Source organism: Kitasatospora sp. NPDC043949 (assembly GCF_056435365.1).
Genome location: NZ_JBWKEQ010000002.1, coordinates 253950 through 309781, shown reverse-complemented (window position 1 = coordinate 309781; position 55832 = coordinate 253950). Strand labels below are relative to the sequence as shown.

Below are 55832 nucleotides of genomic sequence, written 5' to 3'. Positions count from 1 at the left end.
ACAAGAGGAGGGATAAGAACCCCAACAAAGAGAGCGCGCAGAGAAATCGGGGGACCCGGGCCGGGTGGGTTGTCCGGGGGGGGGGGGGGCGGGTCTTCCCCCCCCCCCCCCCCCCCGGGCCCGGTGCCGGTGGCGCGCTCGGTGGTGCGCCCGGTGTCGGTGGTGCGCTTGGTGGTGCGGTCGCTCACGGCGCCTGGAAGCCCGCCGTGGTGAGCACCTGCTTGGCCTCGGGCGACTGGATGTACGCGACGAAGGCGGCGGCGCCGTCCTTGTTCGGGGCCTTGGCCAGGGCGGCGATCGGGTAGTCGTTCACGGCCTTGTCGGCCTCGGGGAAGTCCACGCTGTCGATCTTCCCAGCGTCCGCCTTCACGTCGGTCTTGTACACGAGCGAGGCGTCGACCTCGCCGAGCTCGACCTTGGTCAGCGCGCCCTTGACGTCCTGCTCCAGGGTGACCGGGGTGAGGTTGACGTTGGCGGCCTTGAGCGCGGTCAGGGCGGCGGCGCCGCACGGCACCTCCTTTGCGCACAGCGCGACCTTCACACCGGAGGCGGTGAGGTCGTTCAGGCCCGCGACGTGCTTGGGGTTGCCCTTGGGCACGGCGATGGTGAGCGTGTTCTTGACGAAGGTCTTCGGGTCGCCGCTCGCGCCGCCCGCGTCGGTCACGGTCTTCATGGTGGCCGGACTGGCGGCGGCGAACACGTCCGCCGGGGCGCCCGAGTTGATGCTGGTGGCGAGGCTGGAGCTGCCGCCGAAGTTGAACTTGACCTTGGCGCCCGGGTTCGCGGCCTCGAACTTCTTGCCGAGGTCGGTGAACGTCTCCTTGAGCGAGGCGGCGGCGAAGACGGTGATGTCGCCGGTGGCCTTCGGGACGCTGCCGCCACCGGCCGCCGACGAGGCCGAGGAGCCCGCCGTCGAAGCGGCCGAGGAGCTGCCGGACTTGCCACCGCCGTCGCTGCCGCAGGCGGTGGCCCCGAGGCTGAGGACGAGGGCCGCCGCGGCGGCGACGGCGAGTCTGCGGGTGGTCGTACGGGTGCTCATCGGGGCTTCCCCTCCAAGGCGTGCGCCGGAAGGGGCGCGGAGTGAGGCCGCAGGTGCGGCCATTACGGTGATCATAGTGCCGCAAATGCGAGTGATAAGTCCTCTGTCGCTTCGCACAGGCGGGGTGTGGCGGCGGTCTCCGCCCGGCTGTGCGAAGGCGCAAACGCGCACGGACGGCGCCGGAGCGGGAGTGCTGCGGGGGTCGGCGTGAGGGCCGGCGTGAGGGCCGGCGTGAGCGTGCTGCCGGGGAAATTACGTCGCGCAGGGGGCGGCCGGGCGGACAGAGTGGGGGCGATTCGTACGGCAGTCCGTACACACCACCCGGGCCGAACGGCCCAGAAGAGGAGGAGGGGTCCGTCCATGTCCACGTTGCGCGTCACCGCGGAGAAGCTGGTCGTCCTGGAGCACCCGAACGCCGACGCACTGGAGCTCGCGCAGGTCGGCCTCTACCGGGCGGTGGTCGCCAAGGGCAGGTACCGGACCGGCGACTACGCCGTCTACATCCCCGAACAGTCGGTCCTCCCGGTGAAGTTGATCGAGGAGCTGGGCCTGACGGGCAAGCTGGCCGGCAGCAAGTCCGACCGGGTGAGGGCCGTCCGGCTGCGCGGTGAGCTGTCCCAGGGCATCGTCTGCCTGCCGGCCGCGCTCGCCGGCACCGACCTGGCGGACGCCGCCGGGCGCGGCGAGGACTTCGCCAAGCTGCTCGGAGTCGTCAAGTGGCAGCCCCCGGTACCGACCTCCATGAGCGGCGACGTGCTGAGCGCGCCCGACCTGCTGCCCTGGGTGGACATCGAGAACCTCAAGCGCTACCCCGACGTCTTCGAGCCCGGCGAGCCAGTGGTGCTGACCGAGAAGCTGCACGGCAGCTGCTGCCTGATGACGTACACCGCCGCCACCGGCGAGGTCCGGGTGTCGTCCAAGGGCATCGGGGCGCAGGGGCTCTCACTGGTCGAGGACGAGCGCAACCTGTACTGGCGGGCCGTGCGCGCGTACGACCTCCCCGCCGTGGCGGCCCGACTGGCCGAGCGGCTGGGCGCCGAGCGGGTCGGCGTCTTCGGCGAGGTCTTCGGCGCCGGTGTGCAGGACCTGACGTACGGAGCCTCCGGCCGTGCCGAACTGCCCGGCTATGCCGTGTTCGACGTGTCGGCCGTGGTGGACGGGCAGCTGAGGTGGTACTCCGCCGCCGAACTGCTCGACGGCGAACTGCTCGACGGCGAACTGCCGCTGGTGCCCGAACTGTGGCGGGGGCCGTTCGACCCGGAGACCGTGCTGGCCTTCGCCCAGGGCAAGGAGACCGTCTCCGGGCGTGAACTCCACCTGCGCGAAGGCGTGGTGGTCCGGCCGGTGACCGAGCGCTGGAGCCCGGTGGTGGGCGGACGGGCGATCGCCAAGGTGGTCGGTGACGCCTACCTGACGCGCAGGGGCGGCACCGAGTACGAGTGATCCCCGCCCCGTCGCGCCCTCTCGCGCCCTCCCCCGCGCTTTCACGCCTTCCGCAGCTGATGGATCGTCAGCTAGGTTGGTGGGTCGCCTGCGGAGAATGGAGTGCCGATGACCGCCGCCACCGCCCTCATCCCCGGGCCGGCCGGAAACCCCCTGGTCGGGTCGTTGTTCGACCTCACCCGCCGCCCGCTGCGCACCTACCTCGCCGCCCGCCGCGACCACGGGGACGTGGTCCGGTTCCGGGTCGGGCCGCCCGGGCTGCGGGTCGAGTTCTACGGGGTGTTCTCCCCGGGGGGCGTCCAGCAGGTGCTGGGCGGTGAGGCGGCCAACTTCCGCAAGGAGAACGCCTTCTACGACGAGTTGCGGACCAGCGTCGGTAACGGCCTGCTGACCAGCCAGGACGGCGACTACCAGTGCCAGCGCCGGCTGGTCCAGCCGCTGTTCACCCGCCGCCGGGTGGACGGCTACGCGGGCGCCGTCGCCCGGGAGGCGCGGGCGCTCACCGAGCGGTGGAACGCGATCCCGGTCGGGGTCGTGGACGCGGCGGGGGAGATGTCCCGGTTCGCGCTGCGAGCCGTCGCCCGGATCCTGTTCGGCGCGGACGTCGAGGAGGCGGTGGCGGTGGTGGACCGCAGCTTCCCGGTGCTCGGTGAGTACGTCTGGGACCGGGGCTTCGCGGCGATCCGCATCCCGCGCACCTGGCCGACCCCCTCGAACCGGCGCGGCGCCGAGGCCCAGCGCGCCCTGTACGCGGTCTGCGACCGGATCATCGCCGAGCGGGCCGCGCGCGGCGGCCTGGACGAGGACGCGGACGACCTGCTCACACTGCTCGGACGGGCCCGTGGCGAGGACGGGGAGCAACTCGACCCGGCCGAACTCCGGGACCAGGTACTTGTGTTCCTGCTCGCCGGGCACGAGACCACGGCCACCTCGCTGGCCTTCGCGCTGCACCTGCTCGCCAAGCACCCCGAGCAGCGGAAGCTCGCCCAGCAGGAGGCGCAGACCGTGCTGGCCGGCCGGGAGCCGACCGCGGCGGACCTGGAGTCGCTGCCGTACATCACCCGGGTGCTGAAGGAGGCGATGCGGCTCTACCCGGCGGCGGCCCTGGTCGGGCGGCGGGCGGTCGCCGAGACGGTCATCGACGGGTACGTGATTCCGGCGGGTGCCCAGGTCGTCGTCTCGCCACTGGTCACCCACCGGCACCCGGCGCACTGGCCGGACCCGGAACGCTTCGACCCCGACCGCTTCCTGCCCGAGCAGGAGAAGGACCGGCACCGCTACGCCTGGTACCCGTTCGGTGGTGGTCCGCGGGCGTGCATCGGGCAGCACTTCGCGATGCTGGAATCGGTGCTGAGCCTGGGCGTGCTGCTGCGGGACTTCGAGATGGAGGCGGTGGACGAGCGGGTGGCGCTCGCCCAGGGCATCACGCTCCGCGCGGCGAGCCCGATGCGGATCCGGGTGACGGCGCGGGGAGCCGCAGGGCTCGCCGGGTAACGGCTGACAGCGTTCAGATTTCAGATGACAGAGGATGAAATCTGTTATCTGTCATCTGTTTGTTGTTATCTGTTCGCTGCCTCTCCGGGTGTGTGGCCGGCCGGCGCCCACCGGGGGGTGCGGGTGCGCGGCGGGGGCGCCGCCCCGGCGGGACAGCGCCCCCGATCGGCTCTGCCGGTGCCTCAGCCCCGGCTCTGGAACACGATCTTGGTCCAGGTGGAGCCCGGGCAGTTGCCCCAGACGTCCCAGGCCTGGGATCGGGCGCCGATCCACAGGCCGGTGGTGCTCGTGCCGTTGGCACAGTAGGTGATGGTGCGCAACTCGCCCGAGTAGACGTTGCAGTAGCCCTCCCAGCGCCACCCGTAGTTCGCGGTGATGACGCAGTGGTAGGAGGCGGCGGCCACCTCGGGCGAGGCTCCGATGGCATTGGCGGTGATGGTCTGGTCGGCGACGGTGGGCGCGGCGGCGGCGGGCAGGGTGGTGGTCCCGAGCACGCCGAGGGTGGCCGTGGCGGCGGCCCCGAACGTGGCGATCTTCCTGGCGATGCGACCTCGCATGGCGGTTTCTCCTCGCTCAGCGGTACGGATCGGGCGGTGCGTCCCCGGCCGTCCAGATCCACGGGGTGGGTGAATTCCGGCTTCCCGTCCGGCCGATGACGTATTGCGCACGAATGACTGCGTACAGTGAGACGACGGCCTATGATGTGAGATGTGTCACAACCTTTTCTTTGGGTTGTGACCTGCCCAACTGGGCTTTCGGAGTGCCGATTTCCGGGGAGAGCGGCATGGCGGAATGCGGCGGTAGGTGTGGTGGCGGACGCGGGGGCGGCGGTGGGAAGGACTTCGGTCCGAGGCCTGCCGATCGTCAATCGGACGATTTCAACCGGGTGTTCACGGAAATGCTGCCGAGGCTCCACCGGGCGGCCGCGTCGCTCACCGGCGGGCTCGCCGCCGGGGACGTGGTGCATGACGCGTATCTGCGGATCGCCCGCAGGCCGGAGCGGTTCCTGAGCCATCCGCAGCCCTACGCCTACGTGTTCACCACGATGGCGAACATCCTGCGCGACCAGTGGCGCCGGGAGCGGCGGAGGGTCGTGCTGCCCGATCCGTGCGAGACGGCCGAGCGGGAGCGGGACCGGCCGCCGGTCGAGTCGCCGTCGGGCGGGATGGCCGAGCTGCAGGCGCGCTGGGAGGTGCTCCGACTGCTGGGCTGCCTGACGGCGAAGCAGGCCCGCGTGGTGGTGCTGGTGGACCTCGACGGCTACACCGTCGACGAGGCCGCCGAACTGCTGGGCCTGCATCGCAGCACGCTGGCCGTCACCCGTCGCCGCGCCCACGGGAGGCTGCGCGCGGTCCTCGCGCGGGAGCGGGAACATGAGCGGGAGGGCGAGCGGGACCATCGGCCGGGGCCCGCCCTCGAAGCGGCGCCCGGCGCGGGGTCCGCTGCGGGGTCCACTGCGGGGCCCGGTGCAGGCCCTGGGGCGGCGCCCGAAGCGGCACCCGACGCACCGAGCTGACGCCAAGTCAGCTGATGCGCCGCCCCGGCCCGTACGCTGAAAATCGTGATCACGTACGAGGACCACCGCCTCCGCGCCCTGGCTGACGACGGCCGCTGGCCCGAACTGCTGACCGCCTACCGGCAGGGTCGGGCGGCAGCCGTGGAGCGCGCCGGGGAGGAGCCCGCGGCGGCGCTGACCGCGCCGCTCGGCCACCTGATCGCCTACTCGGCGCCGCCGGAGCTGGCCGTCCGGTTGTTCGACCGGGACGGCGGCCCGGGGACGGTCGCCGGGGTCGCCGACCATGACGCCGGTCCGCTCTGGGAGGTGCTGGCGACCCGGCATTCCTGGCTGCGGCTGGCCCCGCTGCTCGTCCCGGCCCCGGTGCGCCGACTGGTCGCGCAGACCCGGGTGCTGCTCGGCGAGGACCTCTCGTACGGGGCCGAACCCGACCCGGAGGGCGTGCCGCTGCTGCTGGCGCCGTGGGAGGCGGCCGGCTGGGACGAGGGGGCGCGGGTGCGCCAGTACCTGCCCTGCGGGGGCGCGCGCAGTGCGCTGCTGACCCTGCCGGCCAGCCGGGAGGGTCTGGGCGAGGTGACGCTGCCCGCATCGGGCGTACGGCTGGGCGGGCAGCGGGCGACCCGGGCGCTGGCCGCACTGGCGGACTGGGCGGAGGTGGTCTGCGTCCGGGGCCCGGCGCCGCAGGCGGCCGCCCAACTGGCCCGTAGTTCCCGGGTCACCGGCGGGTACCTGCCGTTCGCGCTGGTCTATCCGGCGCTGGTACAGGCCGCCGTCGTGGACCGCGGACGGGGCTCGGCGCACGGACGGCTGGCGCTCTGGCGGGCGCTGGTCGAGATGGCCGGCGCGAAGGGTACGGACGGGTCGGACCGGGCGGAGGTCGACGCGCTGGTGGCCCGGATGCGCTGCTTCATCTGGCACGAGCCGACCGCCGGGCTGCGCCATCTGCACGTCGCGCTGGAGGACCCGGCCTGTGGCCTGGCCTGGGCGGTGAGCGGCTCCGAGGACCTGTGAGGACCTCCGAGGACCTGCGAGGACCTGTGGGGACCCGCGAGAACCGGTGAGGACCGGTGAGGGCCTGTGGCGAAGGCCCGTCGGACATGCGGAACCCCCGGTCCGGCGCCGTTTCCGGGGGAGGTGGTGGCGCCGGACCGGGGGCGTATGAGGGGGCCGCTCAGGCGGCCGCGGCCGCGCCGCTCTGGACGGGGACGGCTTCCGGAGTCGCCGGGACGGCCTCGGGGGCCTCGACCGGCCCGCCGTGCGCGTCGACCAGGGTCCGCTCGTCGAACGGCTCCTCGCCGGCCAGCACCCGCTGGGCGCGGTCCGCGTCGAGTTCGCCGGTCCAGTGCCCGATCAGGACGGTGGCGACGGCGTTGCCCGCGAAGTTGGTGAGCGCACGGGCCTCGGACATGAAGCGGTCGATGCCGACGATCAGGCCGACCCCGTCCACCAGCGCGGGCTTGTGCGACTGCAGTCCGCCGGCCAGGGTGGCCAGCCCGGCGCCGGTGACCCCGGCCGCACCCTTGCTCGCGATCACCATGAACACCAGCAGCGAGAGCTGCTCGCCGATCGACATCGGCTTGTCCATCGCCTCGGAGATGAAGATCGACGACATGGTGAGGTAGATCGCGGTGCCGTCGAGGTTGAAGCTGTAGCCGGTCGGCACGGTGATGCCGACGACCGGGCGGCTCACGCCGAGGTGCTCCATCTTGGCGATCAGGCGGGGCAGCGCGCTCTCGGAGGAGGAGGTGGAGAGGATCAGCAGGAACTCGCGGCCCAGGTAGCGCAGCAGGGCGAACACGTTGACCCCGGCGACCAGTCGCAGCAGCGCGCCCAGGACGACGACGACGAACAGCACGCAGGTCGCGTAGAAGCCGATCATGATGACCGCGAGGCTCTTCAGCGCGGCCGTGCCGGTCGCCCCGACGACGGCGGCCATCGCCCCGAAGGCGCCGATCGGCGCGACCCACATGATCATCGACATGACCCGGAAGACCAGCCGCTGCACGTGCTCGATCCCGCGCAGCACCGGGGCACCGGCCGGGCCCATCGCCTGGAGGGCGAAGCCGGTGAGCAGTGCGACCAGCAGGGTCTGCAGCACCTTGCCCTCGGTGAGGGCCGAGAATGTGGTGGTGGGGATCATCCCGAGCAGGAAGTCGGTCGTCGACTGGGCGCCGCCGGCGACGGCCTGGGCGTGGCCGGACTTCGCGAGCGCGGCAGTCAGGTGCAGGCCGCCGCCGGGCTCCAGCAGGTTGCCGATGGCCAGGCCGATGGCCAGCGCGACGGTCGACATGACGAGGAAGTAGCCGAGGGCGAGGCCGCCGACCTTGCCGACCTTGGCGGCCTTGGTCACCGAGCCGATGCCCAGCACGATGGTGCAGAAGATCACCGGGCTGATCATCATCTTGATCAGGTTGACGAAGCCGGTGCCGACCGGCTTCAACTCCACGGCGAAGCCGGGGGCGGCCAGCCCGACCGCGATGCCCGCGACCACGGCGGCGATGACGGCGAGGTAGAGGTAGTGGGTCCGGTCCCTGCGTCTGGATCCCCCCGCCGGTGCGGCTCCATCGATCGACATCTGCGGCTCCTTCGCCGTGCGGTCCTGGCGGCCCCGGGTGGTGGGCCGCTCTGACTATCGGGCCTGGGCGTGACGGAGGTCACGTTTGCGTTCATAGAGTTCACGGCCGGGTGTCGCTGGGCCGTGGGGTGCGACGGGGCTGGGGGGCGTTCGTCGACAGGTCGTCGGCAGGCCGCCGACCTGTCGCGGGCCCCTGGGGGACCCCGGGAGTGTGGTGCACACTGGCAGGCATGTCCGTGCGCACCGCCCCCACGCCCTCGCGCCGACGGCTCCCGGCACCCCGCGGGCTGGTCCGCAGCCTGGCTGGGCAGCTCTTCGTCGTCCAGGTGGTCATCGTCGCCGCCGTGGTGGCGGGCGGTGCGGTGCTCGCATACCTCTTCACCGCCGACCGGGCCGAGGACGCGGCCCGCCGTCAGGTCACCGCTGTCGCCCACGCCGTCGCCGACTCGCCCTCCGTGCGGGCCGCCGTCACCACGCCGGACCCGACCGCGGTGCTCCAGCCGTACGTCGAGCAGGTGCGGGTGGACACCGGCGTCTCCTTCATCACCGTCATGGACACCGAGGGCGTGCGCTGGACCCACCCGCTGCCCGAGCAGATCGGCAAGCGCTTCCTCGGACACATCGACTGGGCACTCGCGGGGGAGACCCGCAGCGAGACGTACACCGGCACGCTCGGGCCGTCCGTGCGGGTGGTGACGCCGGTGTTGGACGACCGGCACCAGGTGATCGCGCTGGTCAGCGCGGGCCTCACGGTGGAATCCATCTCCGCGCAGTTGAGCGGCCCGCTGCTCGCCCTGGTCGGGGTGGCGGTGGCCGCGCTCGGGGTCGGCGGTGTGGGCACCTACCTCGCCAACTCCCGGCTGCGGCGGCACACCCACGGCATGGGGCCGGCCGAACTCAGCCACCTCTACGAATACCACCAGGCGACCCTGCGCTCGGTGCGCGAGGGGCTGGTCCTGCTGGACCGCGCGCACCGGGTGGTGCTCTGCAACGACGCGGCCCGTGAACTGCTCGGACTGGGCGGCAACTTGGAGGGCCGCCTGATCGTGGAGCTGGGACTGCCGCAGGCGCTGGTCGCGGCCGTGCTCGGCGACGAGCCGGTCCGGGACGAGGTGCACCTGACCGCCGAGCGGGTGGTGGTGCTCAACACCTCCACCATCGGCACCGGCCTCGGCCGGGTCGTCACCCTGCGCGACCACACCGAACTCCAGTCGCTCAGTGGAGAGTTGGACTCCGTACGGGGCTTCACCGAGGCCCTCGGGGCGCAGGCGCACGAGGCGGCCAACCGGCTGCACGCCGTCGTCTCGCTGATCGAACTCGGCCGCCACGAACAGGCGGTGGAGTTCGCCACCGCCGAGCTCGCGCTCGCCCAGCAGCTCACCGACCGGGTGGTCGCGGCGGTCGGCGAACCAGTACTGGCCGCGCTGCTGCTCGGCAAGGCGGCCCAAGCGGCCGAACGGGGAGTGGAGTTGACCCTCACCGACGACAGTCGGATCGACGACGGGCTGCTGCCGCCCGGGCTCTCCGCGCGGGACCTGATCACCGTCCTCGGCAACCTGATCGACAACGCCGTGGACGCCGCCATCGCCGGAGCCGCGCAGAGCGCGGTGCCGCCGGAGGTCACCGTCACCGTGCGGATCGATGGCGGTGGCGTGGGTGGCGTGGGTGGCGTGGGTGGCGGCGACGCGGCTCCGGGTGGCGGCGATTGCCTGCTGCTGCGCGTCGCCGACACCGGGGCGGGGATCGACCCGGCCGCCGTCGAGGACGTGTTCCGGCGCGGCTGGAGCACCAAGCAGGACGTGCGCGGGCACGGTCTCGGGCTGGCGCTGGTCTCCCAGGCCGCCCGGCGCAACGGCGGCAGCGTCGAGGTCGGGCGCGACCGGGGTGCGGTGCTCACCGTCCGGCTGCCGCTCGCTGGGCTGCCGGCACGATCCGGTGAGCGGCAGCCGGGGCAACTCGGGAGCCCGGAGCAACTTGGCCAGCCGGGCCAGCCAGGCCAGCCGGGGCAGCCGGGCCAGCCAGGCCAGCCGGGGCAGCCGGGCCGACGGGAAGGGGTGTCGCGATGACCGAGGTGACCGCCGGGCCGGGGATCTCCGTGCTGGTCGTCGAGGACGACCCCGTGGCCGCCGCCGCGCACACCCTCTACGTCGAGCGCGAACCCGGCTTCCACGCCGCCGGGACGGTGCACAGCTGCGCCGACGCGCTGCGCTTCCTGGACCGCGCCCGCGCTGCCGGGAGGCCCGTCGACCTGACCCTGCTCGACCTCTACCTGCCGGACGGCCACGGCCTCCACCTATGCCGCTCGCTGCGTGCCGCCGGCCACACCACCGACGTCATCGCGGTGACCTCGGCCCGCGACCTGGCGATGGTGCGGCAGGCCGTGTCGGCGGGCGTGGTCCAGTACCTGCTGAAACCGTTCAGCGCCGCCGCCCTGCACGACCGCCTGGAACGCTACGCCCGCTACCGCGACAGCCTCGGGCGCACCGGCGAGGCGACCGGGCAGGACGAGGTCGACCAGGCGTTCGCCCTGCTCCGCACGCCCGAGCGCAGCAGCCTCCCCAAGGGGTTGAGCGCGCCCACCCTGGACACCGTCGCCGCCGTACTGCGCGAGACGGCGACGGGTCTGTCCGCCGCCGCCGCGGGCGTCGCCGCCGGGGTCTCCCGGATCACCGCGCGCCGCTACCTCGAACACCTCGTCGACACCGGGCGGGCGGTGCGGGAACCGCAGTACGGGAGCGTGGGGCGGCCGGAGCTCTGCTACCGGTGGAAGGGTGGCGGGGCGGCTCCGGGTCGGCGGGGGTGAGGGCCGTGACCTTTTCGCCGGTGGCTCGTTGGCAGGACCGGGGGCGGTTCACTCACTCGGGTGGTTCTGGGGGCCCATGGGGTATCCCGCCAGGTCAGGGGCGGTAAAGTTAGGCTTACCTAACTTCTTCTGGGGGTTTGCCTTGTCGCTCGCCGCCGTTCCCGCCCAGGTTCCGGCCTCCTCCTCCGGAACTGTCGGAGCCGCCGGAGCCGCCGGAGCCGCCGGAGCCGCCGGAGCCGTCGGAGGTGTCGAATCCGCCGGTGTCGCTGGAGCCGCCGGTGCCCCGGCCTCCGGCGAGGCCATCCTGCGCCGCCAGCGCGTACGCGAGTCCGCCGCCCGTACGTACGCCCGGTCCTTCCCGATCGTCCCGGTACGGGCCCACGGCATGACCGTCGAGGGCGCCGACGGGCGGCGCTACCTGGACTGCCTCTCCGGCGCCGGGACGCTCGCCCTCGGGCACAACCACCCGGTGGTGCTGGAGGCGATCCGCCGCACCCTCGACAGCGGCGCCCCGCTGCACCTGCTCGACCTCGCCACCGCCGAGAAGGACGACTTCACCAGCGCCCTCTTCGAGAGCCTGCCCGCCGACTTCGCCGCCGGCGCCCGGATCCACTTCTGCGGGCCGGCCGGCACCGACGCCGTCGAGGCCGCGCTCAAGCTGATGCAGACCGCCACCGGCCGGTCCGGCGCGCTCGCCTTCACCGGCGCCTACCACGGCATGACCGCCGGAGCCCTGGCGCTCACCGGAAACGTCGCCGTCAAGGAACCGCTGCCGAGCGGCGGCGAGGTCGTCCGGCTGCCCTACCCGTACGGCTACCGCTGCCCGTTCGGCGTCGGCGGCGAGGCCGGCGCCGACCTCGCCGCGACCTACGTCGAACGGCTGCTCGACGACCCCTCGGGCGGGGTCGTCCCGCCCGCCGCGATGATCCTGGAAGCCGTCCAGGGCGAGGGCGGCGTCGTCCCCGCGCCCGACGGCTGGCTGCGCGAGATGCGCCGGATCACGGCCGAGCGGGGCATCCCGCTGATCGTCGACGAGGTGCAGACCGGCGTCGGGCGCACCGGGGCGATGTGGGCCGTCGAGCACAGCGGCATCGTCCCGGACGCCATGGTGCTCTCCAAAGCCATCGGCGGCAGCCTGCCGCTCGCCGTCGTCGTCTACCGGGAGGACTACGACGGCTGGCGCCCCGGCGCCCACACCGGCACCTTCCGCGGCAACACCCTCGCCATGGCCGCCGGCGCCGCCACCCTGCGCCACGTCGCCGCCCACGGGCTGGCCGAGCGCGCCGCCGTCGTCGGCGAGCGGATGACCGCCCGGCTGCGCGGGCTCGCCGCCGAACTGCCGGTGATCGGCGACGTGCGCGGGCGCGGCCTGATGCTCGGCGTCGAACTCGTCGACCCCGCCGCCGATCCGGACGCCTGCGGGGCCAGGCCGGCCGACCCGGCGCTCGCCCGCCGGGTGCGGGAGGCCTGCCTGGCACGCGGGCTGATCGTCGAGCTCGGCGGGCGCCACGACGCGGTGCTGCGACTGCTGCCGCCGCTGACCATCACCGACGAGCAGGTCGCCGCGGTGCTCGACCGGCTGGCCGACGCGATCGCGGCCGCTGCGGCCGTCGAACCCGTCGCTGCGGCGAGCGCCGCGGCTCCCGCGGCCCGGGGCGCCGAATGAGCGCGCGGCGAGGGGGCGATGGCGGTTCAGGGGAAGGCTCGGGAGGAGGCTCGGGCGCCCGAGCCGGGGCCGGTGGTGACTCCGGTGCCGAGGGCGGTTCCGGGGCCGGAGTCGGGGCCGGTTCTGGAGTTGGAGGCGGTTCGAGGGCTGGTGGCGGTTCCGATGCGGGTTCCGGCTCGGGTTCCGGTGCCGCAGCCGGACTGCCCGGCGGGCCCGCCCCGTTGGACGCCCTCGCGGGCGGCGTCGGCGGGCCTGGCGCGCTCGGACCGCTGCTGGCCACCGTCCTCGACGCGCTCGACCACGGCATCGCCCTGCGCGGCGGGCCGCTGCCCGCAGGCAGTCCGGCCGAGCTCGGTGCGCTGGTCGCCGACGGTCTGGCCGGCGCCCACGGGCCCGGCGCGCTCGCCCGCCTCACCGAACTCCTCGCCTACGGCGCCGCCGACCCCGCCGACCCGGCCTGCGCCGCCCACCTGCACTGCCCGCCGCTCGCCGTGGCCGCCGCCGCCGACCTCGTGGTCAGCGCCCTCAACCCCTCCCTGGACTCCTGGGACCAGGCCCCCGCCGCCACCGCCCTGGAGACCGCCCTCCTCGCCGAACTCGCCGCCCTCGTCGGCTACGACCCGGCCCGCGCTGCCGGCGTCCTCACCTCCGGCGGCACCGAGTCCAACCTCATGGGACTGATGCTGGCACGGGACCAGAAGCTGGACGGCATCGTCGAATTGGACGGCATCCCGGCCGGAGTCCGGCCGTGCGTCGTCGCCTCCGAGGCCGCGCACTTCTCCGTCCAGCGCGCCGCCGCCCTGCTCGGGCTCGGCGAGCGCGCCGTCACCACCGTCCCCGTCGACCGGCAACTCCGGATGGAACCAAAGGAGTTGGAGCGGACCCTGGCCGAGGCCAGCTGGGCCGGACGCACCCCGATCGCCATCGTCGCCACCGCCGGCACCACCGACACCGGCGGCATCGATCCGCTGCACGTCGCCGCCGACCTGGCCGGCCGCTACGGCGCCTGGCTGCACGTCGACGCCGCGTACGGCGGCGGCGCGCTGCTCTCCGACCGGCTCGCCCCGCTCCTCGACGGCATCGACCGCGCCGACTCCGTCTCCCTTGACTGGCACAAACTCGGCTGGCAGCCCGCCGCCGCCGGCGTCTTCCTGGTCCGCCGCACCGAGACCTACGTCTCGCTCGCCCGCCGCGCCGAGTACCTCAACCCCGTGGACGACGAGCAGGCCGGCTACCCCAGCCTGCTCGGCCGCTCGCTGCGCACCACCCGGCGGGCCGACGCCTTCAAACTCGCCGTCACCTTGCGCACCCTCGGCCGCGACGGGCTCGGCCGACTCGTCGACGCCTGCCACGAACTCGCCCGGTCGGCCGCCGAGGCCGTCCGCGCCGAACCGTCGCTCGAACTCCACGCCGAACCCGCGCTGACCGTCGTGCTGTTCCGCTACCGGCCGCCGGGCCTGACCGACGAGGCTGCCGTCGACGAACTCAACGGCAGCCTGCGCCGGTTGCTTCTGCGCACCGGGCGGGCGGTGGTCGGGCGGACCGAACTCCCGGGCGAGGGGCCGGGCCGGGTACGGCTCAAGCTCACCCTGCTCAACCCGCACGCCACGGCGGGGGAGGTCCGTGTACTGCTGCGCGAGGTGGTGGGCGCCGGGCGGAAGGCCGAGGGGGACCGGGCCGGCTAGGCGCGCGCTGCGGGGAGTCGGTCATCGCCGGTCATCGCCGGCCGACCGGCGCCCGGGCAGGCCCCGTTCGGGACCGAGGACCAGGGCGCCGATTCATGACCGCGACCGGATGACCATGGTTGCCGCGGTGGCGGTGGCGGTGGCGGCGTGGCTGTGGTTGCGGTCGGTCAGTCGCTCAGGAGTGTGGTGCGGGTGAGCTCCCAGGTCTCCGGGTCGGCGGCGACCAGCAGGCCGTTCTCGCAGCCGGGGGCCTCGGGGCGGTAGGGGGTGCCGTCCAGCCGGGCGGACACGCCGCCGGCCTCGGTGACGAGCAGGGAGCCGGGGGCGTGGTCCCAGGGGAGGGTGCGCCAGTAGAGGAGGAAGTCGAAGCGGCCCTCGACGACGTCCGGGTACTCGATTCCGGCGGCGTGCCGACCGGGGGAGACCTCGCCGAAGGCCGACTCGTTGGCCTGCAAACGCCGGCGGTGTTCCGGGTCGAGGTAGCGGCTCTTCACGGATCCGCGCAGCTTCGCGGCGTCGCGCGGTGCCGGCGGCCGGGTCAGGCGCACGCCGTCGCGCCAGGCCCCGGAGCCCAGTTCGGCACAGTAGGCGGTGGCGGTGGCGGGCTGCCAGATCCAGGAGGCGACGGTCTCTCCGCCGCGGACGAGCGAGCACATCACGGCGTACTCGGGGCGGCCTGCGACGAAGTTGGCGGTGCCGTCGACCGGGTCGACCAGCCAGGCGGCGGGCTCGTCGTGGAGGGCCTGGGCGAGTTCGGGGTCGGCGGAGACCGCCTCCTCGCCGACCACGGGGACGGGCAGCAGCTCGCGCAGGCGGCGGGCGATGATCACCTCGGCCTCGCGGTCGGCGACCGTCACGATCTCGCCGGGCGCCTTCTCCATCACCTCGCCGGCGGCCAGCGCCCGGAAGCGCGGCTCCACCACCTCGGCCGACGCCTCGGCGAGTATCGCCGCCACCTTGTCCATCAGCACGTTCGCGCTCCCTTCGCTGCCTACCACTGTCGCACGAGTGTGCGGAGGCGACCTGCGGCGACCCCTGGGGCGGGCGGGGCCCGCGGGTGGGGTCCGGCGCGCGGACGGGCGGGCGGCGGGGCTCGAACAGGGAACGGCGAACAGATAACAGATAACAGATTTCGAAATCTGTTATCTGTTATCTGTCAGCTGTTACCTGCTGCCCGTCCTCCCGGGGGTGCCCTCAGTCGCCCAGGTAGTGGAACCCCGGGCGCGGGTGCATCAGGAACTCGTGGTGCGAGATGTTCCAGGCGTACGCGCCCGCCATCGCGAACAGCACCCGGTCGGCTGCCCGCAGGCCGTCGGCGTCGGCGGCGGCCCGGGCGAGGACGTCCTTCGGGGTACAGAGCTGGCCGGCCAGGGTGGCGCGGCCGGTGGCGACGGCGGGGCGCGGCCACGGGTGCGGCCAGGCGTCGACCGGGAGCACCTCGAAAGGCTGGGAGTGCCCCCGGGTGGCGGGGGTGCGCAGGTGGTGGGTGCCGCCACGGACCACCGCGAAGTCCTCGCCGTGGCTCTGCTTCACATCCAGCACCTCGGTCGCGTACCAGCCGCAGTGGGCGGTCAGGGCCCGGCCGGGTTCGATCCGCAGGGTCAGACCGGGGTGGGCGTCCAGCAGCTTGGCCAGCCCTTCGCCGAAGGCCGTCCAGTCGAAGTGGTTCGCCGGGTCGTCGTAGTCCACGGCCATTCCGCCGCCGACGTTGACCTCCGCCAGCGGGAAGCCGTGCCGCTCGGCCAGCGCGGCCGACCAGGCCACGATCTGCTCGGCGACGGCCAGTTGCTCAGCCGCCGCGAGCCCGCTGGCCAGATGGGCGTGCACGCCGCGCAGACGCAGCCGCCGTCCGAGCGGGCCGGTGCCGTCGCCGGTGAGCTGGCGCACGCACTCCTCGGCGCGGTCCGGGTCGAGCCCGAAGGGCGTCGGTCGCCCACCCATCGCGAGTGCCACCGCGTCGAGCGCACCGGTGGCGACCGGCAGGTTGACCCGTAGCAGCACGTCGACCACCGTGCCCGGCCGGTCCGCGAGGACGGCGTCGAGCCGGTGCAGTTCCTGCTCGCTCTCGATGTGCCAGCGGTGCACCCCGGCGTCCACGGCGGCGGCGATCTCGGCGGGCGTCTTGCCAGGGCCGCCGAAGGCCAGCGGCGCGTCCGGAACGGCCGCCCGCACGTGCGCCAACTCACCTCCGCTGGAGACCTCGTAGCCGTCGACCGCGTCGCGCAGCGCGGCCAGCAGCGGCGCCTCCGGATTGGCCTTGGCGGCGTAGTACAGCTCGACCCGCGCGGGCAGCGCGGCCCGGACGGCGGTGGCGTGCGCGCGCAGCGCCGCCAGGTCGTAGACGTAAGCGGGCAGGGCGTCGGGCGCGAGGGCGGCGACGTGCCGGCGGACGATCTCGGTCATCGGGCGGCGCTCCCGAGGGAGAGGGGGGTAGCGGTGCGGGCGGCCTGGGCGAGGACGGATCCGGCGAGCGGCGAGGGCAGGCGGACGTAGCCGGCCTGTCGGTCGGCCTTGCGCTCCCAACGGGTGAGCAGGTTGGCCTTGGCCGGCAGCGGCACGCCCGCGAGCAGCGCCCGCAGCCGGGGCGGGCGGCCGTGGCCTGCCGCGTACTGCTCCAGGGTGTCCCGGACCGCCTGCCACAGGGCGCCCTCCAGCTCGGGGTGGCGGTCGGCGAGGACGGCCAGCAGTTCGGCGACGTGGTTGACCAGCAGGCAGTAGACCACCCGGTCCCAGCCGCGTTCGGCGTCGTACGTCATCGGCCCGGCGACCTCGGGCGGGAGGGCGGCCAGGAGGTCGGCGTTGTGCTCGGGGACGAGCTTGGTGCCCTCCAGGTCGCGGAAGAGCACCTGGGTGGGGTGCCCGGTGGCGTCGACGCCGATGAGCACGTTCTGCAGGTGCGGCTCCAGCACCACGCCGTGGTCGAAGTAGGCGGCGAGCACGGGCGGGATGAGCAGCCCCAGATAGGCCCGCCACCAGTCCAGGGCCCGGGAGGCGTCCGAACTCCCCGCCAGTAGACGGGAGATGTGGGCGGAGCTGGTCGGGTGCTCGTCGGCGACGGCGGCGGCCAGCAGCGGGGTGACGCCGGGCCGCAGCACGCCGCCGAAGCCCTCGCGGACGATCAGGCCGAAGCCCTCGTACAGCGCCTGGTCGGGTCGGCCGTCGGCGCCGGGCAGGGCGAGGGTGCGGAACGCGGGCTCGCGCAGCATCGCCGCGTCGGGGAAGCGCCGGGCGAGGTCGGCGAGGGCGGGGGCGAGCAGCCGGGTGAGTTCGACGGCGCCAGTGAGCTCGTAAGCGGCGTTCTTGCGCAGGCAGTTGGTGATGCGCACGTTGAGGCTGAACTTGAGGAAGGCGTCCGCGCCGTGGAGGGTGCGCACCGAGGCGGTGGCGGCGAACTCCTCGCCGCGCGGCCCGAGGTCGAGGACGTCCCCGCGGTCCAGGGCGTCGCGCAACAGCGGGTGATCGCCGATGAGTTGGTACTGCCAGGGGTGGGCGGGCAGCAGGCGGTATCCGTCCGGGACGTCGCCGAGGCCGTCCAGCAGGGCGCTCGCGCTGTTGTCCAGGGACTGCTCGGTGAGCAGTTCGGCGCGGACGGCGAGGTGGCGCAGCGGGAACGCCGCGCGGGACTCCGGGGCGTACCCGCGCCAGTCCCCCCGAGCGGCGGAGCGGGACTTGGGCGCCGGGTGGAAGCGGTGGCCGAACAGCAGGGCCTGCTCGGACTCCAGGTAGCGATCCGGTCCGGAGACCGGGCGGTCGGCCAGGCTCTGCCGGAGGCCGTCGTGGCTGGAGGTGACCTGGCCGAGGAACTCCTCGTTCACCGTGCCGGTGCGCAGCTCCAGTTCGTCCTGCACGTGTTCCGCCAGCTCTCGCCAGTTCAACTCCGCCCAGATGCCGCCTCGTTCGATCTCGACCGGGCCGGTGAAGCGGTGCGCGCCGAGCAGCGAGGTGCGGCGCAGGGCGATCCGCAGCAGGGCGCCGCGCCGGGGCAGGCGCAGCAGCAGGCGGCCGTCGGCCACGGCGGTCTGGTGCTCGGGGGCGGAGACCTCGCGCAGCAGGCAGTTCAGCAGGGTGTGGGCCACCGCGTCGTCGGCGGTGGGCAGTTCGTGGCTGATCGGCTCGTGGGTGATCGACTTGGGGGCGATCGGCTCGGGGGTCATCGGCGACTCCAGCGCTGGCGGAGGGACGGGAGGGAGAATGCGGTGGCCGCGACGGCGGCCAGCAGGGCGGCGGCGGTGCCGGCCACCACGGGCGCGGCGGCGCCGAACTGCCCGTTGGCCAGCGCTGCGACGGCGCCGGCGGCGACGGCGCCGCCCTTGGAGACGAGTTCGAGCGTGCCGAACATCCGCCCGGGCGCGCGCCCTTGGGCCGCTCCGGCGGCGAGCACGGCGAGGCAGACCAGGCCGAGCGTGAGCCCGGCGCCGAGCAGCAGCCGGACGGCGACGAAGACCGGGAGCGAGTACGCGACGGCGTGCCCGGCCAGGCCGAGCGCGACGAGGCCGAAGCCGAGTGCGATGCCGGTGTGCGGGCGGGCGTGGAACAGCGTGTGGACGCGTGCGGCGAACACCAGGTAGCACAGGTGCGGCAGGGCGAACAGCACGCCGGTGGTGGTGCCGGAGACGCCGGGAAGCCGTTGCTCGGCGAGCGAGATGAGATAGGGGAAGGAGATGACGGTGGCGAAGACGAAGACGAACTCGAAGACGTAGAGCGGGAGGAGCGGGGCGGCGGGTGCCCGCTCGGCGCGGCCCTCCGACGCGGGGGTGGCCGCCGGACGGTCCGGCTCGGGCAGCAGGGACAGCAGCAGCGCGGCGGCGAGCGGGAGGACGGCCATCACCAGGTACTGGCGGTGCGGGTCGATCCACGGGGACAGCGCGCCGACCAGGATCGGTGCGGCCACCAGGGCCGCCCGGGCGCTGCCTTGCATCAGGGTGAGTGCGCGGGACAGCCGCGGTCCGTCGAGGGCGGCGGCGAGGTAGCCGTTGGTGGCGGCGAAGGTGCCGCCGAGGAAGCCCTGAAGGACCAGCGCGAGGGTGAACGCGGGCAGGCTGCCGGCGGCCCCGGCCAGCAGGAAGGAGACGGTGAGCCCGAGTTGGGCGCGCAGCAGCAGCCGCTTGCGGCCGAAGCGGTCGGCGAGCCGACCCCACAGCGGTGCGCCGAGCGCGCTGAAGACCGTCGGGACGATGTAGAGCACGCCGGCCCACCGGGCCTGCGGATCGCCGAGCGTGGGCAGGATCGCGGTCAGGTACGGCGGCAGGCCCAGCGCGGCGAAGGAGGCGACGAAGTAGCAGGCGGCGACGGCGTGCACCTGGCGGCGGCCGAGTCCGCCGGAGTGGTCGGTCCCGTGGCCGGACCGCTGCGAAACGGTCTCCACACTCACCGGGTGATCCCGTCCGCCAGCAGGTAGTTGGGGCCGCTGGTGTAGTGCTTGTTGATGTCGGCGGCGCCCGAGCGCTGCTTGCTGAGCAGGGTCCCGGCGCTGACCATGGCCTTGACCGGCAGGCGTTCGGCCTCCAGCAGGTCCGTCCGCAGCGGCTCACCGGCCGGTCTGATCCGGTCCACCGCTTCGGCCAGGCGCTTTCGCAACAGTGTGAGCACGTCGGTGAGTTCGGCGCGACGGTGCTCGGCGAGGCCGAACGCGAGCGCGCCGGTGCACAGGTGGCCGGTGATGGTGGTGAACAGGTCGGTGAGCGCCCGGTCGTCGTCGCCGAAGATCCGGGCGTCGTCGAAGTCGGCCCGGGTCGGGGCGAGTTCGCCGAGGCGGGCGGTCATCCGGGCGGTGTGCACGCGCGGGCCGTCGTCGTCCTTGTAGAGCAGGCGCAGTCCGTCGCCGTCGAGCACCAGGGAGGTGTTCTGCTGGTGCGACTCCAGTGCTATGCCGTAGTCGAACAGCGTGGTCTGCCAGTCCAGCAGCAGTTCCAGCAGGGAGTCGTAGAAGGCGAGTTGGTCGCCGTCGTGGAAGCGGTCGGCGAGGTGGTCGAGCACCAGGCGGCCCCCGGGCGCGGGGGCCAGCAGGGCGGCCAGCGGGACGGTGACGGCCCGCTCCAGCCCGGCGGGGTAGCGGCGCAGCAGGACGGCCAGCAGTTCGTGACCGGCGTGCGCCCAGGTCTGCTCGTCGGCGTGCAGGACGCGGCCGGCGAAGCGCGGCTCGCGGGCCAGAACGGCCTCGATCAGGCGCTGGCCGGCGGCGCCGTCGAGCAGTGTGCCGGGCTTGATGGTGCGGCGGTTGAGCCGGCCCAGCGTGGCGGTGGCGAGCGGGAGTTTGAGGTGGCAGGCGGGGTCGTCGGCGACGGCGACGGTGCGCATGGAGAGCGTCGGCACGACGGTCAGGTAGGGCCGTTCGGCGAGCACCGCGCGGTCGGCCAGGCCGACCGCCTCCAGTGCCTCGTCCAGCGGGGCGCCGACGGTGAGGGGGTGGACCGGCAGGGTGGTCCAGCCGTCGCCGGGGCAGGCGTCCGCAAGGCCCAGCCAGGCCGGAGTGGGCCACCAGCTCGGGAGCGGGCGCCGGCCGTGGGTGGTGAGGGCGTCGGTCGGGACGGCCAGCCAGCGCAGCTCGAACGCGGGGTGGAACTCCGGTGCGTAAGAGTTCAGTTGGTGTTCGGTGAGGCCGGACCGGCCGCGTGAGGTCGGGTAGACGGGGTGGTCGAGGTAGGCGGCCAGGGTGTCGTGGCCGAGGGCGGCGGCCAGACCGGTCCAGTCGGCCGGGTCCTCGCCGTACAGGTCGGTGAGCCGGGCGTGCACCTCGGGCCGCGCGCGCTCGTGCAGTTCCATGGTGGCGAGGGTCTGGCGGCACTCCTCGGCGAAAGCGTCCCAGCCGGGCCGGTCCTCGGCCTCGGCCAGGCCGGCCAGGGCTGCCACGATGGCGTCCAGGCCGGTGAGCCGGCGCCCGGCCAGCTCCAGTAGGGGCAGCCGGGCGGCGTACTCGCACTGGAAGCCCTCGACGGCGACGGGCAGGGCGAGTTCGGCGTCCGCGACGGTGAACCAGGCGCCGTCCGCGCGGTCCTCCACGGCGCCGCGGGTGCGCAGGCCGAGGACGTCCTCGCGCAGCAGGGCGGAGAGCACCCGCAGGGTGAGCTGCTCGTCGGCGGTCACGGGGTGATCTCCCAGCGGTTGGCGGCGCGGAACCGGGCGACGGCGGCGTCCACGGCTTCCTGGTCGGCGCCGATGGCCCACATCACGCCCAGGTAGTCGCGGTTGGTGCGGTAGTGCTCGTGCCGCTCGCCGAGCGGGCGCAGCGGGCGGTAGGCGAGCCGGACGCCGTCGCGCTCCTCGTCGTACGGCCCGGGGGCGGCGGTGAGGAGGCCGGCGCGGTCGGCGCAGACCACCTCGTTGCGGGCCCGGCGCGGGGTCGCGGCGCACTGCGCGCCGAGGTCCGCGGGGAGTTCCCGGCCGAGGTGGGCGGCGAGGATGTGCTCGAAGAGCGGGACGCCGAGGACCTCGGCGAGCATCAGGTCGCACTGGTCGCCGATGGCACGGTAGTTGACCTCGATGATCCGGGCACGGCCGTCGGGCTGCACGACGAACTCGGTGTGGCAGGCGCCGAGTCCGATCCCGAGCGCGTCGAGTTGGGCGAGCACCTGCGCGACCACCTCACCGGGGTGCGCGGGGACGAACTCCAGCACCTCCTCGATGAAGTCCGGCGGCGGGGAGAGCTGGGTGCGGAAGCCGCCGAGGACGTGCCGGCGGCGGCCGTCGCCGAGCGTCTCCAGGGTGCACAGCCGGCCGTCCAGGAACTCCTCGACGACCAGCGTCGCGCCGGCCCGGCGGTGCTGGATCTCCCGGCAGCGGAGGGCGAGTTCGGCGGCGTCGGCGACCAGTGTGACGTCCTCGCTGGCCACTCCCTCACGAGGTTTGACCACGCACGGGAACGGCGGCTCCAGCTCGGCCGGGTCCTGCCCGGGGGCCAACTCGGCGGACCAGACGGCGTCCTGGCCGGTCAGGGCGAGGTGGCGGCGCAGCTGGCCCTTGTCCTTGGCCCGCAGTGCGGCCTTCCAGTCCTTGGCGGGGAGGCCGAAGTACTCGGCGGCCAGGGCGGTCTGGGTCTGCAGGTGGTCGCTGTTGCTGAACACCGCGTCGGGCGCGTGGTGGCGGGAGACCAGGCTGATCACGGCGCGGAAGTCCCGGACGTCGCACTCCAGCACCGCGGGTGCGGTGAACGGGAGGTCGGCGTAGGCCTTCTGGTGGGGTTCGGCGTGGTCGGTCAGGACGGTGACGTCGAGCCCGAGCCGGGCGGCGGCGGGCAGGAAGCCGGCGGTGACCGAGTCGGTGGGGTTGAGGGCGAGCAGGTAGAGCCGCATGGGGTGGTGGTCCTTGAGGGTGGTGGCGGACGGGAGTGACGGCGGGCGGTGGCGGTGGCGGCCACAGCGGCAGCCGCCTCCGCCCGCCGTCGTCCGTCGGCGGTTACTTGGGCGCGTCCACGCCCGCGGCCTTGGCGATGTCGCCGAGCATGGCGTCGGCGGCCTGGACGCCGATGCCGGACATCCAGGTCTCGTCCGGGACGTTGAAGACCTTGCTGTTCTTGACGGCGTTCAGGCCCTGCCAGACCGGGGTCTGCTGGACCTCGCTCTCCTTGGTCTTGGACGGGTCGTCGGCGGTGGTGACGAACACCAGGTCGGCGTCGGCCTGGTTGATCTGCTCGGCGCTCACCTCGACGATGTTCTTGTCGACGTCCTGGGCGGCCGGGCGGGCCAGGCCGACGTCCTTGAGCACCACGCCGCTGTAGGAGGCCTTGGCGTAGAGGCGGGTCGGTCCGGCCACGAAGCGGACCACCGAGGCGGTCGGCATGGTGCCGCCGTTCTTCGCCTTGATCGCCTCACCGAGCTTGGCTGCCCGCGCCTCGTAGTCGGCGAGCGCCTTCTTGGCCTCGTCCTCCTTGCCGAGCGCCTGCGCGTAGAGGGCGAGGTTCTCCTTCCACGGGAACCCGGTGGTCTCGGCGAGCACGGTAGGCGCGATCGCGTTCAGCTGGTCGTAGACCTTGGCGTGGCGGACCTTGGAGGAGAGGATCAGGTCGGGCTTCAGGGAGGCGATCAGTTCCAGGTTCGGCTCGTTCATCGGGCCGACGTCCTTGGTGTCCTTGATCTTGTCCTTGAGGTAGTTCGGGAACCCGCCCTCGGTCTTCATGTGCGGCGACACCGCGCCGACCGGCGTGATGCCGAGCAGCGTGACGTCGTCCAGCTCGCCGCTGTCCAGCACCACGACGCGCTTGGGCTGGGCCTTGATCTGGGTCGTTCCGGCGGCGTGGGTGACGGTGCGCGGGAAGCCGGCGGAGGCGCCGGCGCTCGCGGAGGAGGCGTCCCCGCTCTGCTTGGTCCCGCCGTCGCTGCCGCAGGCGGCGAGCAGCGTGGTGGACAGGGCGACGGCGAGGACGGCGACGGGGAGGCGGCGGTTCATGGGGGTCCTTGGATCGGGTCGAGCGGGCGTCGGGTTGCGGAGCGTCGAGGGTGAGGAGCGTCGGGGGTGACGAACGGGGGCAGTGGTCAGTGGTCAGCGGTCGGCGGCGCGCGGCCGGGTCCGCGCCCGGGGGACGACCAGCGGCGTGCCGGTCTCCGGGTCGGGCACCACCCGGCACGGCACCTGGAACACGGCCTCGACCAGGTCGGCGGTGAGGACCTCGGCGGGCGGTCCGGCGGCGGCGAGCCGCCCGTCCTTGAGCACCACCAGGTGGTCGGCGTACCGGGCGGCCTGCCCGAGGTCGTGCAGCACCATGACGACGGTGCGTCCGGCCTCGGCGTGCAGGTCGGCGACCAGGTCGAGGACGTCGAGCTGGTGGCGCAGGTCGAGGAAGGTGGTCGGCTCGTCGAGCAGCAGCAGCTCGGTGTCCTGGGCGAGTGCGAGCGCGATCCAGGCGCGTTGGCGTTGTCCGCCGGAGAGCCGGTCGACCTGCTGCTCGCGCAGTTCGGCGGTGCCGGTCCGGGCGAGGGCGTCCTCGACGGCGGCCTGGTCGGTCTTGGACCACGGGCTGAGCATCCGCTGGTGCGGGTACCGGCCGAGCCGTACCAGCGCCTCGACGGTGATCGCCTCGGGGGTGACCGGCTGCTGCGGCAGCAGGCCCATCCGCTTGGCGAGGGCCCGGGCGGACATCCGGTGGATGTCGGAGCCGTCCAGGGTGACGGTGCCGGCGGCGGGGTCGAGCAGCCGGACCAGTCCGCGCAGCAGGGTCGACTTGCCGCAGGCGTTGGGCCCGACGATGGCGGTGACGGCGCCGCCGGGCAGTTCGAGGTCGAGCCCGTCGACGATCGTGCGGTCGCCGTAGCGCAGGTCGAGGCCGTGCGCGGCGAGCCGGTTGGCGGTGGTGGTGACGGACTCGACGGTCGTCGTGGGCGTCATCAGTTGCTCCTCTGGGGAGGCCGGCCCTGGCGGATCATCAGCGCCAGGAGCCAGGGCGCGCCGAGCGTGGCGGTGACGGCACCGACCGGCAGGCCGTGGACGGGGATCACGTGGAGCACGAGGAGGTCGGCGGACAGCAGCAGGACGGCGCCGGTGAGCGCGGTGAGTCCGAGCGTGCCGAGGGTGGGCGGCCCGGCGAGCAGCCGGACCAGGTGCGGTACGGCGAGCGCGACGAACGCGACCGGGCCGGTGAGGGCGGCGGCCAGCGAGGCGAGGGTGATGCCGAGCAGCAGCAGCCAGAGCCGGTCCCGGCCGGGGTTGAGGCCGAGGCCGCCGGCCGAGTCGTCGCCGAGGTCGAGGACCGCGATCCGCCGCTGGCAGAGCAGCACGGCCAGGGCGGTCAGCGCGATGGCGGTGCCGCCGATCCACACCTCGGTCCAGTTGCGGCCGTAGAGCGAGCCGGTGGTCCACTGCATCGCGGAGGAGGCCAGCTCGGCCGGGAACCGTACGATCATCAGGTTCACGGCGGCGGCGAGGCCCTGCTGCACCGCCAGGCCGACCAGCACCAGCCGGGTGACGGCCATCTTCGACCGCCAGGCGAGGCCGCCGAGCAGCAGCGCCGCCAGCAGTCCGCCGCCGAGCGCGGCCAGCGGGATCAGCTGCTGGGAGGCGCCGGTGGCGAGCATCAGCACCGCGCCGAAGGACGCGCCGCCGGTGACACCGATGGTGTCGGGGGAGGCCAGCGGGTTGCGGAAGAGCCGCTGGAGCATCGAGCCGGCCATCGCCAGCCCGGCCCCGGCGATCAGCGCCGACACCACCCTGGGCGCCCGGAACTGCTGCACCACCAGGACGTTTCCGGGTTCGCCCTGCCCGACCAGGGCGCGCAGCGCGTCCCATCCGGACAGGCTCACCTGTCCGGTGCCGAGCGCGACGCCCGTCAGCACCACCAGGACGACGGCGGCCAGCGCCGACCACACGGCGGTGCGGGCCCGGCGGCGGGCGAGCGTGCCGACGGGTACGGCGAGCGCGGTCACCGGGCCACCTTCCGGGCCAGTACGGCGAGAAGCGGCGCGCCGAGGAAGGCGGTCACGATGCCGACCTCGATCTCGGAGGGGCGCACCACGAGCCGTCCGAGCACGTCGGCGGCGAGCAGCAGCAGCGGACCGGCGATCAGGCAGCCCGGCAGCAGCCAGCGGTGGTCGTTGCCGAGCAGCGGGCGGACCAGGTGCGGCGCGGCCAGTCCGATGAACGCCACCGGCCCGGCGACGGCCACCGCACTGCCCGCGAGCAGGACGACGGCCAGCCCTCCGGCCAGTCGGATCCGGGCCACCGGCACGCCGAGCGACTGGGCGGTCTCGTCGCCGAGGGCCAGCGCGTTGAGGGCGGGCGAGATCGCGAACGCGCCCAGCAGGCCGAGCACCAGGAACGGCAGCACGGGGGTGAGGGTGTCCAACTGCCGCCCGCCGATCGAGCCGGCCAACCAGAACCGAGCCTCGTCCAGGGTGCGGTGACTGGCCAGCATCAGCGCGGAGGTCCAGGAGGTGAGCACCACGGTGAGCACGGTGCCGCCGAGCGCGAGCCGGACCGGGTCGAGGTCGCCGCCGCGCCGGGACATCGCGTACGCGGCGACCGCGGCGACGGCCGCCCCGGCGAAGGCGAACCAGACGTACTCGACGGGCCGGGTGAGGTCCAGCGCGTAGATCGCGGCGACCACGGCGAGACTCGCGCCGGCGTTGACGCCGAGGGTGACCGGGGAGGCGAGCGGGTTGCGGGTGACGCCCTGGGCGACCGCCCCGGCGACGCCGAGCGCGGCCCCGACGGCCAGTCCGATCACCGTTCGCGGCAGGCGAAGGCCCGTCACCACATCGGCGTCGCCGCCGTGGGCGGCCCCGGTGAGCGCGTCGGCCACGGTGGACAGCGGGATGGATCGGGAGCCGAGCGCGAGGCTCAGCGCGGCACACAGCACGAGCGCGCCCACACCGGCGACCAGCAGCAGGGGCCGCTGGACCGCAGACGATCGAGGCGTCGCCGGGGCCGTGGTGGCCGGCGGGTCGGTTCTCAACACGAGTCGACATCTTAGGTTAGGTTTGCCTAAGTTCGTCAATCTCGGGTCGCCTGGTCCGATGTCGGGCCGTTCGCCGCGGCGTCACCCCGCCCAGGTGTCGCGGGTGTCGCGCCGCCCAGCCCGGTCCCGGGTGGTGCACTCCCTGGGGCATTGTAAGGTGAGCCTCACCTTATTCGATCATGCGGAGTCGATCCACGGAGCGCCGATGATCCCCGGAACACCCCTGCCCGTCGCGCCGACGTCCACCCTGCCCGGCGACTACCGGCGCCTGCGCGAACTCTGCCCGGTGCTGGAGCTGCGCCTGCTCGGCGCCGAAGAGCCCGACCCCCGTGCCGCCGACGGCTGGTACTCGGGGGCCGAACTCGCCGCCGACGAACGGGCCCTGGCCGCCGTTCTGGCCGGCGAGGAGGAGCGCATCGCCGCCGAACACGGCCGCGCCCCCCGCCCGCACGTCACCGCCTCCAGGCTGCTGCACCACTACGTCTGGTCCGCGTGCCTGCTCATCGCGGGCCCCTGGCACCTCGCCCGGAAAGTACCCCTCGTCGACCCCGCCGACCTCTGGCTGCACGCCCCCACCGGGGACCTCGCGCTGCGCCCGCGCGGCCACGTCACCCTCCCCGGCGACGACGAACTCCGCGCCGAACTGCGGGCCGCCGTGGTCGCCCACGTGGAGCCGGTGCTCGCTGCCTTCGCCGCCCCCAGCCGGCGCCGCGACCGCGCGCTCTGGGGCATGGTGACGGACGACCTCGCCTCCGCCGTCTGGTACCTCGGCCGGATGCTCGGCGAGGAGGACGCCGCCGTCGTCGCCGCCGGGGCGGTGCTGCCCGGCGGCACCCTCCCGCTGCCCGGCGCCGCCGACTTCCGCCGCCTGCACACCCCCGACGGGCGCGGCCACCACACCCGTACCCGGCTCGGCTGCTGCCTCTACTACGCCGTCAAGCCCGAGGCCGCCGCCTGCCTGACCTGCCCGCGCACCGGCGACGAGGAACGGCTGCGCCGGTTCTGAGGGGTCCGTCCGCGGATCGCCGTCGGGGATCCGCGGACGGGATTGTGTGGGGGAACCGTCGGGGACGGTTCGTTGTCAGTGGTATCGGCTAGGGTCGCGGCCATGATCGATTCGACGACGCGGGTTCGCATCGCCCGGCCCTCGCGCGACCTCGCGGCGGCCGAGCGCTTCTACGTCGGCGGCCTCGGCCTCGACGTGCTGTGGCGCACCACCGAGCGGGTGTCCGGCGAGCACGACCTGCTGATGGTCGGTCCGCCCGGCGGAGCCTGGCACTTCGAACTCACCCACGACCCGGAGAACCCGCTGGAGCCCACCCCGACGGTCGACGACCTGTTCGTCGTCTACCTCGGTGCGCCGGTGGACGACGCCCTGGTCGCCCGGCTGGAGGCCGCCGGCGGCACCCCGGTCCGGGCCCACAACCCCTACTGGGAGGAGTTCGGCGTGACGATATCCGACCCGGACGGCTACCGGCTGGTGCTCTGCTCCCGTGGCTGGGGAGCCTGACCGCCTGTCCGACCCCGTTCGGTCTCGCCGCCCGCCCCGTCCCTGCCGCGCAGCACCGCCACGCCCCGGTCCAGGTCCACGCCGAAGTGCGGCGGCGCTCCGACCTGGGCGTCGTCCCGCAGCGTCAGCTGTTCCCGCCGTTGTTCGACCTGCACCCGCTTGCCCGGGCTGAACAGCGCCTGCAACTCCTCCAGCCCGCCGCCCAGGCCAACCCCGGTGCTCCCGCCGCCGCGCCGCCAACGCCCCGACGACTCGCCCCGGATCTGCCACGCGATCAGGAGCATCAGCCCGATCACCGCCGCCGCCACGCACGCCACGTCTACGATCACACCCATGTACGCCCAACGCCGGTCGGCAGCACCCGTGTTCCCCGAGGGCGCCGCGCCGGTGGCGGCGTCCACCCGCTACCCTGCCGCGCGAACCGAAGGAGACCCCTCACCATGACCGTGCGCGGAACCACCGTGGACATCCCGACGGCGGACGGCACCGCCGATGCCTACCTCGCCCGTCCCGACGACGGGCGGGCCCACCCCGGCGTCATCCTCTATATGGATGCCTTCGGGCTCCGACCCCAGCTGAAGGACATGGCCGACCGGCTCGCCCGGGCCGGGTACGCCGTGCTGGTCCCCAACGCCTACTACCGGAACGGCCGCGCGCCGGTCGTCGAACTGCCGCCGCTGATCGACCTGGAGAAGGACCCGGCGATCTTCAAGCAGATCGGCCCGCTGCTCGCCACCCTCACCCCCGAGGTGACCGCCCGCGACGCGGACGCCTACCTGCGCTGGCTCGCCGATTCCCCGCTCGTCGAGGACGGCCCGGTCGGCCTCACCGGCTACTGCCGCGGCGCGGTGCTCGCCCTGCGGACGGCCGCCAGCCACCCCGACCGGATCGCGGCCATGGCCGGTTTCCACGGCGGCAGCCTCGCCACCGAGGCGCCGGACAGTCCGCACCTGGGCGCCTCCCGGATCACCGCCGAGGTGTACTTCGGCCACGCCGACGAGGATCCGTCCATGCCCGCCGAGCAGATCGAACGGCTCGCCGGGGCCCTCGCCGCCGCCGGTGTCCGCCACCGGGAGGAGGTCTACCAGGGTGCCCCGCACGGCTACACCCAGGCCGACACCACCCGCTACGACGCCGTCGCCGACGCGCGCCACTGGGAGGCGCTGCTCGACCTGTTCAAGCGGACCCTGTCGGCCTGAGCCGCCGGAGGGCCGGGGCGGCCAGCGACGCCGCCCCGGCCTGGGCCGTGCGGGCGCGGGCCGGTGACGGCCTCACGCCACAGCGCCTCCTCTTCGTCCTCCGGTCACACAACGGACGCGAGGTGTTCGGGTTTGCGTGGAGCCGGGCCGTCATGGTCTGGTGCCTGACAGCGAGTCCGGGCCCGGCCGGGGGCCGACCCGCCGGGCGTCGGGGAGGCACCCGGGACTCGTGGCAGTGGTGAGCAACGAACCCGCGTCACCCGGTACCACAGGCCGGGACCGGGCGGACGGATCCAGGGGGGAACCGAACGTGCAGAAGACGGAGAACAGGCAGAACGCGCAGGAACCGTGGGGCACGCGGGACACGCAGGGCGCACGGGGCATGGGGGGCGTACAGGTAGTACGGGGCACGCGGGCCATGCGGGATGTGCAGGACGCCATCGCGCAGGCGCTGGCCGAGAGCGTCCCCGGCGGGGTCCGGCAGGGCGAACTCGACCGTGACGGGCGGGCATTGCGCTGGGTGGAGGCGGGGCGCGGCGGCCCGCCGGTGGTCCTGCTCGCGGGCTGCGGCACCTCGTCGCTGACCTGGGCGCCGGTGCTGTCCGAACTGGCCGCGCACAGCCGGGTCGTGGCGTACGACCGGGCCGGGCTCGGTGCCAGTGACCCCGCTCGCGTCTCCGGTCCTTCGCTGGAGTCCCCGACCGGGGACCTGGCTGCCCTGGTGGAGCACCTCGGCGCCGGCCCGGCCATCCTGGTCGGGCACAGCTGGGGCGGCCAGCTGGCCCAACTCCTCGCCTGGCGGCACCCGGAACTGGTGGCCGGCCTGGTCCTGGTGGATCCGGCGCACGAGGAGTTCCAGCCACCGGCCATCCGCGCGGCCGAGGCCGTCCTGTTGCGGGTGGGGCTGCTCCGGGCGGCCATGACGCCCGCCGCACGCCGTGCCGGGGGAGCCGTCGCGAGGGCCGAGGCGGCCGTCGAGGCGCATCGCCACCAGCGGCGGACCGTCCTCGACGAGAACCGGCTGACGGTCCTCGCGGTCTCCGAGCTCCGGCGGCGGCGCGCGGCCGCGCGGCTGCCCGACGTGCCGGTGACGGTGCTGAGCGCGACCGACGGCCTGCCGGGGGCGATGCGCGCCCGCTGGACCGTCCTCCAGTCACACGTCGTCGCCGGCGCGGCCAAGGGGTCGCACATCGTGGTGCGCGGCGCCGGCCACCACGTCCACGCCGACCACCCGCAGGCCGTCGCCGCCGCCGTCCTGGAGGTGGTCGAGCACGCCCGGCAGGGCCGGGACAGCTGACGGCGGCGGCCCTCAACCGCTGGCCGGACAGCGCCTGCTGACCGTTCGACCCCCTCTGGCACACTGGGGGCCGAACGGCCCGCTGGGGAGGGTCATGACACATGGGGGCGGGAGTATGAGGGGTCCGGGCGCCGTGCTCGGCGGGCGGTACACGCTGGTCGAGCGGATCGGCGGCGGGGGGATGGGTACGGTCTGGCGGGCCGACGACACGGTGCTGGCGCGGCCGGTGGCCGTCAAGATCCTGCACTCGGCGCTGTTCGAGGACGACACTTTCATCCAGCGCTTCCGCCGGGAGGCCCAGCTGGTCGCCGCGATCGACCACCCGGCCGTCGTGGACGTCCACGACTACGGTGAGAGCGGCGGCGGTGCCGAGGGCCGGGAGGGCGGCGAGGGCGGTGACGCCGGGGACCGCTGCGCCTACATCGTCATGGAGCTGGTCGACGGCCGGCCGTTGGACCGGGTGCTCGCCGAGGAGGGCCCGATGCCTCCCGAGCGCGCCCTCGGTCTGGTCGCCGCCGCGCTGGACGGCCTGCACGCCGCCCACCGCCGGGAGATCGTGCACCGGGACATCAAGCCGTCCAACCTGATGGTGCGCACGGACGGCCGGGTGACCATCACCGACTTCGGCATCGCCCGGGCGATCGCCAGTACCAAGATCACCGCCTCGCACGCGATCGTCGGCACCGCCCTCTACATGGCCCCCGAACAGGCCGAGGGTACGGGCACCGGGCCGGCCTCCGACCTCTACTCGATCGGCGTGGTCTGCTTCGAACTGCTCACCGGGAAGCCGCCGTTCGTCGGCGAGAGCGTGTTGGAGGTCGCGCTCAAGCACGTTCGCCAGCCGGCGCCGGAGCTGCCGGGGGCCTTCCCGGCGGCGGTCCGCGAGCTGGTCGCGAAGGCACTGGAGAAGAAGCCGGAGGACCGGTTCGCCGACGCCGCCGAGATGGCGGCCGCGGCCCGGGCGGCGATCGGTGCGAAGGACGCGGGCGCTGCGGCGGGTGCGGCCGGTGCCCCGGCCGACACCGGGACGGTCGACCTCAGGGCGGCGGCCGGGGGAGCGGCTGCGGGTGAAGGGGCCGGGGGTGGGGTGGCCGGGGGCGCCGGTGCGGCGAAGGCCGGTGCCCTGGTGCCGGTCGCGGACGGCGCCGACCAGCCCGCGTCAGGCGAGCGCCCGGCGTCGGGTGGCCCCGTGCCGGACGAGGACGAGGTCGCCAAGGTGGGGCCGCAGCCGGTGACCGAGCCGGGCAAGCGCCGGTCGCGGCGCGCACTGCTGGTGCCGGTGATCGTCCCCGTGGTCATCTCGATGGGCACGGCGACCGTCCTGCTGGTGGACCGCGGCCCCGGCCGGTCGGACGCGGCCGAGCCGCCCGCCGCCCAGCCGACCGTCGTCGTGACGGCCCCGGTGACCCCGGGCGCGGGCACCCCGGCGGCCCCGGCCGTGACGCCGCCCGCCACGCCGACACCCTCCGACACCCCGGTCGCGGCCCCGGCCGCCGACCAGCAGCCGAGCACCCCGAACCAGCCGGGCGCGCCCGTCCCGGCCCCCGCGCCGGGCGGCAACGGAGGCGCGGCGGGCCGAGGCGCGGGCGCGGCGGGCGGCGGCGGCGCTTCGGGCGGCCAATCCAACCAGTCCGGCGGCGGGGGCGGCACCGCCAACCAGCCCGCCAACCCCAATCCCAATCCCAACCCGCAGCCCCCGGCCCAGAACGCGGCCGGTGGCTCCCCCGCCGGGGGCGGCTCCCCGTCCGGCGGCGGTTCGCCCTCGGGCGGCGGCAACCCGCCGGCTCCGCAGACCCCCACCCGGCCGCCGTCGTGCGGCGGCACCTCCTGGACCACCATCGTCAACGTGAAGGACGGCCGCCCGATCGGGATGGCCCGCGACGAACTGAGCGGCGACAACCCGATCGTGGTCGGCGGCGCGTCCCAGTACGGCTGGGTGCGGGCGACCGACCCCGGCTCCTGGATCAGTTTCAACGCCTGCAACAGCGGCGGGCCGCTGCTCGTCCAGACCATGGACGGCAAGGTCACCCTGAGCGGAGGCTTCAGCTTCCTGACCAACTGGACGGTGCGCAGCGGATCCGCCCAGGGCTCCTACACGCTGGCCGACTACCAGAACCAGCGCTGCATGACCGACAACGGCCCGGGAAACGCGGTCACCATGGTGACCTGCACCCCCGGCAACACGGCCCAGGAATGGCGGTTCCAGTGACAGCGACCGGCGGAGCCGACGACGGTGTGGTCCTCTACTGGCGGCCGCTGTGCACGTTCTGCATGAACCTGCGCCTGGCGCTGCTCTTCACCCGCCTGCGCTACAGCCGGCGGTTCACCATGGTGAACATCTGGAAGGACCCGGACGCCGCCGCCTTCGTCCGCTCGGTCGCGGACGGCAACGAGACCGTGCCGACCGTCACCGTGGCCGGGCGGCCGATGGTGAACCCGTCGATCCGCCAACTGCTCGCCGCAGTGCGGGAGTACGCGCCGGACGTGCTCCCGGGGAGGCCTCGCTGACCGGTCCGGGCGAGGAGTGGTACCCCTTCGCTCTCCCGGTCCAGATCCCGATCCCGCCGTTGCCGTTGCCGTTGCCGTTGCCGTTGCCGTTGCCGCTGCCGCTGCCGCTGCCGCTGCCGCTTCTGCGACCGGACGGGCCCGGCGCGGGCGGCGGTTGAGCGCGTGTGCCGACCCGGCCCGGGTGTCCGTACGGGCTGGTCGCCCGGGAGCCGGGGGCGGGCGAGCGGGGCGCCGCGGGAACCGGGCGTCATCGCAGATGCCAGTGGAGGAGGGGCTGTTGTGGGACACGGGGTCTCACCGGCTCCGGTGCGCCCTCAGGTGTCGAGCCCAACTCGCCGACTGCGCTGAGGAGTCGGGCGAACACGAGGCCCGGTGGCGCTAGCAGATGACCCGGCGGCGGGCAAGGGTGGCAGGTGGCGGGACCTCGCCAAGCGGATGTCAAGATTCCGTATTGGAAGTTCTACAGGGATGTAAAAGTCGATTCCGGCCCGCTCGGCTCCGCGCGCCGAATCGGCGTTCGACGGTCGATCGGACATCGGTGCAGGCGGTCGGGCGTGGTTCGGGTGGGAACCCACTGCAAGGCGCGGTGAATTGCCCCGTTTTGCCCACCACTTGAGGGCCCTGGCGAGCTGGCGGGACCTGGCCAATCGCTGAAGTAGACCTGTCAATTCACCTGCTGGATTGTCATGCTTCTGGACAGCCCCGGCGGTAGCCCCCACCCCCACCCCTTGGTGGCTCGCCGCTCGACCGCTCGGGGTTTCAGCACGTCAGCGCCCATTTCCGCCCCACAGGTGCCGACCCCGGCCCCCGGAACGCGGCGCGACCGCGTCCACACGCGGTTTCCCGGAAGGACTCGCACGTGAAGCGAAAGCTCGCAGCTGTCGCCGTACTGTCGGCCACCGCCCTGCTGACCGGTGTGATCCAGGTGAGCACCGCCGCCCAGGCCAGCCCCGTCGCCGGCCTCCAGGCCCAGGCCGACCACCAGCACGCGGCCGTGCTCGCGCTGGCCGGCGGCCAGTCCGGCCCGCTCGCCAAGGCCCTCGCCCTCGGCGAGAAGGAGCGGCTCGTCGCCAAGGACGCCGTGGTGGACAAGGACGGCACCCGGCACCTGCGCTTCGAGCGCACCTACGCCGGCCTGCCGGTGCTCGGCGGCGACCTGGTCGTCCACCAGAAGGCCAACGGCTCGGTCAAGTCGGTCGACAAGGCGGTCTCCGCCAAGCTCGCGCTGCCGAGCCTGACCCCGCAGATCCCGGCCGACCAGGCCGCCACGCAGGCCACCGGCGCGGTCAAGGCCACCGTCGGGGTCACCCTCGACGCCGACGAGTCCCCGCTGGCCGACGTGCACCAGACCGGCAAGGCCGAACTGGTCGTCTGGGCGACCGACGGCAACCCGCGCCTGGCCTACCGGACCACCGTCGAGGGCGTGCGCGCCGACGGCACCCCGAGCAACCAGGTGCTCGTCACCGACGCCGCCACCGGCAAGGTGCTGTCCACCCACGAGAAGATCCAGACCGCCGCCGGCACCGGCAAGGGCGTCTTCGTCGGCCAGGTGCCGCTCACCACCGCGCAGAGCGGCTCCAGCTACTCTCTGAAGGACGACAGCCGCGGCGGCCAGTCCACCAGCGACATGAGCAACGGAACCGCCGGCAACGGCTCGCTGTTCGCCAACACCTCCAACAACTTCGGCGACGGCACCGCCTCCAACCGCGAATCCGCCGCCGTGGACGCCCAGTTCGGCGCGGCCACCACGTGGGACTTCTACAAGAGCACCTTCGGCCGCAACGGCATCCGCAACGACGGTGTCGGCGCCGCGAGCCGCGTCCACTACGGCTCCAACTACGTCAACGCCTTCTGGGACGACAGCTGCTTCTGCATGTCCTACGGCGACGGCAACGGCGACGCCGCCCCGCTCACCGAGATCGACGTGGCCGGCCACGAGATGAGCCACGGCGTCACCGCCGCCACGGCGAACCTCAACTACTCAGGTGAGTCCGGTGGCCTCAACGAGGCCACCTCCGACATCATGGGCACGATGGTCGAGTGGTACGCCAACCTGCCCTCCAACCCGCCGAACTACTGGATCGGCGAGCTGATCAACCTGAACGGCAACGGCACCCCGCTGCGCTACATGGACCAGCCCAGCAAGGACGGCCAGTCCGCCGACTCCTGGTCCGCCGGCGTGGGCAACCTCGACGTGCACTACTCGTCGGGCGTGGCCAACCACTTCTTCTACCTGCTGTCGGAGGGCAGCGGCGCGAAGAGCATCAACGGGTTCGACTACAACAGCCCGACGGCCGACGGCTCCTCGCTCGCGGGCATCGGCCGGGACAAGGCCGCGCAGATCTGGTACCGCGCGCTGACCGTCTACTTCACCTCCACCACCGACTACGCGGGCGCCCGGGCGGGCACCCTCAGCGCGGCGGCGGACCTGTACGGCAACGGCAGCGCCGAGTACAACGCGGTCGCGGCCACCTGGACGGCGGTCAACGTCAACTGACGACCGCCTGAGTGGGCCCTGCCGAACCGTGGGTGCCGGCGGGCGGGGCCGCACGGCGGGGGCGACGGTGTGCGGACCACCGTCGCCCCCGCCGTCATGTGCGCGGGGCGCGGCGCGCGGGCGCAGCGATGCGGGGTTGGACGCCGGAACCGTCAGTCCCACCGTCAGTCCCACCGTCAGTCCCACCGTCGGTCGGAGCAGTCGGAGCGGTCGGAGTGCGGCGGCGGTAGCGCTGTTCGGTCGCGGTGCACGCGGCGAGCAGCAAGGCCGCCGCCGTGGCCGCGGTGATCGCGAACGGCGCGGCGGGCGCGAAGTGCGTGGTCGCCCAGCCGCCCAGGAAGGTGCCGGCCGATTGCGCCAGGATCAGCGCGCTGACCAGCGCAGCCATCGCCTCGCCCAGCCGGACGGCCGGCACCGTCCGCTCGGCCAGGCCGAACATCGTGATCATCTGTGGTGCGACCGCCACCCCGAGGAGGCCCACGGCAACGGTCAGGCTCCACAGGCTCCCGGTGGAGACGAGCAGGACGCAGGAGGCGGCGAACAGCAGCGCCATCCCGGCCAGCAGCAGGACGTAGGGCACGGTGAGCAGTCGCTCAGGGCGCGAGGTGCTTCCGGATCTGGTCCAGGATCAGGCCGGCCCCGGTGTAGCCGATCCCGAGCATCCACAGGCTGTCGTCGACCCGGAACACCCGGCCGGTGCGGACGGCGTCCAGGCTCTTCCACAGCGCGCCATCGGTGATCCTGCCCTGGTCGGACTTGGCCGCGTCCCCGTAGACCGAGTAGAAGATGACGTCGGCCGCCGCCTGGTCCACCTGCTCGGGGCTGATCTCGACCGAGAACCCGGGCTTGTCCTGGTTGGCGGGCCGGCCGAGCCCGAGGTCCTTGAACAGCGAGCCGACGAAGGTGTCGTTGAGGTACAGCCTGGTCGGTGCGCCCGCGAGGAAACGAGCCATCTCGACCCGGGTGGCGGCGGCCTTGGCCGGGCCGCCGAGTGCGGTGACGAGGTCCCGCGCCTTCGTCCGGTACGCCGCGTCGGCCGCTTCGGCTTCGGCCTGCCGGCCCATCGCCTCGGCGTGCAGCCGGACGTTCTCCTTCCAGGTGGGCCCGGTGGTCTTGGACAGCACGGTCGGCGCGATCTTCGTCAGTTCGTCGTACCGCTTGTCGTCGCGCACCTGGTTGCTCAGGATGAGGTCCGGCCGCAGCGCCGCGATCGCCTCCAGGTTGGGCTGCCCGATGGCGCCGACGGCCTTCGTCGTGGCCAGCCGTTCGGCGGGCAGGTAGGCCGGGAAGGGAGCGCCCTCGGTGACGGTGGTCGCGCCGACCGGCGTGAGCCCGAGGGTGACCACCGAGTCCAGCGCGTCGGTGTCCAGCGCCACCACCCGGGTGGCCCGGGCCGGTACGGTGCTCTCGCCGCGAGCGTGCCGGACGGTCCGGGGGCCGGCCCCGCTGGACCCGCCGGAACCGCCCGGCGCGCCGGGCTCACCGGTCGCGCCGGTCGAACCGGCGGACGGTGCCGGGGAGTTCGGTCCGCAGGCGGCGAGCGCGAGGCCCGGGGTGAGCCCGGCGGCGAGGCCGAGTGCGGCGCGGCGACTGAGGGGTCTGGGCATCGGCGGTTCCTCCAACGGGTGGGCAGGGCGCGGGAATCCCTGCCCTCCCGTCGGAGGGGTTACGCCTCGGTGTCGTTCTCCCGTCGCTGGCGCAGCAGTTCGTCGTACTCTGCGGGCACCCGCCGGTCCATCGCGAGGGCGAACTGCGCGTCGACGACCGTACGGGCCAGCGGCCGCACCCGCAGGATGCGTTCGGTGAGCCGGGCCGCCTCGCCGGGCGGCAGCGGGGCGTCGGCGGCGAGGGCGCCGAGCAGGTGCTCGCCGACCACGTCGATGAAGATCTCGGCGATGGCTTCCACGTGCTCCTGGGTTCGTCGGCTGGCGTCCAGCACCACGGAAAGCGGTACGCCCTCGGCGACGAGTGCGGTGGTGGCGTCCATCAGGCGGCGGCTGATGTGGGTGATCCCGTCGTCGTCGATCGTGATGTAGCCCTGGGCGATCGACTCGGCGGTGTTCTCCTCGGTGAGCTGGTCGTTGAAGACGGTCCTGAGTTCGTCCCAGTCCAGGCGCACCGGGGTCTCGTCCGACCAGGGGGCGACGATCGCGGCCTCCAGCCCGATCAGCTCGGCGACGTCCCGCCCGCTCTCGCCGGCGCCGATCAGTTCGGCGATGCCGCCCAGGGTGTGGCCGCGGTCCAGCAGTTCGCCGATCATCCGCAGCCGGGCCAGGTGCTCCTCGCCGTACCAGGCGATCCGGCCCTCCTTGCGGGGCGGCTGGAGCAGTTTGCGCTCGCGGTAGAAGCGCAGCGTCCGGCTGGTGATGCCGGCCGCCTCGGCCAGTTCCTCCACCCGGTACTCGCGTTTTCCGTCACCCGCAGCAGCTCTGACCTTGTCCACGGCGATCAGCATAGGTCCGGCACCTCCGAAGGCTCCCGGAATCCGGGTGGCCGCGCTTCTTCCATCCGGTGTCAGCAAGGGCTACCCTGCCAATCATGCCAGTAATTACTGGCGCGATTAGCGGGGCTCCGACGCCGGTCGTCGGGGAGCCCAAGGCAGTGCGCACAGCACCATGCGGAGCAGCACCAGAGCGACACCGCGGCTTCACCCGGGCGCATCAGGGCAACATCAGAGCAGCGCCAGGGCGGTACGAGAGCAGTCGAGCACAGCACGAGCACGGCGTCGTCGGCGCGCCAGGACGCGCGGCACGAGCGGGCGCCACGGTACGGCAGCGCGAAGATCATCGCCCCACCCTCAGGAGGAGGCCGCATGGCATCCAGCAGCAAGCGCCCCCGCTCCGGCACGTCCGGTGCCCCCGCGGCGGACGAGGCCGTCCCGCACGTGCGGGTGGCGGTGATCGGCTCCGGCTTCGGCGGTCTCGGCGCCGCGGTCCGGCTGCGCCGCGCCGGGATCACCGACTTCGTCGTCCTGGAGCGCGCGGACTCGGTCGGCGGCACCTGGCGCGACAACAGCTACCCCGGCTGCGCCTGCGACGTGCCCTCGCACCTCTACTCCTTCTCCTTCGCGCCCAACCCCGCGTGGCCGCGCAGCTTCTCCGGCCAGCCGGACATCCGCGCCTACCTGGAGAAGGTCGCCACCGTCTTCGGCCTCCGCCCGCACCTTCGGTTCAACACCGAAGTGCTGGAGGCGCGTTGGGAGGCCGAGCAGGTCCGCTGGCGGATCACCACCTCGGCCGGTCAGTGGACCGCGGACGCGGTGGTCTCCGCCGCCGGACCACTGGCGGACCCGCAGATCCCCGACCTGCCGGGGCTCGGCGCCTTCCCCGGCAAGGTGTTCCACTCCTCCCGCTGGGACCACGACTACGACCTGACCGGCAAGCGGGTCGCGATCGTCGGCACCGGAGCCTCCGCCGCCCAGATCATCCCGTCGATCCAGCCGAAGGTCGGCAGGTTGACGGTCTTCCAGCGCACGCCCGCCTGGGTCCTGCCGCGCCGGGACCGCGAGATCAGCCAGCTGGAGAAGTGGCTGCACGACCGCGTGCCGGTCACCGGGAAGATCCGCCGCGGCACCCTGTTCGCCCTCCGAGAGCTCCAGGTGGACGCCTTCGTGCGCCGCCCGGGAATGCTGCGCGTGGTCCAGCAACTCGCCGAACGCCACCTCGCCCAGGGCGTTCCCGACCCGGCCCTGCGCGCCAAGCTGACCCCGGACTACCGGATCGGCTGCAAGCGCATCCTGCTCAGCAACACCTACTACCCGGCGCTCGCCGCGGCCAACACCGAGGTCGTCGCCTCCGGCCTGCGTGAACTGCGCGGCTCCACCCTGGTCGCCGCCGACGGCAGCGAGCACGAGGTCGACGCCATCGTCTTCGGCACCGGCTTCCACGTCACCGACATGCCCATCGGGGCCCGGGTGTTCGGCGCCAACGGCACCAGCCTGGCGGAGGAGTGGAAGGACGGCATGGAGGCGCTGCGCGGCTCGGCCGTGCACGGCTTCCCGAACCTGTTCTTCGTGATCGGTCCCAACACCGGCCTCGGCAACAGCTCGATGATCCTGATGATCGAGTCCCAACTGAACTACCTGATCGACGCGTTGACCACGCTCAAGTCGATCGGTGCCACCGCGATGCAGCCCACCGTCCGGGCCCAGCGGCAGTGGAACCTAGAACTCCAGCACCGGATGGACCGCACCGTCTGGACCACCGGCGGCTGCCGCAGCTGGTACCTGGATCCGAACGGCAAGAACACCGTGCTCTGGCCCGGCTCCACCACCGCGTTCCGCCGCGCCACCCGCAAGGTCGACCTCGGCGAGTACGAACTGATCATGCGCGCCGGCCAGGACGCCGCCCGTACCGCGCAGGAGGTGTCCGCATGAGCGCCGCCGAGCTGCCCGCCGAGTACGTCCCGCCCGTGCCCGTCGAGGAGTTGAGCATCCGATCGGCGGACGGGATCCGGCTGCACGTCGAGGTCCACGGCCAACCCGGGGCGCCGACCGTCGTGCTCGCCCACGGCTGGACCTGCTCAACCGCCTTCTGGGCTCCGGTGATTCGCCAACTCACCGACCGCTACCGAGTGGTGGCCTACGACCAGCGCGGCCACGGGCACAGCGAGATCCCGCCGAGCCGGGTCCGCTACTCCACCCGGGCACTGGCCGAGGACCTCTCCGCCGTCCTCGCCCGGACCGTCCCGGCGGGGGAGAAGGCCGTGCTCGCCGGGCACAGCATGGGCGGGATGACCATCATGGCCGCCGGTGGCCGCCCCGAGATCGCCGACCGGACCGCCGCCGCCGTCCTGGTCTCCACCGGGCCGGGGGAGCTGGTGGCCGAACTCGCCGTGCTGCCCGAGGCGGTGCGTTCCCCGGGGCTGCGCCGCTTCCTGAACCGCCTGCTGCTGCGCTCCCGGCTGCCGCTCGGGCCGGTCTCGCCGGTCACCCGTGTCGCGCTCAAGTACGCGACCATGGGTCCGGGTTCGTCCGCCGGGCAGGTGGAGGCGACGGCCCGGATCGTGCATGCCTGCCCGACCGCCGTACGCGCCAACTGGGCGGGCGTCCTCGACCGCCTGGACGTCCACGCCGGACTCGCCCGGCTCGCCGTACCGACCGCGGTCGTGGTCGGCACCGCGGACCGGTTGACCCCACCGGTGCACGCGCACCGGATCGTCGCCGAACTCGCCGACCCACAGGGGCTGTTGCTGCTTCCGGGGGTCGGGCACATGGCGCCGCTGGAGCGGCCGGTGGAGGTCGCGGCCGAGATCCACCGCTTGGCCGCCGCGTACCTGTCCGCCGCGCCCGCTTCCGTCTCCGCTCCTGCTCCCTCCCCCTCCACCTCCGCCTCCTCCGCCTCTGCGCCCGTCTCCGAGAGGACCGCCGCCGCATGAACGCCATCCCGCCGTTGTCCGCGCAGGTCGTCGTCGTCACCGGGGCCGCCCGCGGGGTCGGGGCTTCGCTCGCCCACACGCTCGCCCGGCGCGGGGCCAAGGTCGCCCTCCTGGGGCTGGAGCCGGACGAGCTCAAGGCCGTCGCGGCGCAGTGCGGCGCGGCCGCGACCAGTTGGGAGGTGGACGTCACCGACCTCGACGCGCTCGGCGACGCCGCCCGTCGGATCAAGGAGCACTACGGCCGGATCGACACCGTGGTCGCCAACGCCGGCATCGCCATCGGCGGGCCGGTGGTGGACAGCGATCACCGGGCGTTCAGCCGGGTGATCGAGGTCAACCTGCTCGGCAGCGTCGCCACGGCCAGGGCCTTCCTGCCCGCCCTCGCCGAGAGCCGGGGCTACCTGCTGCAGATCGCCTCGCTCGCCGCGCTCACTCCCGCGCCGCTGATGAGCGCGTACTGCGCCAGCAAGTCCGGGGTGGAGGCCTTCGCCCACTCGCTCCGCGCCGAGGTCGCCTACCAGGGGGTCAAGGTCGGCGTGGGATACCTGAGTTGGACCGACACCGACATGGTGCGCGGCGCCGACGAGGACGCCGTGCTCAAGCAGATGCGCACCAGGCTGCCGTGGCCGGCCAACAAGACCTACCCGCTGGAGCCCGCAGTGGAGCGGATCGTCGCCGGCATCGCCCGGAGGTCCGCCCACGTCTACGCGCAGGCCTGGCTGCGCGGCATGCAGCCGGTCCGCTGGCTGCTGCCGAGCCTGATCGCGGCGGTCGGCTCCCGCGACGTCGCCCGGATCGCGCCCCAGCTCGCCGCCACCGCCGCCTCCCGGTTGCGTGCCGTCGGCGCCGGCGGAGCTGCGGACACGGCGGTGCGGGGCGGCCGGAGCGGCGCCGTCGACTGACGGCCGTCGACTGACAACTGACAACTGACAGATTTCAACTGACGGATAACAGATAACAGATTTCAACAGCTGTTATCTGTTATCCGTCAGTTGTCCGTCGGTCCGTCGGTCCGTCTGGCCGCCCGGCCGCCCGTCACTCCATCCACTCCTCCGCCGTCCCCCGCGCGATCCGCGCCAGCGTCTCCAGCGCTCGCGTCAGCACGGGCAGCGGCGGCGAGGCCAGGGCGACTCGGACGGCGGACGGGGAACGCCGGGGGTCGGCGGCGAACGCCGCCGCGGGTGTGACGGCGATGCCCGCCCGCGCCGCCGCCGCGACGAACGTCTCCGCCCGCCAGGCCGTCGGCAGCTCCCACCACAGGTAGTACGAGCAGGGGTCGGCCCGGACGTGCTGCCCCGCCAGCACCTCGCGCGCCAGCCGCTGACGCGCGACGGCGTCGGCGCGCTTGGCTGCCGCGACCTCGGCCACGGTGCCCTCCCCGATCCAGCGCACGGCCGCCTCCAGGGCGAACCCGCTGGGCGTCCAGCCACCCGAGCGCAGTGCGCCCGCGATCCGCTCGCGCAGCGCGACGGGGACGACCGCGAACCCGGTGGTCAGCCCGGGCGCGAGCCGCTTGGAGAGGCTGTCGACGAGGACGGTGCGTTCCGGTGCGAGGCTGGCGAGGGCGGTCAGCTCCGGGCGGAGGAAGGACCAGATCGCGTCCTCGACGACCGGCAGGTCGAGGCGGCGCAGTTCCTCGGCGAGGGCGGCCGTCCGCTCGTACGGCAGGCTCCCGCCGAGCGGGTTCTGCAGCCTCGGCTGGACGTAGACGGCGCGCAGCGGCGCGGCCCGGTGGGCGGTGGCCACGGCGTCGGGCAGCAGCCCGTGCTCGTCGACGGCCAGTGGCACGAGTGTGATGCCCAGCCGCTGGGCGACGGCCTTGACCACCGGGTAGGTCAGCGCCTCCACCCCCAGCCGGTAGCCGGGCAGCACCAGTGCGGACAGCGTCGCGGCGATGGCCTGCCGCCCGTTGCCCGCGAACAGCAACTCCTCCCCGGCGATCTCCGGGTTGACCTCCTGATCCCCGCCCGAAGGGTCCCCGCCCGACCGGACACCGCCCGACCGGTCGCCGTCCATCCGATCCCCGCCCGTCCGGCGTTCGTCCGACAGCAGTGCCGCGAACGCCTGCCGGGCCGCGCCCGTCCCGGCCGCGCCCACCGGTGCGAGCGCGGCACCCAGCGCGTCGGCCCGGAGCAGCGGCGCCAGTCCGGTGGCCAGCAGTCCGGCCTGCTCGGGGACGGCGGGGTAGTTGAGTTCCAGGTCCACCGGCGCGCCGGCCGGTTCGGCGAGTGCCACCTGCCCGCCGGTTGCCCCGCCGCCGGCCCCCTGCCCGGCCCGGACGAAGGTGCCGCGCCCGACCTCCCCGGTGGTCAGTCCGCGCCGGGTCAGTTCCCGGTAGACGCGCCCGGCCGTGGAGTTGGCGATGCCCCGGCTGCGGGCGAAGGCGCGCTGGGTGGGCAGTTGCCGGCCCGGTCGCAGCCGCCCGTCGGTGATGGCGCCGGCGATCTCGTCGGCGATCAGGCGGTAGTCGTCCATCGGGGGGACCCCTCCACACGAGTTGACGGCATTGCACGGCATCGCACCGATATTGCACCGAGTGCAAAGTCATCATTGCATTGAGATCGACGCCGGGCCTAGCCTCCTCGCATGGAAGCACTGACCCCCACCGCTCCCGCCGCATCCGCCCTGTCCGCTGTGGGCGGGCACGCCGTACTCGGGATCGCCGCCGTGGCGCTCGGGATGGTGCTGACACCGGGGCCCAACATGATCTACCTGGTCTCCCGGTCGATCGCCCAGGGCCGCCGCGCCGGGCTGCTGTCGCTGATCGGGGTCGCGGCCGGCTTCCTGGTCTACCTGGCCGCGGTGACGGCGGGCGTGGCTGCCGTGTTCTCGGTGGTGCCCGCCCTCTACACCGCGATCAAGCTGGCCGGCGCCGGCTACCTGCTGTGGTTGGCCTGGAAGGCCGTCCGTCCGGGCGGTACGGCGGTGTTCGCCCCGCAGCAGCTGCCGCCGGATCCGCCGCGCCGGCTGTTCGCGATGGGCTTTCTGACCTGTCTGCTCAACCCCAAGATCGCCATCATGTACATCTCGCTGCTGCCCCAGTTCGTGGCGCCCGAGCGCGGTCACGTCGCGGTGCAGAGCCTGGTGCTGGGGCTGGCCCAGATCGTGGTGGCGGTCACCGTCAACGGGCTGATCGCGGTGAGCGCGGGAGGCATCGCGTCCTTCCTCAACCGCCGTCCCGCCTGGCTGCGGATCCAGCGCTACGCGATGGGGACGGTCCTCGGCGGCCTCGCCGTCCACATCGCCGCCGACCGCGCCAAAGCCGTGGCAGCCTAGGCCCGTCGCCTCGGCCCGCAGTGCCGCGATGCCGCAGCGCCGCAGTGCCGCACCCCCCAGGGTCCTAAGCCGCCCGCAGCACCTCGTACGCCGCCTGTAGGAAACGCCCGTCCAGCGACGGCCCGGTGTTGGCCAGGGCCGCCACCGCGGCCGACGCCTGGGGCGAGAACCCGACGAAGGCGGTGAACCCCCGGGTCGCCCCGGCGTGGAAGTACAGGTCGCGCCCGCCCGGGCGGCGGTGGTTCCACACCAGGCACAGCTCGTCCGTCGAGCGCGGCAGCCGCAGCCGCGGTCGCTGGACCTCGCGCAGCGCGGCCGCCAACTCGCCGTGGCCACCGCCGAGATGCGCCCTCAGGTAGCGCAACAGGTCGGCCCCGCTCGCCCGGAGCGCGCCGGCCCCCGGCAGTCCGGGGATGTGCCAGGGTGGCAGTTCCTGCCCGCGCCGGTACCCGACCGCCCGCCCCGGCGGGTCCGCCGTACAGGTGGTGGCACCGAGGCCCAGCGGTCGGAGGACCCGTTCGGCGAGCAGTTCCCCATAGGGCGACCCGCCCGTCTCGGAGAGCACCCGACCGAGCAGTGCGACGCCGTAGTTGGAGTACCGGTACCGGCTGCCGGGCCTGCACCGTACGGTGGTTCGGGCCACCCCTGCCATCAACTGCTCGTCCCCGAACGCGACGTACGGATTGGTGAACCAGGTCGGTACGGCGCGCGCGGCCAGTCCGGGCGGCAGCCGGGGCAGGCCCGAGGTGTGGGTGGCCAGGTGCAGCAGCCGGATCGGCTCGGGGGAGCGGACGGTCACCGGGCGCCAGCAGTCCGGCAGGCGGCGTTCCACCGTGTCGTCCAGGGAGACGTCTCCGCGCGCGGCCATCTGTGCCAGCAGCAGCGCGGTGAAGGTCTTGCTGACCGAACCGAGTTCGAAGACGGTGTCCGGCGAGCACGCGGCCGTCCGCCCGTGCCCGAGCCGCCCGTGGCAGCGCACCTCCTCCGCGTCCCCGCGCGCGACGGCGACCGTGACGGCGCTGGCGTACGGCCCGGCCGCGCGCACCACCTCCGCGACCGCCGGACCCAGCCCGTTCACGCGACCGCCGTGGTGGCCCCGAGCGCCCGGGCGAGCGTGATGCCACCGGCCACCACCGCGACGACGGCGGTGTGCTGGTGGTCCTGGAACGCCTGCGCGCGGTCCTCGTCGACCGGGTCGGCGTCGCGCGGCAGCAGGCCGTCCTCGTGCTGGACGGCGGCCAGCGCGTCCCAGCCCTGCCGCCCGGTGGCCGGCTCACCGATGCACGCGTCGACCACGAGGAGTTCGGCGGCGAGGTCCCACTGGCCGATCTCCAGCCAGATGTCGAGCCAGGCCGGCAGCCAGTCGCGCACGTGGTCGCGCATCGGCTCCGGCAGGCCGTCCGGGCGGGCGCCCCAGTCCGTGAGGTGGAAGACGGTGTGGGTGATGTCGTAGCCGGTCATCCAGTTGACGGCCCACGGCTCGGGCGTGGCGCCCAGCCAGGTGCCGGCGGCGAGTGCGGCCCAGTCCGGCTGGTGGGCGAGCCCGATGACCCGTCGGGCGTTGGCGACCCCCAGGCGCCGGTTGGGGTGGATCTCCTCGGCGTGCGCGGCCCGCAACCGGCTGAGCGAATTGAGCAGTTCCTCCAGCGCCGGGTGGCGGTAGCCGGCCCGGGCGAAGTGGGCGTAGGTCTCCAGCGGGTCGGTCATGGTGAAGTGGCGCAGCTGCCGCTCGTACAGCAGGTCGCCCTCGCGCAGTTGCGCCCAGGCGTGGTTGAGCAGCTCGCGTGCGGTGCGGGCCTCGGTGGGCCCGGTGACGCCGTCGCGCAGGATCAGCGAAGCGGCCAGCGCGATCTCGCCGAGCGGCTTGTAGGCGTCGTCGGGGTCGGAGAGGTCGACCACGGTGTTGTCCGGGATCCGGCCGAGGCCGTCGGCGTGGGAGGCGTGCAGCCAGGCCAGCGCGCGGGAGGCGAGCCGCTGCGCGGTGGCGAGGACGTGGGTGTCGGTCATCGGACCCGGCTCCGTCGGTCGGTCGGCGGACGGGAGGAGCGGTCGAGCAGTCGACGGGCGACGGCCAGCTCGAGTCCGGTGCGGGCGCTGCCGTTGCCGGCCAGCCGGATGCGTTCCAGGACGGGCTCGACCTCCAGCCGCAGCGGCCGGCCCTCGGCACCGGCCCAGGCGAGCCAGCGGGCGAGCCGGGCGGCGGTGGGGAGGTCGCGGCGCAGCATGGAGCGGACGGTGCCGCGGGCAAGGGCCAGGGTGTGCGCGCGGGCGGTGTCGTGCACCGGGCCGTCGAGCCCGGGCAGCGCCAGGACGGACAGCTGGGCCATCCGTACCGACCAGGTCTGCCAGCCGACGGCCTCCGGGCCCGGAGGCGGCACGGGCGGCGGGGCACCGGTTCCGGAAGGCGTGCGGGCGAGCACCTGCCCGGCCGCCCAGTCCTGCCATGCGATCACCAGCGCGGCGTCGGCCGAGGCCGCTGCCGAGTCCGGTGCCGGAAAGGCCTGCCGCGCCTCGGCCAGCAGTACGGAGGTGGGCCCGTCGGGCGCGGCCCCGGAGAGTAGTTGCGGGGCGAAGAGGTCCGCGCCGAGCACCCGCAGCGCGGCCAGTGTCGGGCGCGGCACGGCGCCGTCCGGGTCCGCGAGCGCGGCTGTGCCTCCGTCGCCCCGGACGGCGTCGAGGGTCCGGCGCGCCACCCGTTCGACGGCTGCGGCGTACTCGTCGCGCAGTGGCGTCTCGGCGAAGGGCATCGGTGGTGTTCCTCCTGGTCGGGGAGCCCCCGGCGGGCGGCCTCGCGGGCGTGGGTTCGCGCGGACGGGCTCACGGGCGCGAGTTCACGCGGACGGACTCACGAGCGTGGGCTCACGAGCGCGGGTTCGCGCGGACGGTTCACGAACTCGGGCTCACGAGCCCTCGTCAGGCCCGCCGAGGAGCCGGGGAAGGGGGGCCGGTCCACGTCGGTGGACCGGCCCCGCGATCGGGCCGCCCGGCTACCGGGTCGGTGATCGGGTCGCCCGGCTGCTAGCGGGTCGACTTCTCCTTCGGCGGCTTCGGCGACAGCAACAGCGCCAGCAGCAGGAGTCCGAGGGCTTCGGGCGAGTACGTGGGCGCGTCGGACACGACGGCCTCGTCCTCCACCATCAGGCTCGCGAGTGTGTCCGTCTCGGCGCGCGTCGCGGTCGTCGCGGTCGTCGCGGTCGGCGTGGTCGTGGCGGTCGGCGTGGTCGTGGCCTTGTGGGTCCGGCAGTGAGTAAGCATCAGAAGTGCCTCCTCAGTTGAGCGTCACCGCCCGGTCGGGCGATGCCCCCGTCCGAACGGTACGGGCGCGGTCCGGTACCTGCATCCGCAGATGGCCGGCAGGGATAGTCCGTTCGGAGTGGGCGCGGCCGCGGTGAGTCGGTACCGTCGGGGGCATGACCACAGCCTTGATCACCGGCGCGACCGCCGGCATCGGAGCCGCGTTCGCCCGCCGGCTCGCCCGCAGCGGCTACCAGCTCGTCCTGGTGGCCCGGGACACCGGGCGCCTGGAGCGTGCGAGCGCCGACCTGCACGCCGAGCACGGAATCGAGGTGGAGGTGCTGACCGCCGACCTCGCCACCGACGAGGGCATCGCGGCCGTCGAGGCCCGGCTCGCCGACTCCGCCCGCCCGGTGGACCTGCTCGTCAACAACGCCGGTTTCGGCAACAAGGGCGCGTTCGGGACCGTCCCGCTCCAGGACGAGCTGGACATGCTGAAGGTGCACATCGAGGCGATCCTGCGGCTGACCACGGCGGCCCTGCCGGGGATGCGCGAGCGCGGTCGCGGCGCGGTCGTGAACGTCGCCTCGGTGGCGGCGTTCCTGCCGCGCGGCACGTACGGGGCGAGCAAGGCGTGGGTGGTGAGTTTCACCCAGGGCGTGCTGCGCGACCTCGGTGGCACCGGGGTGCGGATGATGGCGCTCTGCCCGGGCTTCACCCGCACCGAGTTCCACCAGCGGGCCGGCATGGGCACCGGCAACATTCCGGCCTGGTCCTGGCTCTCGGCCGAGCGGGTGGTGGCGGAGGCGATGCGCGACCTGGCCCGGGGCCGCTCGTTGTCCGTGCCGGGCAAGCGCTACAAGGCGGTGGTGGCCCTCGCCCGCCTGTTGCCCTCCGGCCGGCTGGGCGGCCTGTCCTCGAAGGCGGCGCGCAGCTACCGGACGAACTGACGCGGTCGGGGCGGTCGGGGCGGTCGGGGCGGCCGGGGCGGCCGGACGGTAGGCCGGGCGGTCGCGGCGCCGTGGGAATAGATCCAGCCTCACTATTAGCTAGTCTAACTATGAGCTATTCTCGCTATGCTGGCGGCCGTCCGACCGCCCCACCCACGGAGGTTTGCCCTTGAGACCCACCACCATCAACTGGACCCCGCCCGAACGCGCCCAGGGCGAGCCCCGCCCGCCGGCCCAGTGGCGGCGCATCCTCGGCCTCTTCCGCCCGTACACGGGCCGCCTCACCGTCGTCGGGCTGCTGGTGGCCGCCTCCGCCGTGGTGTCGGTGGTCTCGCCGTTCCTGCTCAAGGCGGTCCTGGACACCGCGATCCCGCAGGGCCGCACCGGGCTGCTCAGCCTGCTCGCGCTCGGCATGGTTCTCGCGGCCGTGGTGAACAGCATCTTCAACGTCCTGCAGACGCTGATCTCCACCACCGTCGGCCAGCGCGTCATGCACGACCTGCGCACCGCCGTCTACAGCCACCTGCAACGGCAGTCGCTGGCGTTCTTCACCCGCACCCGCACCGGCGAGGTGCAGTCCCGGATCGCCAACGACATCGGCGGCATGCAGTCCACCGTGACGTCCACCGCGACCAGCCTGGTCTCCAACTTCACCGCGGTGATCGCCTCCGTGGTCGCCATGGTCGCGCTCGACTGGCGGCTCACCGTCGTCTCGCTGCTGCTGCTCCCGCTGTTCGTCTGGATCAGCCGGCGGGTCGGCAACGAGCGCAAGAAGATCACCACCGAGCGGCAGAAGCAGCTGGCCGCGATGAGTTCGGCGGTCCAGGAGTCGCTGTCGGTCAGCGGCATCCTGCTCGGCCGCACGATGGGCCGTTCCGACTCGCTCGCCCGTGAGTTCACCGGGCAGTCCGACCAGTTGGCCGACCTCGAAGTGCGGTCCAGCATGGCCGGGCGCTGGCGGATGAACACCATCCAGATCGTCATGGCCGCGATGCCCGCGGTCATCTACTGGGCGGCGGGGCTGTCCGCGGCGGGCGGCGCGCCGATCGTCTCGGTCGGCACCCTGGTCGCCTTCGTCACCCTCCAGCAGGGCCTGTTCCGCCCGACCGTCAGCCTGCTCTCCACCGGCGTGGACGTGCAGACCTCGCTCGCGCTCTTCCAGCGCATCTTCGAGTACCTCGACCTGCCGGTGGAGATCGCCGAGCCGCCGAAGCCGCGGAACCTGACCGACATCCGCGGCGAGGTCCGCTTCGAGGACGTCGACTTCCGCTACGACCCCGCGCAGGAGCGGCCGACGCTCTCCGGGGTCGAACTCAAGGTCCCGGCCGGGAGCTCGCTGGCCGTGGTCGGTGAGACGGGCTCCGGCAAGACCACGCTCAGCTACCTCGTCCCGCGTCTGTACGACGTCACCGGCGGCCGGGTCACCATCGACGGCGTGGACGTGCGCGAACTGTCCTTCGACACGCTGGCCCGCGCGGTCGGCGTGGTCTCCCAGGAGACCTACCTCTTCCACGCCTCGGTCGCCGAGAACCTGCGCTTCGCCAAGCCGGAGGCCACCGACGCCGAACTGGTCGAAGCCGCCCGGGCCGCGCAGGTCCACGAGACCATCGCCGCCCTGCCGGACGGCTACGACACCCTGGTCGGCGAGCGCGGCTACCGCTTCTCCGGCGGCGAGAAGCAGCGCCTCGCGCTCGCCCGGACGATCCTGCGCAACCCGCCGGTGCTGATCCTCGACGAGGCCACCAGCGCGCTCGACAACCGCACCGAACAGGCCGTCCAGCAGGCCGTGGACACCCTGGCCGCCGGCCGCACCACCATCACCATCGCGCACCGGCTCTCCACCGTCCGGGGCGCCGACCAGATCGCCGTCCTCGACCACGGTGAGGTGGTCGAACTCGGCACCCATGAGGAACTGGTGGAGCTGGACGGCCGCTACGCGGCGCTGCTGCGCCGGGAGGCGCCAGAGCCGGCCGTCGACGTACCGGAGCCGGCCGCGCTCGGACACGTGTGAGCGCCCGAGCGGGTGCGGCGAGGCGTGATGTGGCGGGGTGTGACGTAGCGAGGTGTGGCGGGGTGTGATGCGGCGCGGCGCGCGGCCGGGGCCTACGCGGCCTTCGGCGCCTCGTTGTAGCTCTCCGCGACCTCCTGGCCGGAGAGCCGCTGGATCGCCGCCATCACCTCGTCGGTCACCTGTCGACGGGCCTTCAGCGAGCGGGCCTGCCCGTGCAGCTCGTCGAAGTGCAGCGGCTCGCCGAACCGGACGGTCACCTTCTTGATCCGCGGCACCCGCTTGCCGACCGGCAGGATCTGCTCAGGCCCCTCCAGCGCCACCGGCACCACCGGTACGCCCGCGGTCAGCGCCAGCCAGGCGACGCCCGTCTTGCCCCGGTAGAGCCGGCCGTCCAGCGACCGGGTGCCCTCGGGGTAGATGCCGAAGGCCTTGCCGTCCTCCAGGATCTCCAGCGCCGACTCCAGCGAGGCCTGAGCAGAACGGTAGGTGCCGCGCTCGACCGGCACCGCGCCGATCGCCTCGAAGAAGTCCTTGGAGAGCCGGCCCTTGAGCCCCGTTCCGGTGAAGTACTCGGCCTTGGCGAGGAAGTGGACCCGGCGCGGGGCGGTGAGCGGGATCACCACGCTGTCGATGAAGGACAGGTGGTTGCTGGCCAGGATGACCCCGCCCTTGCGCGGCACGTTCTCGATGCCCTCGATGGTCGGCCGCCAGATGCCGCGTGAGACGGGTTTCAGCACCAGCCTGGTGGCGAGATCGAGCATGGTCCCTCCCTGGACGAACGATCGCCCGGGAGGAGCCCGGGCCTGCAATCAGATCCGCAGACTACGACAACCACCCCCGCGGCCGTCCACTCCCGGCGACCGTGGCGCGCACCACGGCCGGGTAGGGTACGCCCGTCCGAACAGAGCACAACCCCGCAGTACCAGGAGGGCACGATGGAGACCACCGAGGCGATCAAGGCCATGTTCGACCGTTTCGACAAGAACGGCGACGGCAAGATCACTCCGGCCGAATACGCGCTGGTCGCGAACGAGATGGGCGACCACGACGTGACGCTGTCGATGGCCGAGGCCCTGATCCACGCCATGGACACCCACCACCAGGGCTTCCTGACCTTCGACGAGTTCCTGGCCGCCCGCCAGCGCTGAGCGTGCCGACGGGTCCGGTCGCCGTACCGGCGGCGCCGGGCCCGGTGCCACCCGGCTCCTCAGGGCTCCGGGAGCGCCGCGCGACGCCTCAGGACTCCACCGGGAACACCCGGCGCACCACCCGCTCCGCCGCCCCGCCGTCGTCCCACGGGCAGAACCGCGCCCGGAAGCGCGCCCGCGCGGCCGGCTCCGGATCGCCCGCCAGCAGCGCCTTCGCCAGCCCGTCCGGGTCCACCGTGACGGCCCCCGGCGGCTGCTCGAACAGGTCGAAGTAGACGCCGCGCACCCGCTGGTACTCCTCCCAGTCCGGCGCGAAGATCACGACCGGCCGGTCCAGCACCGCGTAGTCGAACATCATCGACGAGTAGTCCGTCACCAGCGCGTCCGCCGCGAGGTAGAGGTCCTCCACGGTCGGGTGGGCCGAGACGTCGACGATCGCGGCCGAACCCTCGCCCGCCGCCAGGTCGCCCGGGCCGCCGGTGTGGAAGTAGTGCGTGCGCACCAGCAGGGTGAAGTCCGGGCCCAGCCGCCGGGCCAGCTCCCGGACGTCCAGCAGCGGCACGTAGCCGCCCTGGTCGCCGCGGTGGGTCGGGGCGTACAGCACGGCCGTGGTGTCCGGCCGCAGCCCGAACCGCTCGCGCACGGCCCGCACTTCGTCCGGTGTGGTGTTGGCCAGCCGGTCGTTGCGCGGGTAGCCGGTGTCCAGCATCTCGTACCGGCCGGGGAAGGCGCGGGTGAAGTGCTCGCTGGTGTGCGGGTTGGAGGAGACCAGGAAGTCCCAGCGGTCGACGGCCTCCTGGAGCCGGTCGAAGTCCATCCCCTCGGCGGCTTCGGGGCGTTCGCGCAGGTCCATGCCCATCGCCTTGAGCGGGGTGCCGTGTTGGGTCTGCACGTGCACGGTGCCCGCCCGCTTCGCCATCGTGCGCGGGAAGTTGACGTTGTTGACGAAGTACTTGGCGGTCGCCATCGCCTTGAGGTAGGCCGGGGTGTTGACGATCACGTACGGCACGCCGGGCGGCATGGCCGCGGCCTGCTTGCGGTTCTCCACCACCCACACGCCCCGGATCTGCGGCGCCAGCTCCCTGGCCTTCTCGTAGATCGCCGCCGGGCTGCACGCGTAACCCCGGTGCCAGTACGCCGCGTAGACCGCCAGGTGCTCGTCCAGCGGCAGCCGGCGGAAGGCGTTGTACGCGGTGAACCGGGCGCCGCTGCGCACGCCCTTCTTCACGGCCGGGGCCACCGCCCGTGCCCCGCGCTTGAGTTCGCGCGGCAGCTGCCCGGTGCGGCGCAGCTCCGCGTACGCGATCCGGGCGCCGCGCGCGGCCAGCCGGTACTGCACGCCGCGCACGCCGCCGGGGTAGCGGTAGCCGGTCGGGCGGTGCCGGGCGAAGTGCCGGGCGATCTGGCGGAAGAAGTCCTTGCGCCGGTCGACGGGGACCAGCCCGGGGGTGTCGTAGACGTTCAGCGCCTGCCGGACGGTCCGGTCGAAGACCAGGGTGCGCAGCGCGTCGGGGACGGGCCGGCCGGGGCGGTCCGGGCGGTCCAGGAAGGCGAAGATCGCGTCGTACTGGGCGAACACGTCGGCGTGCTTGGGGGAGGCGGTGGCGGTGATCGCGCCGTCCCGGCCGCGCCGGTAGAAGTAGCAGGGGCGGTCGAGGTAGCGCAGCCGCTCGGCGGCCAGCAGCGCGGGGTAGGTGACCGAGATGTCCTCGTAGTAGCCGCGGCCGAAGGAGACGCCGAGGCCCTCCAGGAAGGCGCGGCGGAACACCTTGTTCCAGACCGACATCACGGTCTGGAACAGCGCCGGGTGCTCGGCCAGCGTGCACCCCTCGACCAGCGGGGAGTCGGCCAGCACGTGGCGCCAGGGGTTCGGCTCGGTCCCGCCGTCCGGGTAGACGTGGGTGAAGCCGGTGAGCAGGACGTCGGCGGGCGTCCCGGTCCCGCGCTGCCGCTCCTGCTCCCGCTCCAGTTCGTCCAGGATCGCGCCCACCGTCCGCTCGGGCAGCCAGTCGTCGCTGTCCACGAACCAGACGTACTCGCCGCGCACCTGCGCCAAGGCGGCGGTGCGGGCGCCGCCGAGGCCCTGGTTCTCGGTGAGGTGCAGGACCCGAAGTCGGGGATCGCGGGCCGCGTAGGCGTCCAGGATCGCGCCGGAGCCGTCGGGGGAGAGGTCGTCGACCGCGATCACCTCGAAACGGGACTCCGTGGCGGGGGTGTCGCCGAGGATCGAGTCGAGGCAGCGCGGCAGGAACCGCTCCACGCCGTGGACCGGGAGCACGATGCTGAGGAGGAGGGGCACGCTGGCCGAGTCTACCGATCCACCGGGTGCGACCTGCGGGGACGTCCGGCCGGAGTGATCGGTCGAGGTGACCGGCCGGGCTGACCGGTTGCCGTGGAGCCGTGGCCACGGTCGCCCCTGAGCCCGGAACCGCCGGTGCCGGGCCCTGAACGGGGCGGCACCGGCAGCCTGGCGGCGGCCCGGCCGACCCTCTACGGCCGGCCGCCTTTCCGGGCAGCTCGCGAGCCTGGCCACCGCAGCGTCGAGGCGGCCGGGCAGTGGCTCGCGGGAGCCGGAGTTCTTCATCACTCGAACACGCACCCGGGTGCGATGCGGGCGCGCACGTGTTCTCACAGATATTGCTTGGAGGATTGCCGGGAGTCAATCCCTCGAATGTGTTCACTTCATGAAGCCTGGAGGTGTCGACCGGTCGCTTTGTCGATGGCCCCGGCTGTCCCCTATATCCACCGCGGCATCCGCGTCGTGTCCACCGCCGCATCCCTCATGGCTCTCGGGCGGACCGGCGGGCCGCCCGCGGGACCACCGGCAGGACCGTCCGCAGGGACGCGTGCGGGGTCGCGTGCGCCCGGCGCGCGCCGCGTGGCCGGGCGCCGTGCCCGTGCCCCGGGTACTGCTGACAGATGGCCGGTCGTGCACCATCATTGATGCCTAGTCGTGATCGGCCTGGTGGCCCCTGGTGCATCGTCAGTTGACGCCGCACGATACGGTGGCACAACACCAAGGACGGTTGCGCGAAGGCCGTCCATCGCGGATAGTCTTCGCCTCACGGCCCTGGCGCCTCGTAGGGGTGGGAAAACTGATGGAACACATGCAAGTGCGGACTCGGCCCCGCGTGCCGGCGATCCAGTGCGGTGTCGGCACGACCGGCCGTCGGATCGACCGACACCTGGCCGTGCTCGGCGCGCCCGCGCTCCCGGCGGTGGACACCGCCGAGGCGCTCGGGTTGATAAGGGAGCTGACGCCGCGCGGCGCGGACGCCCCGACGGCCAAGCGTCGTCACGCGCGGATCTCGCTGCTGACGCCACTGCGCCGGCTGCGGCGAAGCCTCTTCGGCGGGCGCGGCTAGCGCCCGTCGGCTCGGGGCCCACGGCTCCGCGGCCCGGGGCCTCCCGGGCCACCCGATGCGGATCGGGACCCCGACCCGGCGGACCACACGGACCGTCGGGTCTTCGGCGTACCCGGCTCCGGGGCCGCCCCGGCTGGACCGATGTGGTCTAAACCTTTCACCCTAGTGCACCTCGCCGCCCCCACAGGCGGAGTCGGCGAGGTGCTGCGCGAGGCCCGCCGAGGTGGGTCAGGATGGCGCCATGGCGGACAACATCCACTCCACCCACCAGGGCCTCTTCCAGACCACCACCTTCGAGATCACCACCGGCAGCCGAGAGGTCGCGCTCGACATCACCGACCGCTGTGCCGCGTTCCTCACCGAACGGGCCGCCGGCCGCGACGGCCTGCTCAACGTCTTCGTCCCGCACGCCACCGCGGGAATCGCCGTCCTGGAGACCGGATCCGGCAGCGACGACGACTTCCTCGCCACCCTGCGCGAACTGCTCCCCGCCGACGACCGCTGGCGCCACCGGCACGGCAGCCCCGGCCACGGCCGGGACCACGTGGTGCCCGGCCTGGTCGCCCCGCACGCCACCCTGCCGGTGATCGGCGGCCAGCTGGCGCTCGGCATCTGGCAGTCCGTGGTGCTGATCGACACCAACGGTGACAATCCACGCCGGACCGTGCGGCTCTCCTTCTTCGGCTGATCCGGCTCCCTCGGCCGACACTCCTTCGGCCAGGAATTCTTCGGCCGACACTCCTTCGGCTGACTCGACGCTCTACTCGACGGCGGGACCGGGGGGGGGCGGGGGGGCGGGGGGGGGGGGGGGGGGGGGGGGGGGGAACAATAGCAAAAAGAGGACCAGCCCGCCGGGAC

At 73.6% G+C, this 55832-nt stretch carries 48 protein-coding genes; 24 read left to right on the top strand and 24 right to left on the bottom strand.

Annotation, left to right across the window (positions count from 1 at the left end):
- Positions 1-184 precede the first annotated feature (184 nt).
- Positions 185-1039, bottom strand: a complete 855-nt coding sequence (modA, locus tag AC07AL_RS03525; RefSeq protein ID WP_478316677.1) for a molybdate ABC transporter substrate-binding protein — start codon at positions 1037-1039, stop codon at positions 185-187.
- A gap of 360 nt (positions 1040-1399) precedes the next feature.
- Between modA and AC07AL_RS03520 the strand changes: the two genes are divergently transcribed.
- Both AC07AL_RS03520 and AC07AL_RS03515 read left to right on the top strand, forming a co-directional pair.
- Complete coding sequence (locus AC07AL_RS03520; RefSeq protein WP_478316675.1) at positions 1400-2482, top strand: RNA ligase (ATP); 1083 nt, start codon at positions 1400-1402, stop codon at positions 2480-2482.
- A 108-nt stretch (positions 2483-2590) separates the two neighbouring features.
- The gene (locus AC07AL_RS03515) at positions 2591-3976 is read left to right on the top strand and encodes a cytochrome P450 (RefSeq protein WP_478316673.1); all 1386 of its coding nucleotides are present in this window, start codon (positions 2591-2593) and stop codon (positions 3974-3976) included.
- 182 nt (positions 3977-4158) lie between these two features.
- Here the strand turns inward: AC07AL_RS03515 and AC07AL_RS03510 are convergent, their stop codons facing one another.
- Positions 4159-4533: a hypothetical protein gene (locus AC07AL_RS03510; RefSeq protein WP_478316671.1), complete on the bottom strand. Its 375-nt coding sequence runs from the start codon at positions 4531-4533 to the stop codon at positions 4159-4161.
- A 113-nt stretch (positions 4534-4646) separates the two neighbouring features.
- On the opposite strand from AC07AL_RS03510, the gene AC07AL_RS03505 reads away from it, so the two are divergent.
- Positions 4647-5492: an RNA polymerase sigma factor gene (locus AC07AL_RS03505; protein WP_478316669.1), complete on the top strand. Its 846-nt coding sequence runs from the start codon at positions 4647-4649 to the stop codon at positions 5490-5492.
- Between the two features lie 45 nt (positions 5493-5537).
- Positions 5538-6503, top strand: coding sequence for a hypothetical protein (locus tag AC07AL_RS03500; protein ID WP_478316667.1), 966 nt, complete (start codon positions 5538-5540; stop codon positions 6501-6503).
- A gap of 160 nt (positions 6504-6663) precedes the next feature.
- Here the strand turns inward: AC07AL_RS03500 and AC07AL_RS03495 are convergent, their stop codons facing one another.
- The gene (locus tag AC07AL_RS03495; protein WP_478316665.1) at positions 6664-8067 is read right to left on the bottom strand and encodes a cation:dicarboxylate symporter family transporter; all 1404 of its coding nucleotides are present in this window, start codon (positions 8065-8067) and stop codon (positions 6664-6666) included.
- 230 nt (positions 8068-8297) lie between these two features.
- Between AC07AL_RS03495 and AC07AL_RS03490 the strand changes: the two genes are divergently transcribed.
- From AC07AL_RS03490 to AC07AL_RS03475, 4 genes are all read left to right on the top strand, one after another.
- Positions 8298-10133 (top strand): ATP-binding protein, encoded by a 1836-nt coding sequence (locus AC07AL_RS03490; protein WP_478316663.1) that lies wholly within the window; start codon positions 8298-8300, stop codon positions 10131-10133.
- Positions 10130-10870 (top strand): response regulator, encoded by a 741-nt coding sequence (locus AC07AL_RS03485; protein ID WP_363579387.1) that lies wholly within the window; start codon positions 10130-10132, stop codon positions 10868-10870. The genes AC07AL_RS03490 and AC07AL_RS03485 overlap by 4 nt, the downstream gene beginning before the upstream one ends.
- A gap of 301 nt (positions 10871-11171) precedes the next feature.
- Positions 11172-12536 (top strand): diaminobutyrate--2-oxoglutarate transaminase, encoded by a 1365-nt coding sequence (locus tag AC07AL_RS03480; protein ID WP_478316699.1) that lies wholly within the window; start codon positions 11172-11174, stop codon positions 12534-12536.
- A gap of 221 nt (positions 12537-12757) precedes the next feature.
- The gene (locus AC07AL_RS03475; RefSeq protein ID WP_400984296.1) at positions 12758-14221 is read left to right on the top strand and encodes a pyridoxal phosphate-dependent decarboxylase family protein; all 1464 of its coding nucleotides are present in this window, start codon (positions 12758-12760) and stop codon (positions 14219-14221) included.
- Between the two features lie 167 nt (positions 14222-14388).
- Here the strand turns inward: AC07AL_RS03475 and AC07AL_RS03470 are convergent, their stop codons facing one another.
- From AC07AL_RS03470 to AC07AL_RS03425, 10 genes are all read right to left on the bottom strand, one after another.
- The gene (locus AC07AL_RS03470) at positions 14389-15186 is read right to left on the bottom strand and encodes an inositol monophosphatase family protein (RefSeq protein WP_400805280.1); all 798 of its coding nucleotides are present in this window, start codon (positions 15184-15186) and stop codon (positions 14389-14391) included.
- Positions 15187-15415: 229 nt separating this feature from the next.
- A complete protein-coding gene (locus tag AC07AL_RS03465; RefSeq protein ID WP_478316661.1) occupies positions 15416-16624 on the bottom strand; it encodes a type III PLP-dependent enzyme in 1209 nt (402 codons plus the stop codon).
- Complete coding sequence (locus AC07AL_RS03460; protein ID WP_478316659.1) at positions 16621-18375, bottom strand: IucA/IucC family protein; 1755 nt, start codon at positions 18373-18375, stop codon at positions 16621-16623. The genes AC07AL_RS03465 and AC07AL_RS03460 overlap by 4 nt, the downstream gene beginning before the upstream one ends.
- Positions 18372-19592, bottom strand: a complete 1221-nt coding sequence (locus tag AC07AL_RS03455; RefSeq protein WP_400984306.1) for an MFS transporter — start codon at positions 19590-19592, stop codon at positions 18372-18374. The genes AC07AL_RS03460 and AC07AL_RS03455 overlap by 4 nt, the downstream gene beginning before the upstream one ends.
- Positions 19589-21304, bottom strand: a complete 1716-nt coding sequence (locus AC07AL_RS03450) for an IucA/IucC family protein (protein WP_478316657.1) — start codon at positions 21302-21304, stop codon at positions 19589-19591. The genes AC07AL_RS03455 and AC07AL_RS03450 overlap by 4 nt, the downstream gene beginning before the upstream one ends.
- On the bottom strand, positions 21301-22509 hold the full coding sequence (locus tag AC07AL_RS03445; RefSeq protein WP_400804910.1) for an ATP-grasp domain-containing protein: 1209 nt from the start codon (positions 22507-22509) through the stop codon (positions 21301-21303). Before AC07AL_RS03445 ends, AC07AL_RS03450 begins: the two co-directional genes overlap by 4 nt.
- A gap of 103 nt (positions 22510-22612) precedes the next feature.
- Positions 22613-23602, bottom strand: a complete 990-nt coding sequence (locus tag AC07AL_RS03440; protein WP_478316655.1) for an ABC transporter substrate-binding protein — start codon at positions 23600-23602, stop codon at positions 22613-22615.
- Positions 23603-23695: 93 nt separating this feature from the next.
- Positions 23696-24538 (bottom strand): ABC transporter ATP-binding protein, encoded by an 843-nt coding sequence (locus tag AC07AL_RS03435; RefSeq protein WP_363579374.1) that lies wholly within the window; start codon positions 24536-24538, stop codon positions 23696-23698.
- Positions 24538-25572: a FecCD family ABC transporter permease gene (locus AC07AL_RS03430; RefSeq protein WP_400804917.1), complete on the bottom strand. Its 1035-nt coding sequence runs from the start codon at positions 25570-25572 to the stop codon at positions 24538-24540. The genes AC07AL_RS03435 and AC07AL_RS03430 overlap by 1 nt, the downstream gene beginning before the upstream one ends.
- Positions 25569-26534, bottom strand: coding sequence for a FecCD family ABC transporter permease (locus tag AC07AL_RS03425; protein ID WP_363579658.1), 966 nt, complete (start codon positions 26532-26534; stop codon positions 25569-25571). The genes AC07AL_RS03430 and AC07AL_RS03425 overlap by 4 nt, the downstream gene beginning before the upstream one ends.
- A gap of 274 nt (positions 26535-26808) precedes the next feature.
- Here AC07AL_RS03425 and AC07AL_RS03420 point away from each other — a divergent pair, with 274 nt between their 5' ends.
- Both AC07AL_RS03420 and AC07AL_RS03415 read left to right on the top strand, forming a co-directional pair.
- The gene (locus AC07AL_RS03420; RefSeq protein WP_400984319.1) at positions 26809-27609 is read left to right on the top strand and encodes a (2Fe-2S)-binding protein; all 801 of its coding nucleotides are present in this window, start codon (positions 26809-26811) and stop codon (positions 27607-27609) included.
- A gap of 102 nt (positions 27610-27711) precedes the next feature.
- Positions 27712-28113, top strand: a complete 402-nt coding sequence (locus AC07AL_RS03415; protein WP_363579370.1) for a VOC family protein — start codon at positions 27712-27714, stop codon at positions 28111-28113.
- Here the strand turns inward: AC07AL_RS03415 and AC07AL_RS03410 are convergent.
- Complete coding sequence (locus AC07AL_RS03410) at positions 28074-28448, bottom strand: DUF6191 domain-containing protein (protein ID WP_363579368.1); 375 nt, start codon at positions 28446-28448, stop codon at positions 28074-28076. The genes AC07AL_RS03415 and AC07AL_RS03410 overlap by 40 nt on opposite strands.
- Before the next feature lie 105 nt (positions 28449-28553).
- On the opposite strand from AC07AL_RS03410, the gene AC07AL_RS03405 reads away from it, so the two are divergent.
- The 5 genes from AC07AL_RS03405 (at position 28554) to AC07AL_RS03385 (ending at position 35614) form a co-directional block, all read left to right on the top strand.
- Positions 28554-29312 (top strand): dienelactone hydrolase family protein, encoded by a 759-nt coding sequence (locus tag AC07AL_RS03405; RefSeq protein ID WP_363579366.1) that lies wholly within the window; start codon positions 28554-28556, stop codon positions 29310-29312.
- Positions 29313-29730: 418 nt separating this feature from the next.
- A complete protein-coding gene (locus AC07AL_RS03400) occupies positions 29731-30609 on the top strand; it encodes an alpha/beta fold hydrolase (RefSeq protein ID WP_363579364.1) in 879 nt (292 codons plus the stop codon).
- Positions 30610-30724: 115 nt separating this feature from the next.
- Entirely contained in the window at positions 30725-32818 is a 2094-nt protein-coding gene (locus AC07AL_RS03395) for a serine/threonine-protein kinase (RefSeq protein ID WP_400804928.1), read from the top strand.
- Positions 32815-33117, top strand: coding sequence for a glutaredoxin domain-containing protein (locus AC07AL_RS03390; protein WP_363616659.1), 303 nt, complete (start codon positions 32815-32817; stop codon positions 33115-33117). Before AC07AL_RS03395 ends, AC07AL_RS03390 begins: the two co-directional genes overlap by 4 nt.
- A gap of 859 nt (positions 33118-33976) precedes the next feature.
- A complete protein-coding gene (locus AC07AL_RS03385) occupies positions 33977-35614 on the top strand; it encodes a M4 family metallopeptidase (protein ID WP_363579358.1) in 1638 nt (545 codons plus the stop codon).
- Between the two features lie 94 nt (positions 35615-35708).
- Here AC07AL_RS03385 and AC07AL_RS03380 read toward each other — a convergent pair whose 3' ends face one another.
- The 3 genes from AC07AL_RS03380 to AC07AL_RS03370 are packed head-to-tail and all read right to left on the bottom strand — an operon-like array spanning position 35709 to position 38069.
- Positions 35709-36194: an MFS transporter gene (locus AC07AL_RS03380; protein WP_478316652.1), complete on the bottom strand. Its 486-nt coding sequence runs from the start codon at positions 36192-36194 to the stop codon at positions 35709-35711.
- A 13-nt stretch (positions 36195-36207) separates the two neighbouring features.
- Positions 36208-37221: an ABC transporter substrate-binding protein gene (locus AC07AL_RS03375; RefSeq protein WP_478316650.1), complete on the bottom strand. Its 1014-nt coding sequence runs from the start codon at positions 37219-37221 to the stop codon at positions 36208-36210.
- Positions 37222-37280: 59 nt separating this feature from the next.
- Positions 37281-38069 (bottom strand): MerR family transcriptional regulator, encoded by a 789-nt coding sequence (locus AC07AL_RS03370; protein WP_363579352.1) that lies wholly within the window; start codon positions 38067-38069, stop codon positions 37281-37283.
- A gap of 357 nt (positions 38070-38426) precedes the next feature.
- Here AC07AL_RS03370 and AC07AL_RS03365 point away from each other — a divergent pair, with 357 nt between their 5' ends.
- The 3 genes from AC07AL_RS03365 to AC07AL_RS03355 are packed head-to-tail and all read left to right on the top strand — an operon-like array spanning position 38427 to position 41892.
- Positions 38427-39989, top strand: a complete 1563-nt coding sequence (locus tag AC07AL_RS03365; protein WP_363579350.1) for a flavin-containing monooxygenase — start codon at positions 38427-38429, stop codon at positions 39987-39989.
- On the top strand, positions 39986-40990 hold the full coding sequence (locus AC07AL_RS03360; protein WP_478316648.1) for an alpha/beta fold hydrolase: 1005 nt from the start codon (positions 39986-39988) through the stop codon (positions 40988-40990). The genes AC07AL_RS03365 and AC07AL_RS03360 overlap by 4 nt, the downstream gene beginning before the upstream one ends.
- On the top strand, positions 40987-41892 hold the full coding sequence (locus tag AC07AL_RS03355; RefSeq protein ID WP_400804944.1) for an SDR family oxidoreductase: 906 nt from the start codon (positions 40987-40989) through the stop codon (positions 41890-41892). Before AC07AL_RS03360 ends, AC07AL_RS03355 begins: the two co-directional genes overlap by 4 nt.
- Before the next feature lie 133 nt (positions 41893-42025).
- On the opposite strand, the gene AC07AL_RS03350 is transcribed toward AC07AL_RS03355, so the two are convergent.
- On the bottom strand, positions 42026-43465 hold the full coding sequence (locus AC07AL_RS03350) for an aminotransferase-like domain-containing protein (protein ID WP_478316646.1): 1440 nt from the start codon (positions 43463-43465) through the stop codon (positions 42026-42028).
- Positions 43466-43669: 204 nt separating this feature from the next.
- Here AC07AL_RS03350 and AC07AL_RS03345 point away from each other — a divergent pair, with 204 nt between their 5' ends.
- Positions 43670-44266, top strand: coding sequence for a LysE family translocator (locus tag AC07AL_RS03345; RefSeq protein ID WP_363579657.1), 597 nt, complete (start codon positions 43670-43672; stop codon positions 44264-44266).
- 64 nt (positions 44267-44330) lie between these two features.
- Here AC07AL_RS03345 and AC07AL_RS03340 read toward each other — a convergent pair whose 3' ends face one another.
- The 4 genes from AC07AL_RS03340 to AC07AL_RS03325 form a co-directional block, all read right to left on the bottom strand.
- Positions 44331-45344, bottom strand: a complete 1014-nt coding sequence (locus tag AC07AL_RS03340) for a serine hydrolase domain-containing protein (RefSeq protein ID WP_478316644.1) — start codon at positions 45342-45344, stop codon at positions 44331-44333.
- Positions 45341-46273, bottom strand: coding sequence for a DUF6895 family protein (locus tag AC07AL_RS03335; RefSeq protein WP_478316642.1), 933 nt, complete (start codon positions 46271-46273; stop codon positions 45341-45343). The genes AC07AL_RS03340 and AC07AL_RS03335 overlap by 4 nt, the downstream gene beginning before the upstream one ends.
- The gene (locus AC07AL_RS03330) at positions 46270-47013 is read right to left on the bottom strand and encodes a hypothetical protein (RefSeq protein WP_478316640.1); all 744 of its coding nucleotides are present in this window, start codon (positions 47011-47013) and stop codon (positions 46270-46272) included. Before AC07AL_RS03330 ends, AC07AL_RS03335 begins: the two co-directional genes overlap by 4 nt.
- A 271-nt stretch (positions 47014-47284) precedes the next feature.
- On the bottom strand, positions 47285-47521 hold the full coding sequence (locus AC07AL_RS03325) for a hypothetical protein (RefSeq protein ID WP_478316639.1): 237 nt from the start codon (positions 47519-47521) through the stop codon (positions 47285-47287).
- Positions 47522-47676: 155 nt separating this feature from the next.
- Here AC07AL_RS03325 and AC07AL_RS03320 point away from each other — a divergent pair, with 155 nt between their 5' ends.
- Positions 47677-48450, top strand: a complete 774-nt coding sequence (locus tag AC07AL_RS03320; protein ID WP_363579335.1) for an SDR family NAD(P)-dependent oxidoreductase — start codon at positions 47677-47679, stop codon at positions 48448-48450.
- A 169-nt stretch (positions 48451-48619) separates the two neighbouring features.
- A complete protein-coding gene (locus AC07AL_RS03315; protein WP_478316637.1) occupies positions 48620-50461 on the top strand; it encodes an ABC transporter ATP-binding protein in 1842 nt (613 codons plus the stop codon).
- Between the two features lie 92 nt (positions 50462-50553).
- Here the strand turns inward: AC07AL_RS03315 and AC07AL_RS03310 are convergent, their stop codons facing one another.
- The gene (locus tag AC07AL_RS03310) at positions 50554-51222 is read right to left on the bottom strand and encodes a lysophospholipid acyltransferase family protein (RefSeq protein ID WP_363579331.1); all 669 of its coding nucleotides are present in this window, start codon (positions 51220-51222) and stop codon (positions 50554-50556) included.
- A gap of 174 nt (positions 51223-51396) precedes the next feature.
- On the opposite strand from AC07AL_RS03310, the gene AC07AL_RS03305 reads away from it, so the two are divergent.
- Positions 51397-51609 carry an EF-hand domain-containing protein gene (locus tag AC07AL_RS03305; protein ID WP_363579329.1) on the top strand — a complete coding sequence of 71 codons (213 nt, stop codon included), beginning with the start codon at positions 51397-51399 and terminating at the stop codon, positions 51607-51609.
- A gap of 88 nt (positions 51610-51697) precedes the next feature.
- On the opposite strand, the gene AC07AL_RS03300 is transcribed toward AC07AL_RS03305, so the two are convergent.
- Positions 51698-53908 (bottom strand): bifunctional glycosyltransferase/CDP-glycerol:glycerophosphate glycerophosphotransferase, encoded by a 2211-nt coding sequence (locus AC07AL_RS03300; RefSeq protein ID WP_400804961.1) that lies wholly within the window; start codon positions 53906-53908, stop codon positions 51698-51700.
- A 799-nt stretch (positions 53909-54707) separates the two neighbouring features.
- On the opposite strand from AC07AL_RS03300, the gene AC07AL_RS03295 reads away from it, so the two are divergent.
- Positions 54708-54974 (top strand): hypothetical protein, encoded by a 267-nt coding sequence (locus tag AC07AL_RS03295; RefSeq protein WP_063349971.1) that lies wholly within the window; start codon positions 54708-54710, stop codon positions 54972-54974.
- A 241-nt stretch (positions 54975-55215) separates the two neighbouring features.
- On the top strand, positions 55216-55662 hold the full coding sequence (locus AC07AL_RS03290) for a YjbQ family protein (RefSeq protein WP_350875241.1): 447 nt from the start codon (positions 55216-55218) through the stop codon (positions 55660-55662).
- Positions 55663-55832 lie beyond the last annotated feature (170 nt).

Excerpts from the sequence above, each read along its gene's own strand:
- modA (WP_478316677.1), bottom strand. The coding sequence starts at position 1,039 with ATGAGCACCCGTACGACCACCCGCAGACTCGCCGTCGCCGCCGCGGCG.
- AC07AL_RS03520 (WP_478316675.1), top strand. The coding sequence starts at position 1,400 with ATGTCCACGTTGCGCGTCACCGCGGAGAAGCTGGTCGTCCTGGAGCAC.
- AC07AL_RS03515 (WP_478316673.1), top strand. The coding sequence starts at position 2,591 with ATGACCGCCGCCACCGCCCTCATCCCCGGGCCGGCCGGAAACCCCCTG.
- AC07AL_RS03510 (WP_478316671.1), bottom strand. The coding sequence starts at position 4,533 with ATGCGAGGTCGCATCGCCAGGAAGATCGCCACGTTCGGGGCCGCCGCC.
- AC07AL_RS03505 (WP_478316669.1), top strand. The coding sequence starts at position 4,647 with ATGACTGCGTACAGTGAGACGACGGCCTATGATGTGAGATGTGTCACA.
- AC07AL_RS03495 (WP_478316665.1), bottom strand. The coding sequence starts at position 8,067 with ATGTCGATCGATGGAGCCGCACCGGCGGGGGGATCCAGACGCAGGGAC.
- AC07AL_RS03490 (WP_478316663.1), top strand. The coding sequence starts at position 8,298 with ATGTCCGTGCGCACCGCCCCCACGCCCTCGCGCCGACGGCTCCCGGCA.
- AC07AL_RS03485 (WP_363579387.1), top strand. The coding sequence starts at position 10,130 with ATGACCGAGGTGACCGCCGGGCCGGGGATCTCCGTGCTGGTCGTCGAG.
- AC07AL_RS03470 (WP_400805280.1), bottom strand. The coding sequence starts at position 15,186 with ATGGACAAGGTGGCGGCGATACTCGCCGAGGCGTCGGCCGAGGTGGTG.
- AC07AL_RS03465 (WP_478316661.1), bottom strand. The coding sequence starts at position 16,624 with ATGACCGAGATCGTCCGCCGGCACGTCGCCGCCCTCGCGCCCGACGCC.
- AC07AL_RS03460 (WP_478316659.1), bottom strand. The coding sequence starts at position 18,375 with ATGACCCCCGAGCCGATCGCCCCCAAGTCGATCACCCACGAGCCGATC.
- AC07AL_RS03445 (WP_400804910.1), bottom strand. The coding sequence starts at position 22,509 with ATGCGGCTCTACCTGCTCGCCCTCAACCCCACCGACTCGGTCACCGCC.
- AC07AL_RS03440 (WP_478316655.1), bottom strand. The coding sequence starts at position 23,602 with ATGAACCGCCGCCTCCCCGTCGCCGTCCTCGCCGTCGCCCTGTCCACC.
- AC07AL_RS03435 (WP_363579374.1), bottom strand. The coding sequence starts at position 24,538 with ATGACGCCCACGACGACCGTCGAGTCCGTCACCACCACCGCCAACCGG.
- AC07AL_RS03420 (WP_400984319.1), top strand. The coding sequence starts at position 26,809 with ATGATCCCCGGAACACCCCTGCCCGTCGCGCCGACGTCCACCCTGCCC.
- AC07AL_RS03415 (WP_363579370.1), top strand. The coding sequence starts at position 27,712 with ATGATCGATTCGACGACGCGGGTTCGCATCGCCCGGCCCTCGCGCGAC.
- AC07AL_RS03410 (WP_363579368.1), bottom strand. The coding sequence starts at position 28,448 with ATGGGTGTGATCGTAGACGTGGCGTGCGTGGCGGCGGCGGTGATCGGG.
- AC07AL_RS03405 (WP_363579366.1), top strand. The coding sequence starts at position 28,554 with ATGACCGTGCGCGGAACCACCGTGGACATCCCGACGGCGGACGGCACC.
- AC07AL_RS03400 (WP_363579364.1), top strand. The coding sequence starts at position 29,731 with ATGCGGGATGTGCAGGACGCCATCGCGCAGGCGCTGGCCGAGAGCGTC.
- AC07AL_RS03395 (WP_400804928.1), top strand. The coding sequence starts at position 30,725 with ATGAGGGGTCCGGGCGCCGTGCTCGGCGGGCGGTACACGCTGGTCGAG.
- AC07AL_RS03375 (WP_478316650.1), bottom strand. The coding sequence starts at position 37,221 with ATGCCCAGACCCCTCAGTCGCCGCGCCGCACTCGGCCTCGCCGCCGGG.
- AC07AL_RS03370 (WP_363579352.1), bottom strand. The coding sequence starts at position 38,069 with ATGCTGATCGCCGTGGACAAGGTCAGAGCTGCTGCGGGTGACGGAAAA.
- AC07AL_RS03365 (WP_363579350.1), top strand. The coding sequence starts at position 38,427 with ATGGCATCCAGCAGCAAGCGCCCCCGCTCCGGCACGTCCGGTGCCCCC.
- AC07AL_RS03360 (WP_478316648.1), top strand. The coding sequence starts at position 39,986 with ATGAGCGCCGCCGAGCTGCCCGCCGAGTACGTCCCGCCCGTGCCCGTC.
- AC07AL_RS03355 (WP_400804944.1), top strand. The coding sequence starts at position 40,987 with ATGAACGCCATCCCGCCGTTGTCCGCGCAGGTCGTCGTCGTCACCGGG.
- AC07AL_RS03350 (WP_478316646.1), bottom strand. The coding sequence starts at position 43,465 with ATGGACGACTACCGCCTGATCGCCGACGAGATCGCCGGCGCCATCACC.
- AC07AL_RS03345 (WP_363579657.1), top strand. The coding sequence starts at position 43,670 with ATGGTGCTGACACCGGGGCCCAACATGATCTACCTGGTCTCCCGGTCG.
- AC07AL_RS03335 (WP_478316642.1), bottom strand. The coding sequence starts at position 46,273 with ATGACCGACACCCACGTCCTCGCCACCGCGCAGCGGCTCGCCTCCCGC.
- AC07AL_RS03330 (WP_478316640.1), bottom strand. The coding sequence starts at position 47,013 with ATGCCCTTCGCCGAGACGCCACTGCGCGACGAGTACGCCGCAGCCGTC.
- AC07AL_RS03325 (WP_478316639.1), bottom strand. The coding sequence starts at position 47,521 with ATGCTTACTCACTGCCGGACCCACAAGGCCACGACCACGCCGACCGCC.
- AC07AL_RS03320 (WP_363579335.1), top strand. The coding sequence starts at position 47,677 with ATGACCACAGCCTTGATCACCGGCGCGACCGCCGGCATCGGAGCCGCG.
- AC07AL_RS03310 (WP_363579331.1), bottom strand. The coding sequence starts at position 51,222 with ATGCTCGATCTCGCCACCAGGCTGGTGCTGAAACCCGTCTCACGCGGC.
- AC07AL_RS03305 (WP_363579329.1), top strand. The coding sequence starts at position 51,397 with ATGGAGACCACCGAGGCGATCAAGGCCATGTTCGACCGTTTCGACAAG.
- AC07AL_RS03295 (WP_063349971.1), top strand. The coding sequence starts at position 54,708 with ATGGAACACATGCAAGTGCGGACTCGGCCCCGCGTGCCGGCGATCCAG.
- AC07AL_RS03290 (WP_350875241.1), top strand. The coding sequence starts at position 55,216 with ATGGCGGACAACATCCACTCCACCCACCAGGGCCTCTTCCAGACCACC.